Here is a 57,671-nt window from a genome sequence, read left to right as displayed (position 1 = left end):
GACGACCACCCGGGAACGGTGATCTCCCTGGACCGGGACTGGGGCCGCATCGCGGCCTCGGGACCCATCGCGGCGCTGCGCAGCCCCCTCGCCGAGCCCGGCTCGCACGCCGCCGTCGGCGCGGGCGACGCGGCGTCCGGCGCCCAACTGGCCTATGTCCTGTACACCTCGGGCTCCACGGGCCGCCCGAAGGGCGTCGCCGTGGAGCACCGCAGTGCCGCCGCGCTCGTCGCCTGGGCGGTGCGCCGCTTCGCCCCCGAAGAGCTGCGCTACACGCTGTGCTCCACCTCCATCTGCTTCGACCTCTCCGTCTTCGAGCTCTTCGCGCCGCTGAGCTGCGGGGGCACGGTCGTCCTGGCCGAGACCGTCTTCCATCTGCCGCTCGCCGCCGCCGGCCGGCCGGTGACCCTGGTCAACACCGTGCCGAGCCTGCTGCTCGACCTGCTGGCCTCCGAGCCGCTGCCCGCCTCGGTGGTCACGGTCAACCTCGCGGGCGAGGCGCTGCCCGCGCAGCTCGGCGAGCGGCTGTACGAGAGCGGGACGGTGGAGCGCGTCTACAACCTGTACGGGCCGTCCGAGGACACGACGTACTCCACCTGGAGCCTGGTCGGGCGGGGCGGGGCGAAGCCGCTGATCGGCCGGCCCGTCGCCGGAACCGTCGCGTACGTACTGGACGGCGAGGGCGAGCCGGCGCCCGACGGGGAGACCGGCGAGCTGTTCCTGGGCGGGCGGGGGCTGGCGCGCGGCTATCTCGGCAGGCCCGCGCTGACGGCCGAGCGGTTCGTCCCCGACCCGTTCTCCGGCGAGCTGGGGGCGCGGCTGTACCGCACGGGCGATCTCGTACGGCGGCTGCCGGGCGGCGAGCTGGACTTCCTCGGGCGGGCGGACCACCAGGTCAAGGTGCGCGGGCTGCGCATCGAGCCGGGGGAGATCGAGCGGACGCTGCTGGAGTGCCCCGGAGTGCGGCGGGCGGCGGTGACCGCCCAGGGCGCCTCCGCCGACTCCGCGCGGCTGGCCGCCTTCGTGGTCGCCGAGGACCGCATCGATCCGGCCACCCTGCGCCGCCATCTGCGCGAGCGGCTTCCCGCCTACATGGTCCCCGAGACGTTCACTCTGCTGGACTCGCTGCCCCTGACCCCGACCGGAAAAATCGACATGAATGCCCTTCCGGCGCCTCCTGTCTAATCGGCCCGGCGGGCAGAAAGAGGCGAAGCGGCGATCCGCAAGGCCGAAATGAAAACCAACTGCGCTCGCGAACAATGCGGATCGGGTGGCCTGATAGGGCCTCTTTCCGCGCCATCGAAATGCAGGAAATTGGCTGCTACACTCACGGTCGCTATCCTCGGTAAGGCAAGCCTTACCCAGTAAAGGCAACCTTGCGACCGGCTTGTTTCGGGAACGATTTTCAGTGGCAGGCGGGCTGCGAATAGCGAGGTGCCGTGCCATAACAACCGGAGAGGCATTCGTGAGCGCCACGGATACCGCGGAGGGCCGTCAGGCCCGAACCGTTCTCGTCATCACCGTCATTGCGTCGGCGCTACTGGTTATCGATATCACTATCGTTTCCGTGGCGCTGCCGTCCATTCAGGAAGACCTCGGCGGCTCGCTGGCCGCACTGCAGTGGATCATCATCGGCTACACCGTCACCTTCGGCGCCTTCCAGCAGGCGGCCGGATCGCTCTCGGACCGGCTCGGCCGCCGCCTCATGTTCATGAGCGGCATCACCCTCTTCACTGTCTCCTCGCTCGCCTGCGGCATGGCCCAGGGCGCCCTCATGCTGGACGTCTCCCGCTGTGTGCAGGGCGTCGGAGCGGCCCTGATCCTCGCCAACGCGATGCCTCTGATCGCCCAGGTCTACGAGGGCCAGCAGCGGAACATGGCCATCGCCGTCTGGGGCACCACGCTCGGCGCGTGCGGCGCCGTCGCGCCCGTCATCGGCGGTCTGCTGGTCGATCTGACCCAGTGGCGCTATCTGTTCCTGATCAACGTGCCCATCGGCCTGGTCGCGCTGGCGCTGTGCCGCACCCGGCTGCCCGCGGACCCGCCGCGCAGCTCGCTCGCCGGCATCGACTGGACCGGCGCCGCCCTGCTCGTGCTCACGCTCGGACTGGTCAACTTCGCGCTCACCCGCGGCGAGGACCAGGGCTGGGGCAGCGTCGCCACCCTCGCCCAACTCGGTGTGACCGCGGTGTTGTTCGCCGGCTTCCTGATGCTGGAGCGGCGCGTGGCCTCGCCCACGCTCGAGCTGTCGCTGTTCAAGATCCCCACCTTTGTGGCGGCGACCCTGATCGCCTTCTTCTCGCGCTTCGCGACCGTGGGCAGCTCGGTCTACTACATCCTGTACTTCCAGAGCTCCCGCGGCATCAGCCCGCTGGGCACCGGTCTGCTGATGATGGCGATCTTCGCCCCGCAGCTGGGCATGGGACTGGTCGCCGGAAAGCTCCAGGCCAAGTACTCCCCCTCGCACATCATCGCCGCCGGCTTCGGCGTCCTCGCGCTCGGCGGACTCGCCATGGCCTGGTCCTTCGACCCGGACACCGCCGTGTGGGCGGCCGTCCCCGGCCTGCTGCTGTGGGGCGTGGGCGGCGGGCTCGCGGGCAGCCCGTCCATGTCCCTCGCGGTGAACGTGGTGCCCAAGGAGCGGGCGGGCATGGCCTCCGGCGCGGTCAACAGCCTCTTCATGTTCGGCGCGGGCATGGGCGCCGCCGTGTACGGCGTGCTGTTCAAGACCCGTGTCTCCGACGAGGCGGCGGGCGATCTGCGGCTGGTCGACGGCGACCACGACGCGGTCGTCGACGCGGTCGTGCAGGGCGACATCGAGCGGGCCGTCTCGCACGCCCCCGCCGAGGCCGCCGGCCAGGTGCGCGGCACGCTGGAGTCCGCCATAGCCGCGGGCGCGTCCAGCGTCATGCTCTGGGCCGCCGTCATCGCGGTGTTCACTGCGGCGATCTCGCTGAGCCTGGTCCGCAAGAAGGACCTGCTCACCGGCGCGCCGGAGAAGGCGAAGGAGAAAGAGAAGGCGTCGTCCGAGGCGGACGCCGGCGCCGAGGCCGACCCGGCCTGACCACCAGACGGAGGCGGGGCGTCGGCCGGCGCCCCGCCTCTCCCCACCCTCCCCGCACGTCTTTGGAGACCGCTGATGACCTCGTCGGACCGCCTGCGCCTGCTCGTCCTGGGCGGTACCGGCCTCGTCTCCTCAGCCGTGGCCGCGCAGGCCCTGGCCCTCGGCCATGACGTCACCTGCGTGGCCCGGGGCACGGGCGGCTCCCCGCCGCCCGGGGCCCGACTGGTGCGCACGGACCGCAACACCCCTGGCGCCCTGGACGCCTTGCGCGGCGAGCAGTTCGACGCGGTCGTCGAGTGCGCGACCCTCTCGCTGCGCTGGGTCCAGGACGCCCTGCGGTCCGTGCGCGCCGACCACTGGACGTTCGTCTCCTCCGTCAGCGTCTACGCCGACACCTACAGCCCCGGCCAGTGCGCGCGGACCGCCCCGCTGCGGCCCCCGCTGCCGGACCCGGGCATCGGATACGACCCCGCCGTCGACCCCGAGCCCTCCCAGGCGACGTACGGCGGCGTGAAGCTCGCCTGCGAACAGGCGGTCATGGACGCGACCGACGGGCGGGCCTTCGTCGTACGGCCCGGGCTGATCGTCGGCCCCGGGGACGACGTCAGCCCGTTCGGCTACTGGCCGCTGCGCATGGCGCGCGGCGGCGCCGCGGTCGTCCCCGCGGACCTCGCCGCCGACGGATCCCCGGTCCCGGCGCAGGTCGTGGACGTACGCGATCTGGCCCGCTGGATCGTCGACCAGGCCGCCGCGCGCGCCGAAGGGGTCTTCGACGCGGTCGGCCCCGCCGTGCGCCTGGCGGATCTGCTCGGCGAGGTCGCCGACGAGGTCGGCTCGGACACCCTGGAGCTCGTGCCGGTCGCGGAGGAGGAGCTGCTGGCCGCCGGAGTCCAGCCGTGGACCGGGCCCAGATCGCTCGCCCTGTGGCCGCCGCGCGCGCTGCACGGCGCGCTCGCCCGCGACGCGACCTCGTCCTTCGCGGCGGGGCTGCGCACGCGGCCGATCGCACAGACCGCCGCCGCGGTCCTGCGCGACCGGCTGGGACGGGGCGTGGGCGCCCGTCCGGTCGCCGGACTGAACCCGATCGAGGAGGCCGCGCTGCTGAGGCTGCTCGGGCGGTAGGGGTCGCCCGAGGACGCGGGGCGCACGCGTTCAAGAGGCCTGTCTGCAACTGGAGTTGCAGCCGCGGATGCCATCTGTAGGTGGCATACATCCGGCCATCGCCGTTGATAGGTTCTGGCCCGTTCTGCAACCCTCTGCCGCGTTCTGCCTCGTGCTGACCGGAAACGGCTGCGTCCGCCGCCTACGAGGAGAAGCCTTGGCTACGGCACTTCCCCAGTCCTCCACCGCCGGATCCGCCGCACCAGGGGGACCCTCGGCGGGATCGGCCTTGTCGCGGCTTCCCTCGCTGACCGGCCTCCGGTTCTTCGCGGCGTTCGTCGTCTTCGCCTCGCACGCCTACTTCGCCATCTGGTTCGACGGCCGATTCGAGGACAACACCCTCGCCATGCTGGCGCTGACGGCCGCCCGCTCCGGCGTCGGCTTCTTCTTCCTGCTGAGCGGATTCGTCCTCGCCTGGTCCGCGCGGACCGACGACACGGTCGCCGGATTCTGGCGGCGCAGAGCCGCGAAGATCTACCCCACGCACGCGGTCACCTGGTTCGCGGCGATGGTGCTGATCTACTGGACGGGCGGCCAGGTCGCCGCCCGCCAGGCCGTGCCCAATCTGCTGCTGGTGCAGTCCTGGTCGCCGGTCTTCGACGTGTACGACAGCGTCAACGGAGTCTCCTGGTCGCTGTCCTGCGAGGCCTTCTTCTACCTCTGCTTCCCGCTGCTGATCCACTGGATCCGGCGGATACCGGCCCGGCTGCTGTGGCACTGCGCGGCCGGCCTCGCGCTCGCGGTCATCCTGCTGCCGCTGCCGGCCACCGTCGCCCTCTCGGGCGAGCCGAAGTTCGCCACGTTCCCGGTGACACTGCACCAGTACTGGTTCGTGTACGTCTTCCCGGCCTCACGGCTGCTGGAGTTCGTCCTCGGCATGCTGCTGGCCAGGGCGGTGCTGGACGGCCGGCGGGTCGCCGTCCGCTACTGGCACGCGCTGGCGGCGCTCGCCGTCGGATACCCGCTGGCCCTGAACGTGCCGTTCCTCTACGCCATCGCTGCGGTCCTCGTTGTGCCGATGGCGCTGCTCGTCCTCGCGGCCGCGGGCGCCGACCTCCGGGGCGGCCGCTCCCTCCCGCGGCGCCGCGCGATGGTGTGGCTGGGGGAGATCTCCTTCGCGTTCTACATGGTCCATATGCTCGTGCTGCAGTACGGCTACCAGGAGATCGACCCCGACCGCACGGCCTCGACCGGTGTGCGCGTCGCCGCTCTCCTGGGCATGTTCGCCGTCGTGCTGCTCGTCTCGTGGGCCCTGTACGCCCTGGTGGAGCGGCCGATCACGCGCCGCTGGGGCTCGGGGCGGAAGAGCCCCCGTGATCGTGCTCGTGGCCATGGTGGTCGTGTCCGTGACCATGGCCCTGAGCAGCCGGGCGCCCATGGTCGTGACCGTGCGGACGGCCCCGGGCCGGGCCGTTGAGCGAGCGGCCCCGGTGGTAGACCTCGCCGTGCGCCTGCTCGCAGTGCTTCTGCTGGTCCCCCTGGTCGTCCTCCCATGAGCCGACGCCCTTGACATAGCCCGGCGCGTGGTCGACCTGGAGCGTGGCGTGGGTGATCCCGAACTCCTCGCGCAGGAGCGTGTGCACGTCCTCCCGCACCGTGTGGCAGCTGCCGCCGGGCTCGACCAGCACATGGGCGGAGAGGACGACCTCGCCCGAGGTGATCTCCCAGACGTGCAGGTCGTGGACCTCGACCACCGTGTCCCGCTTGGCCATCCGGTCGCCGACGGCGTCCGGGTCCACGCCCTCGGGCGCCGCCTCCAGGAAGATCCGCCCGGACGCCCGGACCAGGGACACGCCGGACCTGACCATCAGGGCGACGACGATCAGCGAGGCGACGGCGTCGGCGCGGACGAACCCGGTGACCAGCACGACGGCGCCGGCCACGGCGGTCGCGATGAAGGCGTACAGATCGGTGATGATGTGCTGGAACGCGCCCTCGACGTTGAGCGAGGAGCGGTTCGCCTTCGACATGCACCAGGCGGCCACGATGTTGACGGCCACTCCGGCCAGCGCCGTGATCAGCACCGGCGCGCCGCCCACCTCGGGCGGCTCTATCAGCCGCTCCACGGCCTCGTAGGCGAGCCAGACGGAGAGCAGCAGCAGGGTCAGGCCGTTGGCCTGGGCGGAGAGGATCTCGGCCCGCTTCAACCCATAGGTGTAGCCGCCGCGCGCCGGGCGGGCCGCCAGCCTCATGGCCACGAGCGCGAGCACGATCGACGCCGCGTCGGAAAGCATATGCGCGGCATCGGAAATCAGGGCGAGGGAATTCACCGCCAGGCCGATGAAGAATTCCACCGCCATATAGGCGGTGATCAGGGCTAACGAGATGGATAACCATCGGCGATCGGCGTCCGCGGACACGGCATGGCTGTGCGAATGCCCATGTCCGTGGCCATGGCCGTGACTGTGGCCATGCTCGCCGCCGTGCCCGCGGTCGTGACCTCGTTTGTTCTCATGGCCGTGATCGTGTGCGGTATCTGGCTGGTTCTTTACGTCGGAGCTGCGGTGTTCAGGACTCATGAGACTCCCCGTTGTCGGGATCCGGCAGGGGGATTGAAGCGCATGCCGATCGAAATATCAAAGGCTGCAATGGAGACGGTTATCGACTCCGCGCTTTCTGATTATGGTTGTCGCCGTCAACGCCAATGCGGCGACCGCTCGGCGGAGGCGCCGGCGGGGTGCATGGGAGGCGGGCGGCCGGGTATCCGCTGGGCGGGTCGGCGAAGGAGCCGACGCGGAACAGCAGCCGCAGCACCGTGAGGAGGCGGTCATGACCAGCGACATGTGGGGCTACCGCGACACGGCGGGATATGTGCCCGGCGCACAGCTCGTCGGCTATGGCGTCGAGGCGTCCGACGGCCCCATAGGCAAGATCGACAAGCACACGGAGGAAGTGGGCCGGTCCTTCGTCGTCGTGGACACGGGCCCATGGATCCTCGGTCGGCGGGTGGTGCTCCCGGCGGGCCTGGTGACCAGCATCGACACACAGGACGAGAAGGTCCGCGTCTCGTGCACGAAGGGCGAGGTCAAGGACTCGCCCGACTTCGAGGGCGGCCAGGACGAGAACGACGTCTCCTTCATCCGGCTGATCGAGCACTACTACGCGAACCGGCGCATGTGACGCCCGGACCCGGCGCGGCCGGGCTCCAGGAGGCGCGTCGCACGCCGCGGAACGCCCTACGGGGCGTGTCGGTGTTGGGCCGAACGGGTGAGGGGCGGGAGGATGGCGCCCATGAGTAGGTACGAGAGGTACGACGTCACCGACGAGCAGTGGGAGGGGCTGGCCCAAGTCGTCCCCCTGCGGGGACGCAACGAATGGCCGTCGCGGGTCGACCACCACACCATCCCGCAGGAGTACGCGGCCGAGCAGCGCCGATTCGTCGTACTGCGCGTGCAGGTCTTCGCCGACGCGCGCGAGGTCGCCGAGTACCTCGTCGCCCAGATCCCGGTGCTGCTCGACCTGACGAGCGCGGACACCGAAGTCGCCAAGCGGATCCTCGACTTCAGCAGCGGAGTCGTCTTCGGCCTCGGCAGCGGTATGCATCGAGTCGACCGCAATGTCTTCCTGCTCGCCCCGGTCGGAACAGAGGTCGAAGGGATCGCCGCCGCGGCCGTCCCTCATTCGTAGGAAGGCCGTCCAGAGGGAACGGTTCGGCTTCGCTCGCGCTGCGTACCGTCCGCCCATGGACGCGAACACGCCGCTCACCAGCGGGAACAGCCCCCGCCCCGTCGTCGTCGAACTACGGCTCTCCGCCTTCAAGTCGCACCGGGGTGCGGCCTTCCCGCTCGGGCCGCTCACCCTCTTCACGGGGGCGAGCGGCAGCGGCAAGTCCAGTGCCCTCCAGGCGTACGAGGCGCTGGCACGGCTGGCCGCCGGAGAGGAGCTGGCCGCGGTCTTCCCGGACCCGGCCGCGTGCGTGCCGGAGCGGGCCGAGGCCGACCGCCAGGGGCGGCGGGGCTTCCGGATCGGCTGCACGGTCGACGGCCCGGCCGGTCCCGTGCGGCTCGATCTGGCCGTGCAGGCCGAGCCGGAACTGCGGGTCGTCGGCGAGCGGTTGACCGCCGGCGGACAGACCCTGCTGACCACCGCGCTGCGCGATCCGAGCCGCTCCTCGGTGCAGGCTGCCTGGCACACCGCCGGCGCCGCGTCCGTCACCCGCGCCCCGCTGCCGGACGACCGGCTCGGCACCGCCCTGCTGCCGCTGCGCGTAGCCGGCAAGACCCAGGGCCAGTTACGGGTCCTGGCCGCCGCCGAGCAGGTGGTGGTGGCGCTGCGGTCCGTCTTCGTCTGCGATCCCCAGCCGCAGCTGATGCGCCGGCCCGTCGACCCGCGGGAGAGCCGGCTGCGGCGCGGCTGCGACAACCTGGCCGCCGTGCTGCACCGGACGCGGCGCCAGTGCGCCCGGCGGCACGCCCGGCTGGCAGCCGCGGCGCGGGCGGGCTGCGCGGGGGAGGTGGCGGACCTCGCCGTCGACGAGCTCGACGACGGCACCGTGCGCGCCCTGCTCGCGCGGGGCGACGCGGGCGCGGCCACCCCTCTGGGGCGGCTCGGAGAGGGCGAGTTGAGGTTTCTGGGCCTCGCGCTGGTGCTGCTCACCGGGCCGGGCGTGCTGGCCGTGGAGCAGGCGGCCGAGGTGCCGTCGGCGCTCCAGTCGCTCACGGTCCTCGCGGACGGCCTCGACCGCTGCCTGGACGCGCGCCAGAGGAGCGAGCTGATCTCGCTGGGCGCGGAGATGTGCGCACGGGGGCACATCAGGCTGGTGGGGGCGGTCGGCGATGCGTCGGCTGCGCGTGGGGCGGCCGGTGTGACGGTGGTAGACCTGGTGCCGTGACAAGAGACGACGGACTGGACGTGGCCGGGCTGCAGCGCAGGCTGGTCGAATTCGCGGCGGCGCGGCAGTGGCAGCCGTACCACACCCCGAAGAACCTGGCGGTGGCCCTCAGCGTGGAGGCGTCCGAACTGGTGGAGATCTTCCAGTGGTTGACGCCGGAGCAGTCGGCCCAGGTCATGGAGGGCGAGGAGGCCGCGCACCGGGTGCGCGACGAGGTCGCGGACGTGCTGGCCTATCTGCTGCAGTTCTGCGAGGTGCTGGGCGTGGACGCGCTGGCGGCGCTCTCCGAGAAGATCGACCGGAATGAGGTCCGCTTCCCCGCGAAGTGATCCTTTCCGAGGGCTCGAACGTGGCTTCCACGAGGGCTTCGTCACTCTATGGAGTCATCAAGTTATCCACAACGGCCTTCCTGTCCACAGATTTCCGAATTCCCCTGGCTTTTCGGCTCAAGGACCTTCACTCTGGGTAATGAACTGAGTGGGCAGAAAGTCGTATGAACGGGGGCGGCATAGATGGATGCGGAGCGACTCATCGGAGCCAGCCGGCACGCCCTGGCGCAGAGCCAGGAAGTGCCGGACATCGTGGCGGAGGCATGGCAGGCCCAGGCCCTCGCCCAGGCGATCGGCGGCAGGCTGGCCGTGTGCGGCCCGCCCGAGCTGAGGGGAGAGGCGCGGGGGCTCAGCGAGATCGGCGGCCGCGGGTGCGGAGTGCTCGACCACCCGATGGTGCGCAGCGGCGCGGTCCGCGCCGGACAGCTGACCGAAGTGATCGACACCCGACGCACGTTGACCGGGCTGAACGCGCTGCTGGGGGACGTGGGCATCGCCCTGGTCGGCGTCGCGTGCGCGACGGACGAGGAGGGGTTGTACTGGCTGTGCATCGAGGCGATAGACGCAGCCGACGAGTCGAGCGACCGGGTGCGGGGCATGCTGCGCCGGCTCACGGTGCGCGACTCGGAGAGACCCTCGGGCGTGGCCCGGGGCAGAGGAGATCCGGTCGAGCCGCTGCAGACGCCCGAGTTATGCGGGGCGTCCGGCTCCGGTGGGGCGCCTGGCGGCGATGCGCCCGACAGACCCGGCTCGTCGGAGGGGCCGCCGGGCGCGGCGGGCGCGTTGGGCGCGCCGGTCCCCGCCGGCCCAGCGGACGCGGTGGACCCACGGGACCCACGGGACCCACGGGGGGCTCGGGACGCACGGGATGCACGGGATGCGGTGGACGCGGTGGACTCGGCGGCGGGTCCATCATGACCTCGCGATCATGTGTCGCTCGATACGCGCCCCTGTGGGACCGCCTCGCCCGAAGTCTGCCGCTCGGCGTCCGTCTTTTTCACCCGACCGTGCCGCGGTGGGCGTGGCGGGGACGGTGGGGTTGACGGCCGTTCGACGGTGCAGGATGGGTGTATGGATCTTCGAATCTTCACCGAGCCCCAGCAAGGGGCGAGCTACTCCACCCTGCTAACTGTTGCCAAGGCCACCGAGGACCTGGGCTTCGACGCCTTCTTCCGCTCTGACCACTACGTCAGCATGGGGTCCGCCGACGGTCTCCCCGGGCCGACCGACGCCTGGATCACCCTGGCCGGGCTCGCCCGCGAGACGAGTCGGATCCGCCTCGGCACGCTGATGACCGCGGGGACCTTCCGGCTGCCGGGCGTGCTCGCCATCCAGGTCGCGCAGGTCGACCAGATGTCGGGCGGCCGGGTCGAGCTGGGCCTGGGCGCCGGCTGGTTCGAGGAGGAGCACAAGGCGTACGGCATCCCCTTCCCCAAGGAGAAGTTCGCACGGCTCGAGGAGCAGCTGGCCATCGTGACCGGGCTGTGGGCCACGGAGATCGGCAAGACGTTCTCCTACGACGGCGCGCACTACCAGCTCGCCGACTCGCCCGCGCTGCCCAAGCCCGCCCAGGAAAAGGTGCCGGTCCTGATCGGCGGCCACGGGGCGACCCGCACCCCCAGGCTCGCCGCGCAGTACGCCGACGAGTTCAACATCCCCTTCGCCTCCGTCGAGGACAGCGAGCGCCAGTTCGGCCGGGTCCGCGCCGCCGCGGAGGCGGCCGGGCGGGGAGCGGACGACCTGGTGTACTCCAACGCCCTGGTCGTCTGCGTGGGCAAGGACGACGCGGAGGTGGCCCGCCGCGCCGCCGCCATCGGACGGGACGTGGACGAGCTGAAGGCGAACGGGCTGGCCGGCTCGCCCGCCGAAGTGGTCGACAAGATCGGTCGGTACGCCGCGATCGGATCGTCCCGGGTCTACCTCCAGCTCCTGGACCTGGGGGACCTGGACCACCTGGAGCTGATCTCCGCGCAGGTCCAGTCCCAGCTCGGCTGATCCGCACCCGGGAGTGATCGAGATGCCCGCCCGTACGCTCGCCTCCGCGCTCGCCGAGGGGCCCGTCGTCCTCGACGGCGGTCTGTCCAACCAGCTGGAGGCGCAGGGCTGCGATCTGTCCGACGCGCTCTGGTCGGCGCGGCTGCTCGCCGACGGGCCGCGGCAGATCGAGGCAGCGCACGCGGCGTATGCGCGGGCGGGCGCGCAGGTGCTCATCACCTCCAGCTATCAGGCCACGTTCGAGGGCTTCGCCCAGCGGGGCGTGGGACGGGAGGAGGCCGCGGAGCTGCTGGCTCGCAGTGTGGCGCTGGCGCGCGCCGCGGGCGCGGGGGCCGGGCGGGAGGTCTGGGTCGCGGCCTCGGTCGGGCCGTACGGCGCGATGCTCGCGGACGGCAGCGAGTACCGCGGCCGGTACGGACTGTCCGTGCGGGAGCTGGAGCGCTTCCACCGGCCGAGGGTGGAGGCTCTGGCCGCCGCCGGAGCGGATGTGCTGGCGCTGGAGACGGTGCCGGACATGGACGAGGCGGAGGCCCTGCTGCGGGTGGTCGAGGGCTGCGGGGTCCCCGTCTGGCTCTCGTACAGCGTCGTGGGCCGGCGGACCCGGGCGGGGCAGGAGCTGGCGCGGGCCTTCGCGCTGGCAGCGGGCCGGGAGGAGGTGATCGCCGTCGGGGTGAACTGCTGCGAGCCGGGCGACGCCGGCCCGGCGGTCGAGCTCGCCGCACAGTCGACGGGCAAGCCGGTCGTCGTCTACCCGAACAGCGGGGAGCGGTGGGACGCGGACGCGCGCGGATGGCGCGGCGCGACGACGTACGACCCGGCCATGGCACGGCAGTGGGCGGCGGCCGGCGCCCGGCTGATCGGCGGCTGCTGCCGGGTCGGGCCGCGTCAGATCTCCCGGCTCAAGGAGTCGCTGGACAGGAGCGCAGAAGACCTTGAAGAGAAGGGAGCAACGAGGGAGCCGGGGACCGGAGCCTGAGGAAAACTGCTGGTCGCAGCGGCAGGAAGACGGTCATACTCGGACACGTGTTCTTGACGATCAGTACGACCGGAGACCTGGAACGTCCTGCCACCGACCTCGGATTCCTGCTGCACAAGCATCCCGACCGGGCGCAGACGTTCTCCACCTCGCACGGCACGGCGCATGTCTTCTACCCGGAGGCGTCCGCCGAGCGCTGCACGGCCGCGCTGCTGCTGGAGGTGGATCCGGTGGCGCTGGTGCGGCGCGGCAAGGGCAAGGGCCGCGGCGGCGCGCCCGACTCGGCGCTCGCCCAGTACGTCAACGACCGACCCTACGCCGCCTCGTCCCTGCTGGCCGTCGCGCTGAGCACGGTGTTCAAGAGCGCCCTTCGGGGCGTGTGCGCCGCGCTGCCCGAGCGGGCCCAGAGCCCGCTGCCGCTGCGCGTCGAGGTGCCCGCGCTGCCCGCGCGCGGCGGGGCCGAGCTGGTCCGCAAGCTGTTCGGGCCGCTGGGCTGGACGTCGGTCGAGGCCGAGCCGGTGGTGCTGGACGAGCGGTTCCCGGAGTGGGGCGACTCGCGCTACGTACAGCTGGTGCTCGAAGGGGAGCTGCGGCTCGCCGACGCGCTGCGGCAGCTGTACGTCCTGCTGCCGGTGCTCGACGACGCCAAGCACTACTGGGTCGCGCCCGACGAGGTGGACAAGCTGCTGCGGGCCGGCGAGGGCTGGCTGGCCGATCACCCCGAGCAGAAGCTGATCACCAGCCGCTATCTGGCGCGCCGCTGGGGGCTGACCCGGCAGGCGATGGAGCGACTGGAGCTGGTGCGGCTCGCCGAGGCCGACGACCTCGAGGTCGAGGACGTCGACAACGCGGTGGACGAGGCGACGGACACGGAAGACAGGCCCGTGCCGCTCGCCGAGCAGCGCAGGGAGGCGATCCTGAACGCCCTGCGGGCCGCCGGGGCGAGCCGGGTGCTCGACCTGGGCTGCGGACAGGGCCAGTTGGTGCAGGCACTGCTCAAGGACGTGCGGTTCACCGAGATCGTGGGCGTCGACGTGTCCGTACGGGCGCTGACCATCGCCGAGCGACGGCTGAAGCTGGACCGGATGGGCGAGCGGCAGGCCGCGCGGGTCAAGCTCACCCAGGGCTCGCTCACCTATACCGACAAGCGGCTCGGCGGCTATGACGCCGCCGTGCTCAGCGAGGTTGTCGAGCACCTCGACCTGCCGAGGCTGCCGGCGCTGGAGTACGCGGTGTTCGGGTCGGCGCGGCCGGGGACCGTGCTGGTGACCACGCCGAACGTCGAGTACAACGTCCGCTGGGAGACGCTGCCCGCCGGGCACGTACGCCATGGCGACCACCGCTTCGAGTGGACGCGCGAGGAGTTCCGCTCCTGGGCCGGCGCGGTCGCGCAGCGGCATGGATACGCGGTGGAGTTCGTGCCCGTCGGACCCGACGACCCCGAGGTGGGGCCGCCCACGCAGATGGCGGTGTTCACCCGGGCCGACGACACCACGGCCGAGAAGACCGAGAAGACCGAGAAGAGCAAGAGGGAGGCGAAGGCCGCATGACCAGTACGACAGACACCGCCGCGCCGGCGAAGCGCACACTGCCGGTCACCGACCTCTCGCTGGTCGTCCTCATCGGGGCCACCGGCTCCGGCAAGTCCACGTTCGCCCGCAAGCACTTCAAGGCCACCGAGGTCGTCTCCTCGGACTTCTGCCGCGGACTGGTCGCCGACGACGAGAACGACCAGAGCGCGAGCGGCGACGCCTTCGACCTGCTCCACTACATCGCCGGCAAGCGGCTCGCCGCCGGACGGCTGACCGTCGTCGACGCCACCAGCGTGCAGCAGGAGAGCCGCCGGCAGCTGGTCCAGCTGGCCCGGCAGCACGACGTGCTGCCGATCGCGATCGTGCTCGACCTGCCGGAGGCGGTGTGCGCCGAACGCAACGCGGGGCGCCCCGACCGTGCCGGCATGCCCCGGCACGTCATCCAGCGCCACCGCCGCGAGCTGCACCGCTCGCTGCGCGGACTGGAGCGCGAGGGCTTCCGCAAGGTGCACATCCTGCGCAGCGTGGAGGAGGTCGAGAGCGCCGAGGTCGTCCTGGAGCACCGGTACAACGACCTTCGCCACCTCACCGGGCCCTTCGACATCATCGGCGACGTCCATGGCTGCAGCTCCGAGCTGGAGACCCTGCTCGGCCGGCTCGGCTATGCGGACGGCGTACACCCCGAGGGACGTACGGCCGTCTTCGTCGGAGACCTCGTCGACCGCGGGCCCGACAGCCCCGGCGTGCTCCGCCGGGTCATGGGCATGGTCGCCGACGGCAACGCCCTGTGCGTCCCCGGCAACCACGAGAACAAGCTGGGCCGCTGGCTCAAGGGCCGCAACGTCCAGCACACGCACGGCCTCGCCGAGACCATCGAGCAGCTGGAGCGCGAGGACGACGGCTTCCGCGAGCAGGTACGGGAGTTCATCGACGGGCTCGTCAGCCACTACGTCCTCGACGAGGGCAGGCTGGTGGTCTGCCACGCGGGCCTGCCCGAGAAGTACCACGGGCGCACCTCGGGCCGGGTGCGCTCGCACGCGCTGTACGGCGACACCACCGGCGAGACCGACGAGTTCGGGCTGCCCGTGCGCTACCCGTGGGCGGAGGACTACCGAGGCCGCGCGGCAGTGGTGTACGGCCACACCCCCGTGCCCGACACCTCGTGGATCAACAACACCATCTGCCTGGACACCGGAGCGGTCTTCGGCGGCAAGATGACCGCGCTGCGCTGGCCGGAGCGCGAGCTGGTCGACGTGCCGGCGGAGAAGGTCTGGTACGAACCGGCCAAGCCGCTCCTCACCGAGGCCCCGGGCGGGCGCGAGGGCCGTCCGCTGGACCTCGCCGACGTGCAGGGCCGACGCGTCGTGGAGACCGGGCACATGGCCCGCATCGGCGTGCGCGAGGAGAACGCGGCCGCCGCGCTCGAGGTCATGAGCCGCTTCGCGGTGGACCCGCGGCTGCTCGCCTATCTGCCGCCCACGATGTCGCCGACCGCGACCTCGGACCGCGAGGGGTTCCTGGAGCACCCGGCCGAGGCCTTCGCCCAGTACAAGGCGGACGGCGTCGAGAAGGTCGTGTGCGAGGAGAAGCACATGGGCTCCCGCGCGGTCGTCCTCGTCTGCCGCGACGCGGCCGCCGCGCGCGAGCGGTTCGGGGTCGAGGGACCGACGGGCGCGCTCTACACCCGCACCGGGCGGCCCTTCTTCGACGACGAGAGCGTCACCGAGGAGATCCTGGGCCGGGTGCGGGCGGCGGCGGGCGAGGCCCGGCTGTGGGACGAGCTCGACACGGACTGGCTGCTGCTGGACGCCGAGCTGATGCCCTGGTCGCTCAAGGCGTCCGGGCTGCTGCGCTCGCAGTACGCCGCGGTCGGCGCGGCCTCCCGCGCCGTGCTCCCCGGAGCCACGGCCGCGCTCGCCTCCGCCGTCGCGCGCGGTGTCGAGGTGGACGGGCTGCTGGCCAAGCAGCGTGAGCGGGCGGCGGACGCCGCCGCGTTCACCGAGGCCTACCGGCAGTACTGCTGGACGACCGAGGGGCTGGAGGGGGTGCGTCTCGCGCCGTTCCAGATCCTCGCCGTGCGGGGCCGCTCGCTGGCGGCCGTCCCGCACGACGAGCAACTGGCGTGGCTGGACCGGCTGGTGGAGAACGACCCCACCTCCATGCTCCAGGTCACCCGGCGGCTCGTCGTCGAGACCGGTGACGAGGCGTCCGTCCAGGCCGGCGTCGACTGGTGGCTGGAGATGACCGGGCGCCGCGGCGAGGGCATGGTCGTCAAACCGCTCCAGGCGCTGGCCCGCGACGGCAAGGGCCGGCTCGTGCAGCCGGGGATCAAGGTCCGCGGACGCGAGTATCTGCGGATCATCTACGGCCCCGAGTACACCCGCCCGGAGAACCTGGAGCGCCTGCGCAACCGGTTCCTCGGCCACAAGCGCTCGCTCGCCCTGCGCGAGTACGCGCTGGGGCTGGAGGCCCTGGACAGGCTGGCCGCGGGCGAGCCGCTGTGGCGGATCCACGAAGCGGTCTTCGCGGTGCTGGCTCTGGAGTCGGAGCCGGTCGACCCCCGGCTCTGAGCCCTGCCGAAAGCTGAAGGGGAGGCGCTGTCAGCGCCTCCCCTTCAGTCTGCGATCACCGGCGACGGCGGCCGATGGACGCGGTGGGCAGGAGGCGTGCGCGCAGTACCGCTACGCGTGGCACATGTTTCATGGCGGCCCGGAAGCTACATATACGCCCAGGGGCCGCTGTGGCAGAAGCTGCTCAGCCTCGCCGGCGCCCGCCCTCCCGAGCTCTCGGACGGCCTGCGAGGCGCGACGGGAGTTCTCTGCGAGAGCACATCCCCGAACAGCACGTCCGGTGACGCAAGCAGCGCGTGGCTCGCCAGGTGAACAGCCGCCCGCGCGGTGAGGATGGGATACATGGGATTCCACGTCGACTCCGAGACCGGGCGGCTGCGCCAGGTCGTCCTGCACCGTCCCGATCTGGAGCTGAAGCGGCTCACGCCGAGCAACAAGGACGCCCTGCTCTTCGACGACGTGCTCTGGGTCCGCCGCGCCCGGCAGGAGCACGACGGGTTCGCCGACGTACTGCGCGACCGGGGTGTGGAGGTGCACCTCTTCGGGGATCTGCTGCGCGAGTCGCTGGAGATCCCCGAGGCCAGAAAGCTCGTACTGGACCGGGTCTTCGCCGAGAAGGAGTACGGGCCGCTCGCCACCGACCACCTCAGAGCGGCGTTCGACGCGCTGCCCACCCCGGATCTGACGGAAGCGCTGGTCGGCGGGATGACGAAGCGGGAGTTCCTCGCCGGTCACACCGAGCCGACGTCCGTCCGCTTCCATGTGATGGACCTGGACGACTTCCTGCTCCAGCCGCTGCCGAACCATCTCTTCACCCGGGACACGTCCGCCTGGATCTACGACGGCGTCTCCATCAACGCGATGCGCTGGCCCGCCCGGCAGCGGGAGACCGTGCACTTCGAGGCGATCTACAAGCACCACCCGGTCTTCACCAGCGCCCGCGCCGGCGCCTTCCACTACTGGTCGGAGGGCCAGGACGACTACCCCTCCACCATCGAGGGCGGCGACGTGCTGGTCATCGGCAACGGCGCGGTGCTGATCGGGATGAGCGAGCGCACCACCCCGCAGGCCGTGGAGATGCTGGCGCGGGGGCTGTTCGCGACCGGCTCGGCCCGTTCGATCGTGGCGCTGGACATGCCCAAGCGCCGGGCCTTCATGCACCTCGACACGGTGATGACGATGGTCGACCGGGACACGTTCACGCAGTACGCGGGGCTGGGCATGCTCCGCTCGTACACCATCGAGCCGGCCGAGGGCTCGCAGGGGCTCAGGGTCTCCGACCATCCGCCCGAGCAGATGCACAGCGCCATCGCGGCGGCGCTGGGGCTCCAGGAGATCCGCGTGCTGACGGCGACCCAGGACGTGCACTCCGCCGAGCGCGAGCAGTGGGACGACGGATGCAATGTGCTCGCCGTCGAGCCCGGGGTCGTCGTGGCGTACGAGCGCAATGTCACCACCAACACCTATCTGCGCAAGCGCGGCATCGAAGTGATCGAGATCCGGGGCAGCGAGCTGGGCCGGGGCAGGGGAGGGCCGCGGTGTATGAGCTGCCCGGTCGAGAGGGACGCCGCGTAGCGAGTGGCGCGGAACTGGGAGAGGGTCGGCGAGAGACCGTCGGCCGGGCAGGCAGGCAGGCCGGGCAGGCAGGCAGGCCGGGCAGGCCAGGTCGCCCTGAATAGCAATGCAGAGCTTCGTATATAGTTCCACGGTCACCGCAGTCGCGATCCAGGAGCAGCCACCATGGCGATACATCTCGAAGGCCGCCACTTCCTCAAGGAGCTGGACTTCACCGCCGAGGAGTTCCGCGGCCTGGTCGATCTCGCCGCCGAGCTCAAGGCGGCCAAGCGGGCCGGCACGGAGGAGCAGCGGCTGCGCGGCAAGAACATCGCCTTGATCTTCGAGAAGGCCTCCACCCGGACGCGCTGCGCCTTCGAGGTCGCGGCGGCGGACCAGGGCGCGTCGACGACGTACATCGACCCGTCCGGCTCGCACATAGGGAGCAAGGAGTCCGCGAAGGACACCGCGCGGGTGCTCGGCCGGATGTTCGACGCCATCGAGTACCGCGGGGACGGACAGGCCGTCGTCGAGGAGCTCGCCGCGTACGCGTCGGTCCCGGTCTACAACGGCCTCACCGACGACTGGCACCCCACCCAGATGCTCGCCGACGTGCTCACCATGACCGAGCACAGCGACAAGCCGCTCGACCGCATCGCCTTCGCCTACCTCGGCGACGCCCGCTTCAACATGGGCAACTCCTACCTCGTCACCGGCGCGCTGCTGGGCATGGACATCCGGATCGTCGCGCCCCAGGCGTACTGGCCGGCCGAGGAGATCGTCGCCCGGGCCCGCGAGGCCGCCGAGGCCAGCGGTGCCCGGATCACCCTCACCGAGGACGTCGCCGAAGGTGTCAAGGGCGCCGACTTCGTCGCCACCGACGTCTGGGTCTCGATGGGCGAGCCCAAGGAGATCTGGGACGAGCGCATCAAGGCGCTGGGCCCGTACGCCGTGACGATGGACGTGCTGCGCGCGACCGGCAACGCGGACGTGAAGTTCATGCACTGCCTCCCCGCCTTCCACGACCTCGGCACCGACGTCGGCCGCGGGATCCACGAGAGCCACGGTCTGAGCGAGCTCGAAGTCACCGACGAGGTCTTCGAGTCGGAGCACTCCGTCGTCTTCGACGAGGCCGAGAACCGGCTGCACACGATCAAGGCCGTCATGGTGGCCACCCTCTCCGGGGGAGCGGCCTGACGGACGGCCTCGGACGGCGGCGTCGGACGGACGGCCCGAAGGCCCACCCGGCCGTCAGGACCATCGGCCCCCAGATCGAATGGCCATGCGCACAATTGGGTGAACATGCAGCTCGGCGGCTAGTATGCCTTCGATTGTGGGGTTCGGGCTCGCGCTCGGACCCCACTTTCTTGTGTACGTACCGCGAAGAGAACGGCCCTCCATGCGCATCAAAAGCCCCGACCGACTGGTCGCCGAATCCGGCGCGGACACCGAGGGGCATGGCCTCCAGCGCACCATGGGGCTCTTCCAGCTCGTGTGCTTCGGCGTCGGAGCGATCGTCGGCACCGGCATCTTCGTCGGCCTCTCCGACAGCGTCGCCGAGGCCGGCCCCGCGGTCGTCGTCTCCTTCATGCTGGCCGCCGTCACCTGCATCCTCACCGCGTTCGCCTTCGCCGAGCTGGGCAGCGCGATACCCGTCTCGGGCAGCTCGTACTCGTTCGCGTACGCCACGCTCGGCGAGCGCGTCGCCTTCCTCGTCGGCTGGTGTCTGCTGCTGGAGTACGGCGTCTCCGCCGCCGCCGTCGCCGTGGGCTGGGGCCAGTACCTCAACGAGCTGCTGAACAGCCTCGTCGGCTGGCAGCTGCCCGCCGCGCTCTCCAACCCGCCCGGCGAGGGCGGCGTCGTCAACCTCCCCGCCGTCGTGGTGATGGTGCTCGCCGCACTGCTCCTGGTCCGCGGCATCCGCGAGAGCGCCCGTGCCACCGCCGTGATGGCCGTGGTGAAGATCGCGATCCTGATCCTGTTCTGCGCGGTCGCCTACACCGCGTACACCTCGGACAACCTCTCGCCGTTCTCGCCGCACCACATGGCGGGCATCACGTCGGGCGCGTCGCTCGCGTTCTTCTCGTACATCGGCTTCGACGCGATCACCACGGCCGGCGAAGAGGTCAAGAACCCGCGGCGCAACATCCCGCTCGCGATCATGATCTGCATCGGCATCGTCACCCTGCTGTACTGCCTGGTCGCGCTCGCCGCCATCGGCGCGATGTCCGCGGACGACGTCGCCGACAAGCCGGCCGCGCTCACGCTGATCGTCAACCAGGTCACCGACTCGACCGTCGGCGGCGGCGTCATCGCGCTCGGCGCGGTCGTCGCCATCGCGTCGGTCGTCCTCGCCGTGATGTACGGCCAGACGCGCATCCTGATGTCGATGTCCCGCGACGGGCTGATCCCCCGGGTCTTCGAGCGGGTCTCCCCGAAGACCTCCACGCCGGTCGCCAACACCTGGATCGTCGCCGCCGTGTTCGCGGTCCCGGCCGCGATCGCCCCGCTCGACGTCGTGATGAACCTGACGACCATCGGCACGCTCGCCGTCATGGCCGTGGTCAACATCGCGGTGATCGGGCTGCGCCGCCGCTACCCCGGGCTGAAGTCGAAGTTCCGGGTGCCGCTGTACCCGGTCAGCCCGGTGCTGGGCGTGGCCTTCTGCCTGTACCTGATCTGGGGCACGGGCTGGACGACCTGGGTGCAGTTCGCGGTGTTCCTGGTGGCGGGAGCCGTGGTGTACGCGGTGTACGGGCGCAGCCGCTCGCGGCTCGCGGCCTCCCCGGCCACTCCCGGCTCCGACGGCGGCTCCGCGGCCGGTCCCGAGGCGGACGGTCCGGGGGGAGACGGTCCCGAGGCGGACGGCCCCGAGGCGGCCGGTCCCGAGGCGGACAGTCCCGAGGCGGACAGTCCCGAGGGGGACTCCGCATCCCCCGAGCTGGTCAGTTCCTCGAAGGGAGCGTGAACCAGACCGCCGTGCCCCCGGCCGTGGTCCGGTGACCGCAGGCCGAGCTCAGCGCCCGGATCAGCAGCAGCCCGCGCCCGTGGTCCCGCCACGGGGCGGGCTCGCCGGCGGGCCCCGGCCGGGACGGCGTTCCGGCCGGGGCCTTCCCGCCGTCGTGGACCTCCACCTGGCAGCCCGTCGGCAGCAGCTCCAGCACCAGCTCGAGGGGGGACGCGCCGGGGCCGTGTGCGACGGCGTCGGTGACGAGCTCGGCCGTCAGCAGCTCGGCCGTGTCCCGGTCCGCCGAGCCCTCCACCTCCGCGAGCGCCGTGCGGACGAGGGCGCGGGCCATGGGCACGGCCGCTGCGGTGCGCGGCAGCGCTATGCGCCAGGAGGCGGGGCCGGGGCTCTCAAGCACGGCGGAGTCCGTTCGGGTGGGGCACGGCGAGTCCCTTCGAGGCGGGCGGGGCGGGCGAGGCGGGCGGGCTGAGCGGACGGGACCGGCGGGGCCGCGGGGCGACCGGCGGCCGGTTCCGTTTTCAACCATACGGAGCACGACGACGTGCACCCTCGTCTCTGCCCTTGAGGGCAGAGACCTGTGTCGCAACTGGTACCCGACCTCCGCCGACCCAGTACACGGCCGCGGAACCCAGGCGCGTATCGCGCACTCGTGACGGAAGTCACGGATGAGTGATAACTTCAGAAGGCAGGCAGCAGCCCCCGCCCGCGCTGAAGGAGGCCACACTCCATGAGCCCCTTTTCCGGCTCCGCGTCGCGCACCGACGACTGGCGCCATCTGCGGCTGAGGATCGACGACCATGTCGCCGTCGTCACCCTCGCCCGCCCCGAGAAGCTCAACGCGCTCACCTTCGGCGCCTACGCCGACCTGCGCGACCTCCTCGCCGAGCTCTCCCGCGAGCGCTCCGTGCGCGCCCTCGTCCTGGCCGGCGAGGGGCGCGGGTTCTGCTCCGGCGGCGACGTCGACGAGATCATCGGCGCGACGCTCTCCATGGACACCGCCGAGCTCCTCGACTTCAACCGGATGACCGGCCAGGTGGTCCGCGCGCTGCGCGAGTGCCCCTTCCCGGTGATCGCGTCCGTGCACGGCGTCGCCGCCGGCGCGGGCGCGGTGCTGGCGCTGGCGGCGGACTTCCGGGTGGCGGATCCGTCGGCCCGGTTCGCGTTCCTGTTCACCAAGGTGGGCCTGTCGGGCGGCGACATGGGCGCGGCCTATCTGCTCCCCAGGGTCGTCGGCCTCGGCCACGCCACCCGGCTGCTGATGCTCGGCGAACCGGTCCGCGCGCCCGAGGCGGAGCGGATCGGCCTGATCAGCGAGCTGACCGAGGAGGGCGAGGCGGACGCCCGCTCGGCCGCCCTGGCCCGCCGCCTCGCGGACGGCCCGGCGCTGGCCCACGCCCAGACGAAGGCGCTGCTCACCGCGGAGCTGGACATGCCGCTCGCGGCCTCGGTCGAGCTGGACGCGGCGACCCAGGCGCTGCTGATGAACGGCGAGGACTACGCCGAGTTCCACGCCGCCTTCACCGAGAAGCGCCAGCCGAAGTGGCGGGGGCGGTAGCCGTGTCCGCGCCCCTGCGCGTCGCGGTCATCGGCGGCGGCCCCGGCGGGCTGTACGCAGCCGCCCTGCTCAAGCGGCTCGACCCGGCCCGCGACATCACGGTCTGGGAGCGCAACGCCCCCGACGACACCTTCGGCTTCGGCGTCGTCCTGTCCGACGAGACCCTCGGCGGGATCGAGCACGCCGACCCCGTCGTCTACCGGGCCCTCCAGGAGGAGTTCGTACGGTGGGACGACATCGACATCGTCCACCGCGGCCGCACCCTCACCTCCGGCGGCCACGGCTTCGCCGCGCTCGGGCGGCGCCGGCTGCTGGAGATCCTGCACGAGCGGTGCGAGTCCCTGGGCGTACGGCTCCGCTTCCGCACCCCCGCCCCGCCCGCCGCCGAGCTCGCCGCCTCGTACGACCTCGTCATCGCCGCGGACGGCGTGCACAGCCTCACCCGCGAGGCGCACGCCGACGTCTTCGCGCCGCACGTCACCGCCCACCGCTGCCGCTACATCTGGCTCGCCGCCGACTTCGCCCTCGACGCCTTCCGCTTCGAGATCGCCGAGACCGAGCACGGCGTGATGCAGCTGCACGGCTACCCCTATGCCCGCCCGTCGTCCGACGGCGCCGGGGCCGGTACCCACGCCGGCGCCTCCACCGTCATCGTCGAGATGCGCGAGGAGGTCTGGCGCGCGGCCGGTCTGGACGCCTGCGACGAGCAGCAGTCCGCCGACCAGTGCGCCAAGATCTTCGCCGACGCCCTCGGCGGCCGCCCCCTGCGCGGCAACAACTCCTCCTGGATCGCCTTCCAGACCGTCGTCAACGAACGCTGGTCCCACGGCCGCATCGTGCTCCTCGGCGACGCCGCCCACACTGCCCACTTCTCCATCGGCTCCGGCACCAAGCTCGCCGTCGAGGACGCCCTCGCGCTCGCCGCCTGCATCGAGGAGCAGCCCGGTCTGGCCGAGGCGCTCGCGGCGTACGAGAGCGAGCGCCGCCCGGTCGTCGCCTCGACGCAGCGCGCGGCGGCGGCGAGCCTGCGCTGGTTCGAGGACATGGCCTCCTATCTCGACCAGCCGGCCCGCCAGTTCGCCTTCAACCTCCTCACCCGCAGCCGCCGCGTCACCCACGACAACCTGCGTCTGCGCGACCGCGCCTTCACCGACTCCGTGGAGCGCGACTTCGGCTGCCCGCCCGGCACGCCGCCGATGTTCACACCGCTGACCCTGCGCGGACTGACCCTGCGCAACCGCGTCGTCGTCTCGGCGATGGACATGTACAGCGCCGCGGACGGACTCCCCGGCGACTTCCACCTCGTCCACCTCGGCGCACGCGCGCTCGGCGGCGCCGGACTCGTGATGACCGAGATGGTCTGCGTGAGCCCCGAAGGGCGGATCACCCCGGGCTGCACCGGCCTCTACACGCCCGAGCAGGCCGCCGCCTGGCGCCGCGTCACCGACTTCGTCCACCATCACTCGCCCGGAGCTGCGATCGGCGTCCAGCTCGGCCACTCCGGCCGCAAGGGCTCCACCAAGCTCATGTGGGAGGGCATCGACGAGCCGCTGGAGCGGGGCAACTGGCCGCTGTCGGCCGCCTCCCCGATTCCGTACCGCGCGGGCGTCAACCAGGTCCCGCACGCGCTCGACCGCGACGGGCTCACCGCCGTGCGCGACCAGTTCGCCGCAGCCGCCAGGCGCGCCGGGCAGAGCGGCTTCGACCTGCTCGAACTCCACTGCGCCCACGGCTATCTGCTCTCCGGGTTCCTCTCTCCCCTCGCCAACCGGCGCACGGACGCCTATGGCGGCACGCTCGACAACCGCCTCCGCTTCCCCCTGGAGGTCTTCGACGCGGTGCGCGAGGCGTGGCCCGACGACCGGCCCACGACCGTCCGCGTCTCCGCGACCGACTGGGTACCCGGCGGCACCACCGCCGAGGACGCTGTGGAGATCGCCCGCGCCTTCGCCGCGCACGGCGTCGACGCGATCGACGTGTCGACCGGCCAGGTCGTCCCCGAGGAGAAGCCGGAGTTCGGCCGCTCCTACCAGACTCCGTACGCCGACCGGATCCGCAACGCCCTGGACATCCCCGTGATCGCGGTCGGCGCGATCTCCTCCTGGGACGACGTCAACTCGATCCTGCTGGCGGGCCGCGCCGACCTCTGCGCGCTGGCCCGGCCGCATCTGTACGACCCGCACTGGACCCTGCACGCGGCGGCGGACCAGGAGTACGCGGGCGAGGCGGCGCGGTGGCCGGACCAGTACCGGGCAGGCAGCCGCAAGCCCCCGACCGGCCGCACGGACGCCCCCAAGCCGAGGCTGACCCTGCCCTGAGGCGGCGGCGCGCGGGACCCCGAGAGGTGTCGGCCCGGTCAGCCGAGGCGGGCGGGCGGCCCGCTCAGGCACTCATGGCACCGGCAGGGGTCGGGATGCGGGCCGCGGTGGGACGTGCGCCGCCCCTCGGCCGCCACCCGTTCGAGGAACTCCGCCCGCTCCTCCGTCTGCTCCCGCGTCAGCGGCGGCCCGAAGCCCGCCGCGTCGTACCGGCGCAGCACCGCGGGCGTGTAGACCAGCGTGGCGCGGAAGGTGTGCAGATGCCGGGCGCTGGTGTCGATGGTGATCCAGTGGCTGTTGTGCCGTCCGTGCCCGACCGTCGTCAGCTGCTCGCTGCCCATGCCCGCATGCGTCGATACGACATACACCTTCGTGCCGCCCCGGTACGCCTTGGTGCCGGGCCGCAGCTCCTGCCCCAGTTCGCCGTACCGCCGCCAGAGCACGACATTGGCCGCGACCAGCCACATCGGTTCAAGCGTCCCCCGATCGCTCATGTCCGCTACGACGCGGGCTCCTGCGCCGACGGTTGCACGAACGCCGCGCCCGCGTCCCGCAGCAGCGCGTGCAGCCGTGCGAAGACCTCCGCCGAGCGTCCGCCGGGCCAGCCCTGCGGCAGCAGCTCGGCCGGCAGCCCGGGATCCGCGTACGGCAGCCGCCGCCAGGAGTCCAGGGCCGGCAGATAGTCCCGGTAGGCGTCCTGCGCGGGAGCGTCCTCGCGCGCCTCCCAGGCCCGCAGCACCGGCTCGTGCAGATCCAGGAACTCCTCGTGCTGCTTGGCGATGGCCCCCAGGTCCCACCAGCGCGCCACCGCCTCCGCCGTCGGCGCGAAGCCCAGGTGCTCGCCGCGGAACAGCTCGACGTACGGATCGAGCTGGAGCCGCTGGAGCGTGTGCCGCGTCTCGTCGTACAGCCGCGCCGGCGCGATCCACACGCCCGGCGCCGCCGACCCGAAGCCCAGCCGGCTCAGGCGCGAGCGGAGCAGATGGCGCTTGTTGCGCTCGGCCTCCGGCACGGAGAAGACGGCGAGCACCCAGCCGTCGGTCAGCAGCGGCGAGGGGCGGGCGTAGATCCGCCGGTCGCCGTCGTCGAGCAGCTGGCGGGCGTCGGCCGACAGGGCGTAGCCGGCCGCGCCGTCCGGGGTGCGCTCGGGGACGAGCAGACCGCGCCGTTTGAGCCGGGAGACGGACGAGCGCACCGACGGGGCGTCGACGCCGAGGACCGCGAGCAGCCGGATGAGCTCGGCCACGGGGACGGAGCCCGGCCGTTCGCGTCCGTACGCGCCGTACAGGGTGACGATCAGGGATCGGGGAGTGTGCTGCTCGGCCACGTGATCACTCTAGAGCCCGCAGACGGAAGCGCTGCAGCTTGCCGGTGGGGGTGCGCGGAAGCGCGTCGAGGAAGACGATCTCGCGCGGGCACTTGTACGGAGTGAGCCGTTGCTTGACGGCCGCCACGAGCGCCGCCGCGGTGTCCTCGCCGGTCGGGACGGCCTCGCGCAGCACCACGTACGCCACCGCTATCTGCCCCCGCACCGGGTCCGGGCGGCCCACCACGGCCGCCTCCGCCACGTCGGGGTGGTGCAGCAGCGCGTCCTCGACCTCGGGTCCGGCGATGTTGTACCCGGCCGAGATGATCATGTCGTCCGCGCGGGCGACATAGCGGAACCAGCCGTCCGCGTCGCGTATGTAGGTGTCGCCGGTGAGGTTCCAGCCGTCGCGCACATACTCACCCTGACGGGGGTCGCCCAGATAGCGGCACCCCACCGGGCCGCGCACGGCCAGCAGCCCCTCCTCGCCGTCCGGCACCGGCGAGCCCGCGGCGTCCACCACGCGCGCGTGCCACCCCGGGACGGGGACTCCGGTGGCCCCGGGACGGATCGACTCGTCCGCCGCCGAGATGAAGATGTGCAGCAGCTCGGTCGCGCCGATGCCGTTGATGATGCGCAGCCCGGTCCGCTCGTGCCAGGACTGCCAGGTGGCGGCGGGCAGGTTCTCGCCGGCCGACACACAGCGCCGCAGCGAGCCGGTGTCGTGCCCGTCGAGCTCGTCGAGCATCAATCGGTAGGCGGTCGGCGCGGTGAACAGCACCGAGACCCGGTGCTCGGCGATGGCGGGCAGCAGCTGCCTGGGTCCCGCCTGCTCCAGCAGGAGGGAGCAGGCCCCGGCCCGCATCGGGAAGATGACCAGACCGCCGAGCCCGAAGGTGAACCCCAGCGGCGGGCTGCCCGCGAACACATCGCCCGGCTCGGGCCGCAGCACATGCGCGGAGAAGGTGTCGGCCACGGCCAGCACGTCCCGGTGGAAGTGCATGCACCCCTTCGGGCGGCCCGTGGTGCCCGAGGTGAAGGCGATCAGGGCCACGTCGTCGGCGGCGGTGGCGACGGTGGCGTACGGCTCCGAGGGCGCGCCGGCCGCCAGGGACAGCAGATCGTCGGGGGAGTCGCCGCCGTACGCCGTGACGCGCAGTCCCGGCGCCTCGGCCTTGACCAGCTCGTCGACCGAGCGGACGTCGCACAGGGCGTGGCTGACGGCGGCGATCTCGCAGACCGCGGTCAGCTCCTTGGCCCGCTGCTGGGCCAGCACGGTGACCGCGACCGCGCCCGCCTTCATCACCGCCAGCCAGCAGGCGGCCAGATAGGGGGTGGTCGGGCCGCGCAGCAGCACGCGGTTGCCGGGGACCACGCCGAGGACGAAGGTGAGGACGTGAGCGATCCGGTCGACCTGGTCGCGCAGCTCTCCGTACGTCCACACCTCCCCGCCGCCGGTGCGGAAGACCGGCCGGTCCGCGCCGAACCGCTCGATGGTGCGGTCCAGCAGCTCGGCCCCGCAGTTGAGGCGCTCCGGATAGCAGAGCTCGGGCAGGTCGAAGACGAGTTCAGGCCACTGCCCGGCGGGCGGCAGATGGTCGCGCGCAAACGTGTCGAGGTGGGCCGAGGGTGACAGCTCCATGGTTCGCCCCCTTGTCGTGGTGGGGTCGCGAAACGAGCGTATCGTTAAGGTGACGACAGTCAACAGTCCGCGATAGATGCGCATGAAGTGGGGGCACGAATGCCCGTATTCTCGCTCGATCCGGTACAGCAGGCCTGGTGCGACGAGCTGCGCACCCTGGCCGCGGAGAAGCTGCGCCCGCTGGCGGAGAAGGGCGAGGCGGGGCGCGTCAACCGCCCGCTGGTCGCCGCCCTCGGCGAGCTGGGACTGCTGCAACGCCTGTTCGGAGCGGGTGCGCTGGAGCTCTGTCTGCTGCGCGAGTCGCTGGCCTACAGCTGCACGGAGGCCGAGACCGCCCTCGCCCTCCAGGGGCTCGGCGCCTATCCGCTGGTCCAGGCGGGCACGGCAGCGCAGCGGGAGCGCTGGCTGCCCGAGGTGATCGCCGGCCGGGCGGTGTCCGCCTTCGCCCTGAGCGAGCCCGGCGCGGGCTCGGACGCGGCGGCGCTCGCGCTGGAGGCCGTGCCCGACGGGGACGGCTGGCGGCTCAGCGGCGAGAAGCGCTGGATCTCCAACGCCCCGGAGGCCGATTTCTACACCGTCTTCGCCCGAACGGGTCATGGCGCGGGCGCACGGGGGATCACCGCGTTCCTGGTGCCCGCCGACCGGGAGGGTTTGACCGGGAGCCCCCTGGAGATGCTCTCGCCGCATCCCATCGGGGCGCTCGCCTTCGCTGGCACGCCCGTGACCAGGGACGACATGCTCGGCGATGAGAACGGAGGCTTCCGGGTCGCGATGAGCACGCTCAACCAGTTCCGCCCGAGCGTCGGCGCGTTCGCGGTCGGGATGGCCCAGGCGGCCCTGGACGCGACTCTGGCCCACACGGCCCGCCGCACGGCCTTCGGCGGACCGCTCAAGGACCTCCAGGCCGTCTCCCACCAGGTCGCCGAGATGGCCGTGCGGACCGAGGCGGCGCGGCTGCTGGTGTACGCGGCGGCGGAGGCGTACGACTCGGGCGCGGCGGACGTGCCCAAGCGGTCCGCCATGGCGAAGCTGCTGGCCACGGAGACCGCGCAGTACGTCGTGGACGCAGCCGTCCAGCTGCACGGCGCCCGCGCCCTGCAGCGGGGCCACCTGCTGGAGCATCTGTACCGCGAGGTGCGGGCGCCGAGGATCTACGAGGGCGCGACGGAGGTACAGCGCACGATCATCGCGAAGGAGCTGTACTCGAAGGAGCGGCACACGAGAGGGCCGTACGAGGAGCGGCAGACGAAGGAGCGCACGTGAACGAGCTGTCGGCGGCGACGGGGGTGGCGGTGGCGACGGTGGTACCCGTGGCGAGCGCGCCGGCCATGGTGACGGTGGCGACGGTGGCACCCGCGCCGGCCACGGTGGCGCCCGCGCTGTCCGTGGCGCGCGCGCCGACCATGGTGCCCGCGGCACCCGCGTTGTCCGCGGCGAGCGCGCCGGCCATGGCGACGGTGGCCACCGCGCCGTCCATGGCGGCCGTGGCGTCCGTGCGGCCTATGGCGCCCGTGGTGCGCACACCACCTATGGCGCCCGCGCCGGCCACGGCGACCGTGGTGTTCGCGCCGACGGTGGCGAGCGCGCCGCCTATGGCGAACGCGCCGGCCACGGCCACTGCGCCGCCTATGGCGAACGCACCGTCCATGGCGCCCATGGTGCCCGCGCCGTCCAGGGCGACCGTGGCGCAGCCGCCCGGGTCGCAGCCGTCCGTCTCGACGCCGTCCGCATCGAAGCCGCACGCGAAGGAGCCGTACGTATGAGCCTGCAACGTCACAACCCGGCCGACCTCTCCCCGCCGGCCGGCTTCTCGCACGCCGTCACGGCCAGCGGCACACGGCTGGTGTTCCTGGCCGGGCAGACCGCGCTCGACACCGACGGCAAGGTGGTCGGCGAGACCCTGCCCGAGCAGTTCGAGAAGGCGCTCTCCAATCTGCTGGCCGCGCTCGCGGCCGCCGACGGCGCCCCGCAGGACCTGGCCCGGGTCACCGTCTACGCCACCGACGTCGCCGACTACCGTGCGCACGCCTCCGCACTGGGCCGCATCTGGCGGCGGTTGGCGGGCCGCGACTACCCCGCGATGGCGGTGATCGGCGTGGTCCGGCTCTGGGACGAGGAGTGCCTCGTCGAGATCGACGGCTTCGCGGTGCTGCCCTGACCTGACGTCAGCCGGTGTCGGAGCGTCTGGAGGGGCTCGATAGCCTGACGATCGCGACCCGGTCCGCTCCGTCGTGACCTGACGGTCAGTGACCTGACGGGTCCGCAGGGGTCTACTCGAGGGGGAGCAAAGATGCCCGAGATCGAACTCACCGCAGGGACCATCGCGTACGAGGACACCGGCGGCCCCGGCCCCGTGGTCGTCCTGCTGCACGGTCTGGTCCACGACGCCACGGTCTGGCGCAAGGTCGTCGCCGACCTCGGCCGCGACCACCGCTGTATCGCGCCGACCCTGCCCTATGGCGCGCACCGCACGCCGATGCGGCAGGACGTGCCGCTCAGCCCCGACTCCGTCGTCGACCTGATCGCGGAGTTCATGGACCGGCTGGATCTGCGGGAGGTCACCCTGGTCGAGAACGACTGCGGCCGGGCCCAGACCGTCGCCGGCCGCCATCCCGAACGCCTCGCCCGGCTGGTGCTCACCTCCTGCGAGGCCTTCGACAACTACCCGCCCGGCGCGCCCGGCAAGATGATCTCCGTCGTCTGCAAGATCCCCGGAGGGGTCGCGCTGATGGCCCGTGTGCTCTCCCTCAAGCCGCTGCGCGGACTGCCGATCGGCCTCGGCGCGCTGACCAAGCGCCGGGTCCCGGACGAGATCGTCGACGGCTGGCTGCTTCCGCTGCGCACCGACAAGGCCGTACGGAACGACTTCCGGCGCTACAACGGCGCCGTACGCAAGAGCGAACTGCTCGAAGCGGTCGACGGAATGCGGAAGTTCGACCGTCCCGCCCTGGTGGTGTGGGCGACGGAGGACCGGATGATGCCGCGCGAGCACGGGCGCAGGCTGGCCGAACTGCTGCCGCAGGGCAGGCTGCTGGAGATCGAGGACAGCTGCACGCTCATCGCGGAGGACCAGCCGGAGCGTCTGGCGCAGGCGCTGCGCGGCTTCATCGCCGAGACCGGCTGAGCGCGTCGACGCCTTACGGGGCCGGGTAGTGCCGGAACTCGCGCGGTACGGGCGGTGATCGGGAACTGGCGCGGTACGGGCGGTGATCGAGGGCGCGGGCGGGCGGCCGGCGGGGGACGGGCCGCCCGCCTCCCCGCGCCCGCCGGTCCGGCCTTGATCGACTGGTGAGCCTCAGAGGCCGGGTCTACGGTCGAATAGTGGACGCCAGCGTCTACTGACCGCCGCCCCCGAGGGCACGATGCGCCATGACGACACCGCCGAGACCGCAGCCGACACCCACCTCGCAGACCGCCGCCTCGAAGAAAGGCGGCGGGCACGGGATCGCTCTCCTCGTCATCGCCTCCTGCCAGCTGATGGTGGTCCTCGACATCACCATCGTGAACATCGCGCTGCCGCACATCCAGACCTCGCTGAACTTCTCCACGACGTCGCTGTCCTGGGTGGTCAGCGCCTACACGCTCACCTTCGGCGGTCTGCTGCTGCTCGGCGGGCGCGCCGGCGACATCCTGGGCCGGCGCAGGGTCTTCATCTTCGGCGTGCTGCTCTTCGTCGTCGCCTCGCTGCTCGGCGGCCTCGCCCAGAACGCGGGCCAACTCCTCGCCGCACGAGCCCTTCAAGGCGCCGGCGGCGCCATCGCCTCGCCGACCTCGCTCGCGCTGATCACCACCACGTTCACCGAAGGCCCGGAACGGAACCGGGCGTTCGGCGTCTTCGCCGCCGTCTCGGCGGGCGGCGGCGCGATCGGGCTGCTGGCGGGCGGACTGCTCGTCGAGTGGCTCGACTGGCGGTGGGTGCTCTTCGTCAACGTGCCGATCGGACTGCTGATCGTCCTCGCCACGCCCCACTACATCAAGGAGTCCGAGCGCCACCCCGGCCACTTCGACGTGGCCGGCGCGCTGACCTCGACCCTCGGCATGGTCTCGCTGGTCTACGGCTTCATCCGGGCCGCGCAGGAAGGCTGGCGGGACCCCCTCACGCTGGCGTCGTTCGGGGCGGCGATCGTGCTGCTCACGACGTTCATCCTGGTCGAGCGCCGCTCGAAGCAGCCGATCACCCCGCTGCATATGTTCGCCGACCGTAACCGTGCGGGCACGTACGGGATCATGCTGAGCCTGGCCGCGGCCATCTTCGGGATGTTCTTCTTCCTCACCCTGTTCGTGCAGAACGTGCTGGACTTCAGCCCGCTCCAAGCCGGCCTCGCCTTCCTGCCGGTGAGCGCGCTCATCGCGGTCGGCGCGGGCCTGGCCTCCCAACTCCTGCCGAAGTACGGCCCGAAGCCGTTCATGGTGACGGGCGCGGTCCTCGCCGCGGTGGGCCTGTCCTGGCTGACCCTGACCGACATCCACTCCACGTATCTGGGCAGCGTCCTGGGGCCGATGCTCGTCTTCAGCCTCGGCATGGGCATGAACTTCGTCGCGCTGACCCTGATGGCGGTCTCGGGCGTGCCCACCCATGAGACGGGCGCGGCGTCCGGCATGCTCAACGCCACCCAGCAGGTGGGCGGGTCGCTCGGCCTGTCCATCCTGGTCACGGTCTTCGGCACGGCCAGCCGCAACGAGGCGGCGGTCCAGATACCGGCCTACCTGTTCCAGGCGACCCCGGCGGAGCGTCTGCGCTTCGAGCGCACCGGAGAACTGCCGCCGCCCTGGAGCGACGCGGTGCTCACCTCCGGCGTGTCGGCCGCCTTCATCGTCGCCGCCATCTTCACGGTGATCGCGGCGGTGATCGCCCTGCTGGCCATCCAGGTCCGCCCCTCGGACATCGAACGACTGAAGGGCGGGATCACGCCCGGCCAGGTCTGATGCGCCCCCACCACCGAGTCGGTGTCCTGACGCTCCTGGAACCCCCGGTTCAGCGGGGACGGCCCGCCGCGCACCGCACACAGGTGCTCGCGGCGGGCCGGACCTCCAGCCGCTCCGCCGGAATCGGCTCGCCGCACTCCTCGCACCGCCCGTAGTCGTCGCGCTCCAGCCGCTCCAGCGCCCGCTCCAGATCGGCCAGATGAACGCGCGCCTGCGCCAGCAGGGAGGCGACATGGGCCCGCTCGAAGGCGGTGCTGGACCCCTCCGGGTCGTGCTCGTCGTCGACCGCCACCAGGGCGTTCGCCTCGACGATCGCGTCGTAGTCCCGGCTCAACGCCTCGATCTGCGCGTTCGTCCCGGCGCGTTCGACCGCCAGCCGCTCGCGCACCAAGGCGCGGTCGACGGGCGGGAACGCGTCATCGCCGGACGGTTCGCTCACCCCTGCGACAACGCCGGGGACCTGGTCCGCATTCCACGCACCGCCGCGACCGGGTCGCTAGGCGCCAGGAGCCCGGTACCGGATCTGCTCGGCGTTGCGCAGGGCCTCGATCGTCTCGTCGACGGTCAGGAGGACGGTCGTCTCGAACGAGCTCAGCGCGCCGCCTCCGCTGATCGCCAGCGCGACCGAGGCCATGGACACGTTGTCCGGGGCCTCCCAGAGGTTGTAGCCGTCGTGCGTGCCGAAGGCGTACCAGAAGCCATGGAGCTTCCCGCCGACGGACTCGATGTACGACTGAGCGGCCTTGGCCCGGTCCTCGGGGCGGCCCATCAGCCTCCCCCAGGTCTCCGGGGTGTAGCTGAACCTCGACAGGTAGAGCGGCATCGTGTCTCCCTTTCGTCCATCGAGGGATGCCCCCGCGGGCCGGGGCAGGCGTCAGAGGCGGTCTGCCTGTCGCCCGAACGGCCGGGGTCGACGCCCGGGAGCCGGGCACGAGCGCGCAAAGCCGTCGACCGCGTCCTTCGCCGAGGCGATGACACGGTCGACGGCCCCCAGACGGCCCAGGCCGGAGAAGGTCTCCCCGGCCTGGAGACGCCTCAGATGTCCCGGAAGATCTCGATCTGCGCGCCCACCGAGTTCAGTCGCTCGGCCAGGTCCTCGTACCCGCGGTTGATCACGTACACGTTGCGCAGCACCGACGTGCCCTCCGCGGCCATCATCGCCAGCAGGACCACCACCGCCGGGCGCAGGGCCGGCGGGCACATCATCTCCGCCGCTCGCCAGCGGGTCGGGCCCTCGACCAGGACGCGGTGGGGGTCCAGCAGTTGGAGGCGGCCGCCCAGGCGGTTGAGGTCGGTGAGGTAGATCGCGCGGTTGTCGTAGACCCAGTCGTGGATCAGCGTCTGGCCCTGCGCCACCGCCGCGATCGCCGCGAAGAACGGGACGTTGTCGATGTTCAGGCCCGGGAAGGGCATCGGGTGGATCTTGTCGATCGGCGCCTCCAGCTTGGAGGGGCGCACCGTCAGGTCCACCAGCCGGGTGCGGCCGTTGTCCGCCGAGTACTCGCTGGAGCGGTCGTGGTCGACGCCCATCTCCTCCAGCACCGCCAGCTCGATCTCCAGGAACTCGATCGGGACGCGGCGGATCGTCAGCTCCGACTCGGTGACCACCGCGGCCGCGAGCAGGCTCATCGCCTCCACCGGGTCCTCGGAGGGGGAGTAGTCGACGTCCACGTCGATCGTCGGCATGCCGTGCACGGTCAGCGTGGTCGTGCCGATGCCCTCGACCTTGACGCCGAGCGCCTCCAGGAAGAAGCACAGGTCCTGGACCATGTAGTTGGACGAGGCGTTGCGGATGACGGTCACGCCGTCGTGGCGGGCCGCGGCCAGGAGCGCGTTCTCGGTCACCGTGTCGCCGCGCTCGGTCAGCACGATCGGGCGGTCCGGCGAGGTCGAACGGTCCACCACCGCGTGGTAGATGCCCTCCGTCGCGGTGATGTCCAGGCCGAACCGGCGCAGCGCGATCATGTGCGGCTCGATCGTGCGCGTGCCGAGGTCGCAGCCGCCGGCGTAGGGCAGCCGGAAGGTGTCCATCCGGTGCAGCAGCGGGCCGAGGAACATGATGATCGACCGGGTCCGCCGCGCGGCCTCCGCGTCCATCGCGTCCATGTCGAGCTGCGCGGGGGGCACGATCTCCAGGTCGACGCCCTCGTTGATCCAGCGGGTGCGCACTCCGATGGAGTTGAGCACCTCGAGCAGCCGGAAGACCTCCTCGATGCGCGCCACCCGACGCAGCACCGTGCGGCCCTTGTTGAGCAGCGAGCCGCACAGCAGCGCCACGCACGCGTTCTTGCTCGTCTTGACGTCGATGGCGCCGGAGAGCCGGCGGCGGCCGACGACGCGCAGATGCATCGGCCCCGCGTAGCCGAGCGAGACGATCTCGCTGTCGAGCGCCTCGCCGATCCGAGCGATCATCTCAAGACTGATGTTCTGGTTTCCGCGTTCGATGCGGTTCACGGCGCTCTGGCTGGTGCCGAGCGCATCGGCTAGCTGCGCCTGTGTCCAGCCACGATGCTGACGGGCGTCACGGATGAGCTTGCCGATGCGTACGAGGTAGTCGTCTGCCATGGCGGCAGGCTATCTCAGATATGAGATCCCCTCGTGCCGGGTGGGCCATCCGGGTGACGGCGGCCGAGTCGTTCGTTCCGCTTACGTGGTCGCTGTGTTGGCGGTCCGGGCCAGACGCGCAGCGCCCGCCAGTGGTATCCGTCCTGCTCGGCTTCCTCGGCCGAGAAGGTGACGGACTGACCCGCCGTCAGCTCACGGAAGCCCCCGGAGTCGGCCTGCGCCATGCTGGACTCGATGCTTGAGAAGTGCGCCCACGCCATCTCGGGCAGAGCGGGGGACGCGAGAACGCCCCACCCCTCCTCGCAGTGCCAGACGTGGACGTGCCCCGTGAAGACGTGGTCCGGTGTGATCTCGGACATGCTCCCCCTGTCGGTGAAGATCACCGTAACAGCGGCATCACGACCGCCCCCGGATGGGGGAGCGCTCGCCGCGCGCGGGCATGTCGAAGCGGCACGCGTGGGCGCGGCGAGGCCATACGCGGGCACGCCGAGGCGTCGCGCGGGCGCAGCGAGGCTGCGCGCCGGCATGCCGCAGTGTCACGTGTGGGCACATCGAGGCGCCGCGCAGGCACGTCGAAGCGGCACGCGGACGCGGCGAGGCTGCGCCCGGGCGCGTCGAAGCGGCGCAGGACACAAGGTCCGGGCATGACCGAGCAGCGGTCATGTACTAGAGTTATCTCGACATCGAGATATCTGCCGAAGGCGTACCGCAGCCGCCATCCGGTAAGGGTGACCTAACTAAGCCTTACCTTAGCGGATCGGCGAGAAGCCGTGGCGGCAGCATTGAGGTAGTACGCGCACATTGAAGAAGGAGACTGTCGTGTCGGCGAACAGCTTCGACGCCCGCGCCACGCTGCGCGTGGGCGACGAGTCGTACGAGATCTTCAAGCTGGACAAGGTCGAGGGCTCCGCTCGCCTCCCTTACAGCCTGAAGGTTCTCCTGGAGAACCTCCTGCGCACCGAGGACGGCGCGAACATCACCGCCGACCACATCCGGGCGCTCGGCGGCTGGGACTCTCAGGCCCAGCCGAGCCAGGAGATCCAGTTCACGCCGGCCCGCGTGATCATGCAGGACTTCACCGGCGTCCCCTGCGTCGTGGACCTCGCCACCATGCGCGAGGCCGTGAAGGAGCTCGGCGGCGACCCGGCGAAGATCAACCCGCTGGCCCCGGCCGAGCTGGTCATCGACCACTCCGTCATCGCCGACAAGTTCGGCACGAAGGACGCCTTCGGCCAGAACGTCGAGCTGGAGTACGGCCGCAACAAGGAGCGCTACCAGTTCCTGCGCTGGGGCCAGACCGCCTTCGACGAGTTCAAGGTCGTCCCGCCCGGCACCGGCATCGTCCACCAGGTGAACATCGAGCACTTGGCCCGCACCGTCATGGTGCGGGGCGGCCAGGCGTACCCCGACACCCTCGTCGGCACCGACTCCCACACCACCATGGTCAACGGCCTCGGTGTGCTCGGCTGGGGCGTCGGCGGCATCGAGGCCGAGGCCGCGATGCTCGGCCAGCCGGTCTCCATGCTCATCCCGCGCGTCGTCGGCTTCAAGTTGACCGGCGAGCTCCCGGCCGGCACCACCGCCACCGACCTCGTCCTCACGATCACCGAGATGCTCCGCAAGCACGGCGTCGTCGGCAAGTTCGTCGAGTTCTACGGCGAGGGCGTGGCGGCCACGAGCCTCGCCAACCGCGCCACCATCGGCAACATGTCGCCGGAGTTCGGCTCCACCGCCGCGATCTTCCCGATCGATGACGAGACCCTGAAGTACCTGCGTCTGACCGGCCGCGACGCCCAGCAGGTCGCGCTCGTCGAGGCGTACGCCAAGGAGCAGGGCCTCTGGCTGGACCCGGCCGCCGAGCCCGACTTCTCCGAGAAGCTGGAGCTCGACCTCTCCACGGTCGTCCCCTCCATCGCCGGCCCGAAGCGCCCGCAGGACCGCATCGTCCTGGCCAACGCCGCGCAGCAGTTCGCGCAGGACGTCCGCAACTACGTCGAGGACGACGACGAGGCGGGCAAGGAGTCCTTCCCGGCCTCCGACGCCCCGGCCGAGCACAACGGCGTCCCGTCCCGCCCGACCCTGGTCACGGCCCCCGACGGCTCGACGTACGAGATCGACCACGGCGCCGTCACCGTCGCCGCGATCACCTCGTGCACCAACACCTCGAACCCGTACGTCATGGTCGCCGCCGCGCTCGTCGCGAAGAAGGCCGTGGAGAAGGGCCTGACCCGCAAGCCGTGGGTCAAGACCACCCTCGCCCCGGGCTCGAAGGTCGTCACCGACTACTTCGACAAGGCGGGCCTGACCCCGTACCTCGACAAGGTCGGCTTCAACCTCGTCGGCTACGGCTGCACCACCTGCATCGGCAACTCCGGCCCGCTGCCGGAGGAGGTCTCCAAGGCCGTCAACGAGCACGACCTGGCCGTGACCTCGGTGCTCTCCGGCAACCGCAACTTCGAGGGCCGGATCAACCCCGACGTCAAGATGAACTACCTGGCCTCCCCGCCGCTGGTCGTCGCGTACGCCATCGCGGGCTCCATGAAGGTGGACATCACCAAGGACGCGCTCGGCGTCGACACCGAGGGCAAGCCGGTCTACCTCGCTGACATCTGGCCCACCGAGGCCGAGGTCAACGACGTCGTGGCCAACGCCATCGGCGAGGACATGTTCAACAAGTCCTACCAGGACGTCTTCGCGGGCGACGCCCAGTGGCAGGCGCTGTCGATCCCGACCGGCAACACCTTCGAGTGGGACGCCGAGTCCACCTACGTCCGCAAGCCCCCGTACTTCGAGGGCATGACGATGGAGACCACCCCGGTCTCCGACATCGTCGGCGCGCGCGTGCTGGCCAAGCTGGGCGACTCGGTCACCACCGACCACATCTCCCCGGCCGGCGCCATCAAGGCCGACACCCCGGCCGGCAAGTACCTCACCGAGCACGGTGTGGAGCGTCGTGACTTCAACTCCTACGGCTCGCGCCGAGGCAACCACGAGGTCATGATCCGCGGCACGTTCGCCAACATCCGCCTGCGCAACCAGATCGCGCCGGGCACCGAGGGCGGCTACACCCGCGACTTCACCCGGTCCGATGAAGGCGCCCCGGTGTCGTTCATCTACGACGCCTCGCGCAACTACATCGAGCAGGGCACCCCGCTCGCGATCCTGGCGGGCAAGGAGTACGGCTCCGGCTCGTCCCGCGACTGGGCCGCCAAGGGCACCGCGCTGCTGGGCGTCAAGGCCGTCATCGCCGAGTCGTACGAGCGCATCCACCGCTCGAACCTCATCGGCATGGGCGTGCTCCCGCTCCAGTTCCCCGAGGGCGCCTCGGCCCAGTCCCTCGGCCTGACCGGCGAGGAGACCTTCTCCTTCACCGGCGTCGAGGAGCTCAACAACGGCACCACGCCGCGCACGGTCAAGGTCTCCACCGACACCGGTGTGGAGTTCGACGCGGTCGTCCGCATCGACACCCCCGGCGAGGCGGACTACTACCGTAACGGCGGCATCATGCAGTACGTGCTGCGGAGCCTGATCCGCAAGTAAGCGCGGCCGCAGACAGAACGAAGGGCCGCCTCCCGATCCCGGGATGCGGCCCTTCGCGCCCTGTGCGGGCTGCCCGCGGGGCGCTGCCCCGGACCCCGCGCCTCAAACGCCGGCGAGGCTGAATTGGGGGCCCGGCCCCGGACCCCGCGCCTCAACCTCCCCCCAGACTTCGTCCGGCGTGCCGGAGCCGGTATGGCGCCCGCCTCCGCAGGAGCTACCGCAGCAGTTCCACCTCCGCCAGCGTCGCCGAGCCGTCGAGCACCAGCCGGTAGTGCGCGTACGCGCCGGGCGCCGACACCGTGAACGCCCGGGTCTGCCGGTCCCATGCGAAGGACTGCCCGGACCGCTTGTCCAGCGTCTTCCACCGTGTGCCGTCGGCGGAGCCCTGGAGCGTCCAGCCCTTCGGCGCCGCGGCCGCCGTGGCCGACGTCAGGGTGTACTGGACCGCCAGCGTCCCCGCCTCGACCGGCAGGCCCACCGACTCGACCTGCGCCGCCGTGCCCGAGGCGTCGTCGAAGAGCGGACCCTCCGCCGTGATCGCGTCACCGCGCGGCGCGGGCGCCTTGTCGTCCTGGGTGATCGAGACCGGCGCCGCCTTGGCGCCCGTGCCCCACGCCGACGGCTTGGCGCCCATCGCGAACTCCAGCGTGCCGCCCCGCGCGATCAGATCGTGCGGCAGCGCGGTGGAGCTCCAGGACTCGCCGTTCACCTTCAGACCCTGGACGTAGACGTTCTTCGCGCTGTTCTTCGGGGCCTTGACCACCAGCGTGCGGCCGTTGTCGAGACGGACGGTCGCCTTGGTGAACAGCGGCGAGCCGATCGCGTACTCGCCGCTGCCCATCACCAGCGGATAGAAGCCGAGCGCGGAGAAGAGGTACCAGGCCGACTGCTCGCCGTTGTCCTCGTCGCCGTGGTAGCCCTGCCCGATCTCGCTGCCGGTGTAGAGCCGCGAGAGCACCTCGCGCACCTTCTCCTGCGTCTTCCAGGGCTGGGACGCGGCGTTGTACATGTACGGGACGTGGTGGGCGACCTGGTTGGAGTGGCCGTACATCCCCATCCGCACATCGCGCGCCTCGGTCATCTCATGGATGACGCTGCCGTACGAGCCGACGAACTCGGGGCTCGCGGTCTCCGGCGTGGAGAAGTACGCGTCGAGCTTCTGGCCGAGCCCCGCCCGCCCGCCGTAGAGGTTGGCCAGGCCGCGGCTGTCCTGGGGCGCGGTGAAGGCATAGCCCCAGCCGTTGGTCTCGGTGTAGTCGTAGCCCCACACCCGCGGGTCGTACTTCCCGCTCTCGACCCGCCAGTCGCCCTTCAGATCGCGGCCCTGGAAGAAGCCGGCCTTCGCGTCGAAGAGCGAGACATAGCCGCGGGCCCGGTTGAGGAAGTACGCGGACTCCTCCTTGTAGCGGGCGTTCTTCGTCTTCTTGTAGAGCGCCTGGCCCATCTTCGCGAGGCCGTAGTCGTTGAGGTACCCCTCCAGCGACCAGGACAGGCCCTCATGGGTCTCGGTGGAGGCGTAGCCGCGGAACGGCGAGGTCTCCATGCCCTTGCGGCCCACCCCCGAGGAGGGCGGCACGACCGTCGCGTTCTTCAGCGCCGCCTCGTACGCCGCCTTCGCGTCGAAGTCCACGCCCTTGACGTACGCGTCGGCGAAGGCCACGTCCGAGCTGGTGCCGGTCATCAGGTCGGCGTAGCCGGGCGAGGACCAGCGCGAGATCCAGCCGCCGTCCTTGTACTGCTGGACGAAGCCGTCCACCAGCTCGCCCGCCTTCTTCGGGGTGAGGAAGGAGTACGCGGGCCAGGTCGTGCGGTAGGTGTCCCAGAAGCCGTTGTTGACGTAGACCTTGCCGTCGACGATCTTCGCGCCGGTGCGGGTCGGCGTGTCCGGACCGGTCATCGGCGAGAACGGGCTCGCGTACTGGTGCTTGGGCCGCGCCTTGGTGCCGGTGTTCTCGAAGCCGGAGTTGGGATACAGGTACAGCCGGTACAGGCTGGAGTAGAGCGTGGTCAGCTGGTCGTGGCTCGCGCCCTCGACCTCCACCCGGCCCAGCAGCGCGTCCCAGGCGTCCTGCGCCCGGTCCCTCACCCGCTCGAAGCGCGTGCCCGCCGGGATCTCGTCGGCCAGGTTCTTCTTCGCCTGGTCCACGCTGATGAGCGAGGTGGCGATGCGCAGGTTGACGGTTCGGTCCGCGCCCGCGTCGAAGCGCAGATGCCCGGCGACGCCCGAGGAGGCGGACGAGGTGACCGGCGCGTCGAAGACGCCGTACACGAACATCCGCGTGGCCCCGGTGGACAGCCCGCTCTTGACGTCCGAGAAGCCGGTGAACGAGCCGGCGCCGGCGTCCAGCGTCAGCCCGCCCTCGCTGGTGACGTTGTCGAAGACGACGCTCGCGTCGTCGCCGGGATAGGTGAACCGCATCATCGCCGCGTGGTCGGTCGGCGTCATCTCGGCCTTGAGGCCGTTCTCGAAGGCGACTCCGTAGTAGTGCGGGCGGGCCGTCTCCTTGTCGTGGCGGAAGGGGAGGGCTCGCCCCGCGCGGGCGGTGTCCGGAGTGCCGGCCGCCGCGGACGGCATCACCTGGAAGGTCTGCCGGTCGCCCATCCACGGGCTGGGCTCATGGCTGGCGCTGAAGGACTGCAGGGTCGGCAGATTGTCCGCGTTGTTGGCGCGCGCGTACTCGTACAGCCAGCTCTTGGACGCAGAGTTGGTCACCGGCGTCCAGAAGTTGAAGCCGTGCGGGACGGCGGTCGCGGGGAAGGTGTTGCCGCGCGAGAAGGAGCCGCTGGAGTTGGTGCCCCGGGTGGTCGACGCGTAGTCCGACAGCCGCTCCAGCCGCTTCTCGGGGGCCTTGGGCGCGAGCGCGAGGTCGTCGATCCAGCCCTGGAACTTCGCCGGGCCCTTGGGGGAGTCGTACGCCACCAGGATCCGGTCGACCGTCTTGCCGGCCGCGACCGCGCCGATCCTGGACGAGACATGGTTCCACTGGTTGACGTACAGCCGCTTGGCCGCGCCCTGCCCCTGCGGCGAGAGCTGTCCGCCGTGGGAGTCCACGGCCCGCAGGTCGCTCAGATAGGTGCCGTCGGTGAAGGCCAGGTCCACGGACACGTTCGTGGCCGGATAGCCGAGGTCCGTCTCCGGCAGCGAGGGGAAGATCCGGTACGACAGCTCGGTGTCGCGGCGGACCGCCGTGTCGACGTCGAAGATCTTGTTGTACGAGTAGGCCCGGCCGTCCGGCTCGTGGGTTCCGGCGTACTTCAGCGCACGCTTTCCGGTGAATCCCGCGTTCGCCTTGGCGGTGGGGGAGCCGCCGGGGCCCCGGTCGACCTGGCTGCGCATGTCGTCGGGCGTGGGCGTGCTGGTGTCTCCGTCGGAGAACTGGACGTCGGCGAGCTGGGTCGCGTCGGAGGCGCCGTTGTTCTTGGCGATCTCCAGCCGGTAGTGCGCGTACGCGGCCGAGGCGCCGGCTATGTCGTACGTCTTGGTCTGGAAGCGCTTGTCGAAGGTCTGGCCCTCGCGGGAGTCCAGGACCTTCCACTCCTTGCCGTCCGTCGAGCCCTTGAGGGTCCAGTCCCTGGGGTCGCGCTCGGCGTGGTCGTTGGCCGAGGTCAGCGCGTAGACGGCGAGCTTGACCGGGGCATCGGTGTCGAACTCGATCCACGAAGTCCGCTCGAATCCCAGCCATTTCGTGCTCGGCTGAAGATCCACCAGATTCTCTTTGGTCTCGCCCGAGCCCGCGTTCTCGTCGCTGGCGCGCAGCTCGGTCACTCTGTCGGTGACATTGCCCGGTATTCCGCTGGAGAAGCCGCCATTGACCCCGGATGACCGCTTCTTTCCGTCGGCTCCGAGATCGACGGTGTTGCGCCAGTCGGGCTGTGGCTCGTCCGCTTCGAAGGATGATCTGAATTCCCGGTCCGCCGGTGAGGGGCGGGCGGCGTCGGGGGTGGAAAGAGCGACGGCGGCCGACGGCGCCGTCAACACAAGAAGTGAAGCGGCCGCCACGAGGGTGACCGCGGGAAATCGTGTCTGGCGGGCTCTTGGTCTGGGCTGCATCCCGGGCCTTTCCTCCACTGGAAGCCGCGTTGGACAACGTTGTCAGGAGCGATGCGCAGGCTCTAGTAGGGAGGTAAGTGCCGTACGGTGTCAAGGGTGTTGAGCGGACCAGGCGGCCGGATTCCGTCGCTCTGCGAAGAATGCTGTGGTCGTATGGCGAGGGGCGAGTCTCAGATATCCCCGAGGTCTCAACTCGGGAAAGACTGCCGCCCAACCTTGCTTTCGATCTTGCTCAGTCACCGGGAAGTGGACTATACCTGTCGGCGTCCGCATAGCTGTTCCACGAGGCAGCGGGCGAGGGGGGACGGGGCGCCGCGGCACGAGTCAGACCATGGCCCGCCGCAGACGGTCCGTTCCCGCTGTCGACCGTGCACGACCCCAGCTTCACTGAGTCTCCCTCCGGGAAGACACAGCAACTGACCGCGGTGGCGGGGCCCTTCGCCTGTGGCGAGATGGACGGGCGACCGGTACACCGCCTGAGTCCTGGAGAAGGCGAGGACTTGAGCATGGGATCCACCTCCGCACGCAACGATGAGGGCCTCGGGCGCCGAGATCTGATCAAGCGTTCCGCTGCACTCGGCCTGATCGCCGTACCGACCATGAGTTTTCTGTCCGCGTGTGCGAGCAGCGGCGGCGGCAAGGACCAGGAGCAGGCCAAGGGCAAGGTGACGAAGGAGAATCCGTTCGGCGTCACCAAGGGCGGCACCCTCGACGTCGTCATCTTCAAGGGCGGCTTCGGCGACCAGTACGCCATCGAGTGGGAGAAGCTCTACCAGACCAAGTGGGGCCCGAAGATCAGCCACCTGGGCACCCAGGAGATCACCGGAAAGCTCCAGCCCCGCTTCAACGCCGGCAACCCCCCGGACGTCATCGACAACTCCGGCGCCCAGCAGATCAAGCTCGACGTCCTGCACAAGAACAACCAGCTCGCGGACCTCACCGAGCTGCTCGAGGCCCCCTCGGTCGACGACCCGGCCAAGAAGGTCAAGGACGTCCTCATCCCGGGCACCGCCGACAAGGGCTTCATCGGCGGAAAGATGCACGCGCTGCAGTACGTGTACACCGTCTGGGGCGTCTGGTACTCCGGCAAGCTCTTCAAGGAGAAGGGCTGGGAGGTGCCGAAGACCTGGGACGCCTTCCTGGGGATCATGCAGGAGGCGAAGGCGGACGGCATCGGCGGGCTCGCCCACCAGGGCAAGCACCCGTACTACATCAACGTCATGATCATGGACCTGATCGCCAAGACCGGCGGTCTGGACGCCATGAAGGCGATCGACAACCTCGACCCCAAGGCGTTCGTCGGCAGCGACGCCGCGAAGCAGTCCATCGAGGCGATCTACGAGATCGTCGAGAAGGGCCTGCTCATGCCGGGCACCAACGCCCTGGACCACATCGAGTCGCAGACCGCCTGGAACAAGGGCAAGGCCGTCTTCATCCCCTCCGGCTCCTGGCTGGAGAACGAGCAGCTCAAGCAGACCCCGGCGGACTTCGACATGAAGTTCCTGCCGATGCCGCTGCTGCCGGACAGCAAGCTGCCCTTCGCGGCGATCCGGGCCGGCGCGGGCGAGCCGTTCATCGTCCCGGCCAAGGCGAAGAACAAGTCGGGCGGCCTGGAGTTCCTGCGTCTGATGTGCTCGAAGGAGTGGTCCACCAAGTTCGCGCAGGAGGCCAACTCGCTGACCATCGTCCAGGACGGCGTGGACAAGAGCGTCACGCTCCGCCCGGGCACCAAGTCGGCCGTCGAGGCCGTCGACGCCTGTCCGGTGGAGCAGAGGTTCGACTACTTCTACACCACCTGGTACAGCGAGATGGACGAGAGCATCCGTACGGCGTCCGCCGAGCTGATGGCCAAGCGCATTCCGCCGAACGAGTGGCTGAAGCGAGCGCAGGCAGCCGTCGACAAGGCCCGCCAGGACCCGGCGAGCAAGAACAACAAGCGTCCGTAAACGGAGTCCGGGAATCAGGGGCAGGGTGCCATGCAACAGGGAAAGAACCGGTTCGTCACCGGATTTCTGATCGTTCCGGTGGTGCTGTACGCGGTCTTCATGATCTGGCCGTATATGCAGACGTTCGGCTACTCCTTCACTGACTGGCAGGGCCAGTCGCAGGAGATGAGTTTCGTCGGACTGGACAACTACACCGCGTTGTTCTCGGACAGCGTCTTCCTGAGCGCACTGTGGAACAACGTCCTGCTCCTGATCTTCCTGCCGATCGCGACCATCCTGCTCGCCCTGTTCTTCGCCTTCATGGTGAACGTGGGCGGGCGGGGCGGATCGGGCGGAATTCGAGGCGTCTGGGGATCAGGCGTCTACAAGATTCTCTTCTTCATCCCGCATGTGCTGTCCATCGCCATCCTCGCCGTGCTCTGGCGCGCGATCTACCGCGGCGACGTCGCCGGCCTGATCAACGGCATCTTCGTCAAGCTGGGCCTGTCCGACCCGGCCCATCCCATCGAATGGCTCAACGAACCCGGTCTCGTGCTGTGGTGCGTGGCGTTCGTCCTGCTCTGGTGGGGCGTCGGCTTCTATCTCGTCCTGTTCTCGGCCGCCATGCAGTCGGTTCCCAAGGAGATCTACGAAGCGGCCCTGCTCGACGGCGCGAGCCGCGTCCAGTCCTTCTTCAAGGTGACGCTGCCGCTGCTGTGGGACACCGTCCAGACGGCCTGGGTGTATCTCGCGATCCTGGCCATGGACTGCTTCGCGCTGATCTCCGTCATGACGCCGGGCAACAGCTTCGGCGGCGGACCCGATCACAACAGCGAGGTCATGGCGACCTATCTGATGCGTAACTTCCTCTCCTTCGGGAAGAGCGGCTACGCGTGCGCGATGGGCGTCGTGATCCTGGTCCTCACGCTGTTCCTGTCCCTCGTCACGCTGCGGGTCAGCCGCCGCGAGCGCATCGAATACTGAGCGGGGAGCACGTCATGTCTCAGACCCGGACCATCTCCGACGTCGCCAAGGACGACGCCCGCCCGGGCGGGCCGGTGACGAAGGACGGGGAGGGCCGCCGCGGCGCGCGCGCAGGCGCCGAGGAGGGCAGGGCCCTCAACGTGTTCTCGCACGGCTTCCTGCTGCTGTGGGCCGTGATGATCGTCCTGCCGCTCGTCTGGCTGCTGCTCGGCTCCTTCAAGACGGACTCCGAGATCGGCGCGAGCGCCTGGTCCTGGCCCTCGAACTGGAACCTCGACGCGTTCAACCGCGCGTGGGAGAAGGGGATCGGCGACTACTTCGTCAACACCTTGATCGTTCTCGCCTTCTCCATCCCGCTGACCATGCTGCTGGGCTCCATGGCGGCCTACGTCCTGGCGCGGTACGACTTCCCGGGCAACCGCTTCTTCTACTACTTCTTCGTCGCGGGCGCGATGTTCCCGGTGTACCTGGGCCTGGTGCCGCTGTACTTCCTGGTCGACATGCTCGGCATGCTCAACACCTACCAGGGCCTGATCCTGGTGTACGTCGCCTACTCGCTGCCGTTCACCGTCTTCTTCATGCACGCGTTCTTCCGGACGCTGCCGACGGCCGTCCACGAGGCCGCGGTGATCGACGGGGCCTCGCACACCCGGATCTTCTTCCAGGTCATGGTCCCCATGGCCAAGCCGGGTCTGCTCAGCGTCGGGATCTTCAACGTGCTGGGGCAGTGGAACCAGTACATCCTGCCCATGACGCTGATGCAGCAGCAGAGCGGCTTCGACAAGGACCGCTCGGTGCTGACCCAGGGCCTGGTGCTGCTGAACCAGCAGCAGGGCTACGAGGGCGACCTGCCGGTGATCTTCGCGGGCATGACGATCGCCATGCTCCCGGTGATCGTCGTCTACCTCTCCTTCCAGCGCCAAGTGCAGTCCGGCCTCACCGCAGGCACTCTGAAGTAGGCAGGCGCCCGGAAACCGAGCGGCTTCGCCGCCGACGCAGACCTCTTGGCACGGCCCCGCCCGACGCTGTCGGGCGGGGCCGTGTCGTCGTTGTGTCCGCTCAAGGTCTTGACGTGATAACCGCCTCCAGTTGAGCTTAGAGTTCACAAGTTGGAGAAACGTCGGGGTGCCATCGTGGCGGTCCCGGCCGGGGGCGGTCGTCGTGCCGCCCACCGGGGGCAGGAGTGGATGAGTCAATGGAGACTCCGGGTTCGCAGACGTCACTGCACCGGGCCAACCTCGAGCGGGTCGTGCGCGCGGTGCGCATGGCCGGCTCGCTCACGCAGGCTGAGATCGCCAGGAGCACCGGCCTCTCGGCGGCCACGGTCTCCAATATCGTTCGTGAGCTGAAGGACGGCGGAACCGTCGAGGTCACGCCCACCTCCGCAGGCGGCCGGCGGGCCCGCAGCGTCTCGCTCAGCGGCGACGCGGGCATCGTCATCGGCGTCGACTTCGGCCACACCCACCTGCGCGTCGCCATCGGGAACCTCGCCCACCAGGTGCTCGCCGAGGAGTCCGAGCCACTCGATGTGGACGCGTCCTCCGCGCAGGGCTTCGGCCGGGCGGAAGCCCTGGTCAACCGGCTGATCGCGGCCACCGGGATCGGCCTCGACAAGGTGATCGGCGTGGGCCTGGGCGTGCCAGGACCCATCGACGTGGAGTCCGGCACGCTGGGCTCCACCGCGATCCTGCCGGGCTGGACCGGGATCAACCCCTCCAAGGAGCTCTCCGGGCGGCTCGGAGTGCCGGTGTACGTGGACAACGACGCCAACCTCGGCGCCCTGGGCGAGCTGGTCTGGGGCAGCGGGCGCGGGGTGAAGGACCTCGCGTACATCAAGGTCGCCAGCGGCGTCGGCGCCGGCCTGGTCATAGACGGTCAGATCTACCGCGGACCGGGCGGCACGGCCGGCGAGATCGGCCATATCACCCTGGACGAGTCGGGCCCGGTCTGCCGCTGCGGAAACCGCGGCTGCCTGGAGACCTTCGCCGCCGCCCGCTATGTGCTGCCGCTGCTCCAGCCGAGCCACGGGGCCGATCTGACCATGGAGCGCGTGGTGCAGCTGGCCCGCGAGGGGGACCCCGGCTGCCGCCGTGTGGTGGGCGACGTGGGCCGTCATATCGGCAGCGGCGTGGCCAACCTCTGCAACCTCCTGAACCCCAGCCGAGTGGTGCTGGGCGGCGATCTGGCGGAAGCTGGAGAGTTGGTACTGGGACCGATTCGCGAGTCTGTCTCCCGGTACGCCATCCCCAGTGCCGCACGGCAGCTCTCGGTGGCGCCGGGAGCGCTGGGCGGACGAGCCGAGGTGCTGGGCGCCCTTGCCCTGGTGCTCAGCGAGATGGGTGATTCATCCCTTCTCGACAGCGCGCTGCCGGTCAGCGCGCCTGTCTTCACTTAGATAACGAATGGCACCGTTGTCATCTCGTTAAGGATTTACTCCTTGACGCTGACTCCGGGGCCGAGTTGACTTCCAGCCACCTCGGCCGCAAGGACGCGGCCTCGTCAGGGAGGTTTCGAAGATGAACACGAGCATGCGTCGTGCCGCCGTAGCCGTAGCAGCCACCACGATGGCTGTCTCCCTCGCCGCCTGTGGCAGCGCCAAGGAGTCCGGCGAAGGCACCAAGGAGTCCGGCGCCGCCAAGGGCGACGCCATCAAGGTCGGTCTGCTCCTTCCCGAGAACCAGACCGCTCGCTACGAGAAGTTCGACCGGCCGCTCATCGAGAAGAAGGTCAGCGAGCTCACCAACGGCAAGGGCAAGGTCGAGTACGCCAACGCCAAGCAGGACGCGACCCTGCAGACGCAGCAGATCGACACCATGATCACCAACAAGGTCGACGTCCTGATCGTGGACGCGGTCGACTCCAAGGCCATCGCCGGCGGTGTGAAGAAGGCCAAGGAGGCCGGCATCCCGGTCGTCGCCTTCGACCGCCTGGCCGAGGGCCCGATCGACGCGTACACCTCCTTCGACAACGAAGAGGTCGGCCACGTCCAGGGCAAGGCGCTCCTCGGCGCCCTCGGGGACAAGGCCAAGGACGGCCAGATCGTGATGATGAACGGCGCGATCACCGACCCGAACGCCGCCCTCTTCAAGAAGGGCGCGCTCGCCGAGCTCAAGGGCAAGGTGAACATCGGCAAGGAGTACGACACCAAGGAGTGGAAGCCGGAGAACGCCAACGCCAACATGGAGGCCGCGATCTCGGCCCTCGGCAAGGACGAGATCATCGGCGTCTACTCCGCGAACGACGGCATGGCGGGCGGCATCATCACCGCCCTGAAGGCCGGCGGCTTCGCCAAGCTCCCCCCGGTCACCGGCCAGGACGCCGAGCTGGCGGGCGTGCAGCGGATCGTCGCGGGCGAGCAGTACATGAGCGTCTACAAGCCGTACGCGCCCGAGGCCGCCGCCGCGGCTGAGATGGCCGTGCTGCTGGCCAAGGGCGAGAAGGTCACCTCCGTCGCCCAGGCGGACGTCGACAGCCCGACCACGAAGAAGATCCCCGCGGTCCTGGTCCCGGTCGTCTCCCTGACCAAGGACAACATCAAGGACACGGTCATCAAGGACGGCGTGTACACCGTCGCCGAGATCTGCACCCCGAAGTACAAGGCCGCCTGCGACGCAATCGGCCTGAAGTAAGCCTCTGCGGGCCCCATGGTCCCGCTGGAGCTTGCTCGCCCGGAAGCCTGTCGGCGTCCCGCCTCCTCATCCAGCCCCCGCAGGCGGGGCGGGGCGCCGTACAGAAACGCTTCTCCCCTCTGTTCGCTTCTGCTCAACCTCCGCGCCTGATCGTTGGGCGCGGCATCCCCGCCGGTCAGGCGGCGAAGGAGATGGTTCACGTGTCCGCTACGCCCGTGCTGGCGTTGCGCGGGGTCTCCAAGCGATTCGGTGCAGTGCAGGCGCTCACCGACGTAGAGCTTGAGGTCCACGGCGGCGAGGTGGTCGCCCTTGTCGGCGACAACGGCGCCGGAAAGTCCACGCTGGTCAAGACGATCGCCGGCGTGCACCCCATCGATGAGGGCGTCATCGAGTGGGAAGGCAGGAAGGTATCGATCAGCAGGCCGCACGACGCCCAGAACCTGGGCATCGCGACCGTCTACCAGGACCTCGCGCTCTGCGACAACATCGACGTGGTCGGCAACCTCTACCTCGGCCGGGAGCTGCGCAGGCGCGGCGTCCTGAACGAGGTCGAGATGGAGCGCCGCGCCCTCGAGCTCCTCAAGACCCTGTCGATCCGGATCCCCAGCGTGCGCATCCCGATCGCCTCGCTGTCCGGCGGCCAGCGCCAGACCGTGGCCATCGCCCGCTCCATGCTCGGCGAGCCCAAGCTGGTCATCCTCGACGAGCCGACCGCCGCCCTCGGCGTAGAGCAGACCGCGCAGGTCCTCGACCTGGTCGAGCGGCTGCGCGAGCGGGGCCACGCGGTCATCCTCATCAGCCACAACATGGCCGATGTGAAGGCCGTCGCGGACAAGGTGGCGGTGCTCCGCCTCGGTCGCAACAACGGCGTCTTCGACGTGAAGTCGACCTCTCAGGAAGAGATCATCTCCGCCATCACCGGCGCCACGGACAACGCCGTGACCCGCCGCGCGGCGCGCACCACGGAGGTTGGCAAGTGAACACGGAAAAGACCTCCGCACCCCACGACGCGCCCGTGGTCAACCCGGAGGCCGCGCACGACGCGCTCACCGCGGTCGACCCCCGGCTGCTGGTGCGCGAGCAGGGCCTGGCCGGGTACGTCTCGGAGTTCAAGCGCAAGATGCACGCCGGCGACCTGGGCTCGATGCCCGTCGTGGTCGGTCTGATCCTCATCTGCGTGATCTTCCAGAGCATGAACTCGCAGTTCCTCTCCGCGCAGAACCTGAGCAACATCGCCGTCACCATGGTCGCCACCGGCATGATGGCCGTCGGCATCATCTTCGTGCTGCTGCTCGGCGAGATCGATCTGTCCGTCGGCTCGGTCAGCGGCGTCTCCGGCGCGATCGTCGCCGTGCTCACCGTCACCCACGGCATGAACGAGTGGCTCGCGGTCCTCGTCGCCATCGTCAGCGGCGCGGCCATCGGCGCGATCCACGGCTTCTTCTTCGCCAGGATCGGCGCGCCCGCGTTCGCGGTCACCCTGGCCGGCCTGCTGTTCTGGCTGGGCTTCATGCTCCAGCTGCTGGGCGACCAGGGCACCATCAACCTGGACAGCGACGGCATCGTCGGCAAGCTGACCACGTACTACTTCTCCGACGTGGCCGCCGCCTACGGTCTGGCCGCGGTCGCGGTGGCCGGGTTCTTCCTCTCGTCCTTCTTCGACAACCGCCGCCGCGCGGCCGCCGGCATCCCGTCGAGGCCGCTCGTGGACATCGTGGTGCGCACGGTCCTGCTGGCCGTCGTCGCCTTCGCCGCGGCGGCCATGTTCAACCAGTACAAGGGTCTGCCCCTCGCGCTGGTGCTGTTCCTGGCAGTGCTGGTGATCACGGACTTCGTGCTCCGCCGCACCACCTACGGCCGCAAGATCTTCGCGCTCGGCGGCAGCGTCGAGGCGTCCCGCCGTGCCGGCATCAACGTCACGGCCGTGCGTGTCTCGGTCTTCGCCATCGCGGGCACCTTCGCCGCCGTCGGCGGTCTGTTCTGGGCGTCCAAGATCGCGGCGGCCAACCAGAGCGCCGGCGCCGGCGACCTGCTGATGAACGTCATCGCCGCGGCCGTCATCGGCGGCACCAGCCTCTTCGGCGGACGCGGCCGGACCTGGAACGCCCTGCTCGGCGTCATGGTCATCGTCTCGATCCAGTACGGCCTGGCGCTGGAGTCCATCGCCACGCCGATCCAGTACATGATCACCGGTGGCGTGCTGCTGGCCACGGTCGTCATCGACTCCGTCACCCGCAAGACCCAGCGGACCGCCGGCCGCGCCTGACCGCGCGGCCGCGGACGGCTCAGTCGAGCCGCGGCAGGAGTGAGCAACAGAGGTGAGGGACCCGGCGTCAGCGGACGCCGGGTCCTTCGCGTTGCCGCGCCCGGGCGGCGGCCTGATCGGCGTTCGACGTCGGTGTTCGAGGTTGGCGTTCGATGTGTTCGACGTGCTCGACGACCGAGGGCGCGCGGCCGCGAGCGTGATCTGAGGCACAGCGGAGCGTCACCGGTGCTCAGCGGTGCGCAAGGGCCCCTCGACGCTTTCCGACGGCTGAACACAAGAGGAACAGGAGCCTCGGCACCCCCGAAGGAGGCGCCTGACAGGTAGCCCAGGCGTCGATCGGTAGAGTCGGAAGACTAGACTCGACAGGCCCAGCGAAGCTCGACCAGCTCAACTGCAAGGAGGCACGGGTGGCGTTGCTGACCCGCATCACGGGACCGCGCGATCTGGATCGGCTCAGCCCGGAGCAGCTGGACCAGCTGGCGGCGGAGATCCGGACCTTCCTGGTGGACGCCGTCTCCAAGACCGGCGGCCACCTCGGTCCCAACCTCGGCGTGGTCGAGCTGACCATCGCCCTGCACCGTGTCTTCGAGTCCCCGAAGGACAAGGTCCTCTGGGACACCGGCCACCAGAGCTATGTGCACAAGCTGCTCACCGGCCGTCAGGACTTCTCGAAGCTCAAGATGAAGGGCGGCCTGTCCGGCTACCCCTCGCAGGCCGAGTCCGAGCACGACGTCATCGAGAACTCGCACGCCTCCACGGTCCTCGGCTGGGCCGACGGCCTCGCCAAGGCGAACGAGGTCCTGAAGAAGGACGACCACGTCGTCGCGGTCATCGGCGACGGCGCGCTGACCGGCGGCATGGCCTGGGAGGCGCTCAACAACATCGCCGCCGCCAAGGACCGCCCGCTCGTGATCGTCGTCAACGACAACGAGCGCTCCTACGCCCCCACCATCGGCGGGCTCGCCAACCACCTCGCCACGCTGCGCACCACCGACGGCTACGAGCGCTTCCTCGCCCGCGGCAAGGACATCCTGGAGCGCACCCCCGTCGTCGGCAAGCCGCTGTACGAGACCCTGCACGGCGCCAAGAAGGGCCTGAAGGACTTCATCGCGCCGCAGGGCATGTTCGAGGACCTGGGCCTGAAGTACGTGGGCCCGATCGACGGCCACGACATCGCGGCCCTGGAGTCCGCCCTCGCGCGCGCCAAGCGCTTCGGCGGCCCGGTGATCGTCCACTGCCTCACCGAGAAGGGCCGGGGCTACCAGCCCGCCCTCCAGGACGAGGCGGACCGCTTCCACGCCGTCGGCAAGATCCACCCCGACACCGGGCTGCCGATCGCCAGCTCCGGCGTCGACTGGACCTCGGTCTTCGGCGAGGAGATGGTCAAGCTCGGCAGGGAGCGCGAGGACGTCGTCGCGATCACCGCCGCGATGCTCCAGCCGGTCGGCCTCGACAAGTTCGCCAAGGCCTTCCCCGACCGCGTCTACGACGTCGGCATCGCCGAGCAGCACGGCGCGGTCTCCGCCGCCGGTCTGGCCACCGGCGGACTCCACCCCGTCTTCGCCGTGTACGCCACCTTCCTCAACCGAGCCTTCGACCAGGTCCTGATGGACGTCGCCCTGCACAACTGCGGAGTGACCTTCGTCCTCGACCGGGCCGGCGTCACCGGCACCGACGGCGCCTCGCACAACGGCATGTGGGACATGTCGATCCTGCAGTGCGTGCCGGGGCTGCGGATCGCCGCCCCGCGCGACGCCGACCAAGTCCGCGCGCAGCTGCGCGAGGCCGTCGCCGTGGACGACGCGCCCACGGTGGTCCGCTTCTCCAAGGGCGCGGTCGGCCCGGCCGTCAAGGCCGTCGGCAAGGTCGGCGGGATGGACGTGCTGCGCACCGCCGGCACGGACCGCCCGGACGTCCTCCTGGTCTCCGTGGGCGCGCTCGCCCCGATGTGCCTGGAGATCGCCGCGCTGCTGGACGCCCAGGGCATCACCGCCACCGTCGTCGACCCGCGCTGGGTCAAGCCGGTCGACGAGGCGCTCGCCCCGCTGGCCGAGCAGCACCGCGTCGTCGTCACCGTCGAGGACAACAGCCGCGCCGGCGGCGTCGGCTCCGCGGTCTCCCAGGCGCTGCGCGACGCGGGCGTCGACATCCCGCTGCGCGACTTCGGCATCCCGCCGCGCTTCCTCGACCACGCCTCCCGCAAGGAGGTCCTGGCGGAGATCGGCCTGACCGCCCCGGACATCGCGCGTCAGGTCACGGGTCTCGTCGCCAAGCTGGACGGGCGCTACGAGAGCGAGGCCGTGGAGCCCGCGCGCGACTGACCGACAGGCAGCCGCATCCTCGACGATGGGCCGGCCGGTCACCCTGTATGGGTGGTCCGACCGGCCCATTCGCGTGAAATCCACCCTTACGGATGTCGTTATGGGCGCTAGTGTCCTAATCATGGCGTTCACGACGAGTGCGTGGAGGTGCGCCGGTGAGTACGCAGCAGGAGCAAGGGCCAGCGGATGACGGACTGTTTCGGACCAAGACGGTCGAGCAGTCCATCCGCGACACCGAAGAGCCGGAGCATGCCCTCAAGAAATCCCTCTCGGCCTGGGATCTGACCGTCTTCGGCGTCGGTGTCATCATCGGCACCGGCATCTTCGTGCTCACCGGAAAGGTGGCCAAGGAGAACGCCGGACCGGCGACCGCGCTGGCCTTCGTGGCCGCCGGCATCGTCTGTGCGCTGGCCGCGCTCTGCTACGCGGAGTTCGCCTCCACCGTCCCGGTGGCCGGATCGGCGTACACGTTCGCGTACGCCTCCATCGGCGAGCTGCCCGCGTGGATCATCGGCTGGGACCTGGTCCTGGAGTTCGCGCTGGGCACGGCCGTGGTCGCGGTCGGCTGGTCCGGCTATGTGCGCTCCTTGATGGACAACGTGGACTGGCATCTGCCGAACACGCTGCAAGGGCCTGACGTGGGCGGGGGCACGTTCGACATCCTGGCCTTCCTGCTGGTGCTGGTGCTGACGGCGATTCTGGTCGTGGGCATGAAGCTCTCCGCCCGGATCACCGCCGTCGTCGTGGCCATCAAGGTCACCGTCGTCATGATCGTGATCATCGCGGGCCTGTTCTTCATCGTCGGCGACAACTACTCGCCGTTCATCCCGCCCGCCGTGACCCCCGAGGGCGGCTCAGGATGGGACGCCCCGCTGGTCCAGCTGATCTTCGGGTACGAGCCGACGAACTTCGGCGTCATGGGCATCTTCACCGCCGCGTCCGTGGTGTTCTTCGCCTTCATCGGCTTCGACGTGGTGGCCACCGCCGCCGAGGAGACCAAGCTCCCGCAGCGCGACATGCCGCGCGGCATCCTGGGCTCGCTGCTGATCTGCACGATCCTCTACGTCGCCGTCGCCATCGTGGTGACCGGCATGCAGCACTACAGCGAGCTGTCCGTCAGCGCCCCGCTCGCGGACGCCTTCAAGTCGGTCGGGCACCCCTTCTACGCCGGTGTGATCAGCTTCGGCGCGGCCGTCGGCCTGACGACCGTCTGCCTCATCCTGCTGCTCGGTCAGACGCGTGTGTTCTTCGCGATGAGCCGCGACGGCCTGCTGCCGCGCTTCTTCTCCGTCACGCACCCGCGCTTCAGGACGCCCTACCGCCCGACCATCCTGCTCGGCGTGGTCATCGCCATCGTCGCGGGCTTCACCAGCATCAACGAGCTCGCGACCCTGGTGAACATCGGAACGCTCTTCGCGTTCGTGGTCGTCGCCATCGGCGTGATGGTCCTGCGCCGCACCCGGCCCGATCTGCACCGCGCCTTCCGCACCCCCTGGGTGCCGTTCCTGCCGATCCTCTCGATCGCCGCGTCGGTGTGGCTGATGCTGAACCTGCCGGGCGAGACGTGGTTCCGTTTCGCCGTGTGGATGCTGATCGGCATCGTCGTGTACTTCCTCTACGGACGGAAGCACAGCCGTCTCGGCCAACTGGGCAAGGACGCCACGTTCTAGGCGTCTGACAGCGGTCTGCCGCACCCGGCCCCGTACGTCCCGCCTCGGCGGGAGGCGCGGGGCCGGGTGCGTCTCGGCGTCTCGGCGTCTCGGCGTCTGGGCGTCTGGGCGTCTCGCTAGGAGCGTCCGTCCGCCTCGCGCACCGAGCGCGGGCCCGTGCACCGCGCGCCCAGCGCCTCCACACGCGCCCGGAGCCCCCGGTCGGCGGTGACCACGACACAGGACCGTCCGGGCGCCTCGGCCACCAGCTCCACGATGCGGTCGTCGCCGCTGCCGGGCGCGGAGACCACCCGCACTCCGGCCACCGACTCCACGCCGCGCGCCGCGCCCTCGACGACCAGCACGATCTCCACCGGCCCCGCATGGCCGGCGATCCCCTCCCCGGCGCGGGCGGCGAGCGAGTCCCGCAGCCGCTCGGCGGCGCCGCGCCGGTCGCGCCACCAGCCGTCGGGCACCGAGCCCACGACATTGGCTCCGTCGACGACCACGAGTACGTCCATGGGCTCAGCGTCGCACGCTCCGGCGGCGGCGGACCGGAGCGTCCCCCGGTCGCGGCCTGCGCCAACCGACCGGTTGCCTGCGTCAACCGCCCTTGACCGGCGACTTCTTGGCCGAGGCTGGGATCAGCTGTCCGATTTTCGACTTGACGGCGTCGGCCGCTACATTCATGGCGTTCACCGTATGGTCACCATCTCATCGCACGTACAGCACGTGTCGTACGACCGCACGACCGCACGACCGCGCATATCGCACAGGAGCAGGAACACTCACGTGACTGAAGCACGTCCTGGAGCTCTCCAGCCCGTCGTCAAGGCCGTCATTCCCGCCGCGGGACTGGGCACCAGGTTTCTGCCCGCGACGAAGGCGACGCCCAAGGAGATGCTCCCCGTCGTCGACAAGCCGGCCATCCAGTACGTCGTCGAGGAGGCGGTGGCCGCCGGACTCGAGGACGTCCTGCTGGTGACCGGCCGCAACAAGCGGGCCCTGGAAGACCACTTCGACCGCAACTACGAGCTCGAGCACGCGCTCAGCCGCAAGGGCGACGACCAACGGCTGTCGATGGTGCGGGAGTCGGCGGACCTCGCCTCCGTGCACTACGTCCGCCAAGGCGACCCGCGGGGCCTGGGGCACGCGGTGCTCTCCGCCGCCGCGCACGTCGGCGACGAGCCCTTCGCCGTGCTCCTCGGGGACGACCTGATAGACCCGCGCGACCCGCTGCTCGCCCGGATGGTCGAGGTCCGCCGGCAGTTGGGCGGCAGCGTCGTGGCCCTGATGGAGGTCGACCCGGCGCAGATCCATCTCTACGGCTGCGCCGCCGTCGAGGCCACGGCGGAGGACGACGTCGTGCGCGTCACCGGCCTGGTGGAGAAGCCGGCGGCGGGGGAGGCGCCCAGCTCGTACGCGGTCATCGGCCGCTATGTCCTCGACCCCGCGGTCTTCGACGTGCTGCGCCGGACGGCCCCCGGCCGCGGCGGCGAGATCCAGCTCACCGACGCGCTCCAGGAGCTGACCGAGGACGGCTCGGCCGGCGGCCCGGTGCACGGTGTCCTCTTCGACGGGCGGCGGTACGACACGGGCGACCGCGCGGACTACCTGCGGGCCATCGTCCGGCTCGCCTGCGAACGCGAGGACCTCGGCCCGGAGTTCAAGGCGTGGCTGCGCGACTGGGTGCGCGAGGAGCTCTGAGCCGTGCGGCTGTCTCCTCACTCGCTGAGAGAAGAAAGCGGAGAGAAGAAAGCGGAGCCGTCCGTACCCGTCGAGTTGCCTGGTCAGCAGGGGGACGTTCGGATGTGTGTACTGTGATGGCTCTGTGAGTTGAGCGACTGAGGAGTAGGTCAGTGGGGCGGGCCTTCACAAAAGAAGAGCGGCATCTCGAGGGGCGCGGGCGGCGCAAGGCCGTGGCCCGCGACACCTCGGCGGGGCCCGGCGCCCGCGGCGGCGCCACCGGCGCCCGGGGCGCGGTCGTGCACCTCGTCGCCCACCCCGCCGACGC

Annotated in this window: 43 protein-coding genes and 2 pseudogenes (1 of these 45 running past the window's edge); 33 read left to right on the top strand and 12 right to left on the bottom strand. The window is 70.6% G+C overall.

Annotated features, from left to right (window positions below; genetic code table 11):
* The 4 genes and pseudogenes from AB0M39_RS09915 to AB0M39_RS09900 form a co-directional block, all read left to right on the top strand.
* On the top strand, window positions 1-1,185 hold the 3' portion of the coding sequence (locus AB0M39_RS09915; RefSeq protein ID WP_365362132.1) for an amino acid adenylation domain-containing protein. Its footprint begins 381 nt before the window's first position; 1,185 of the gene's 1,566 nt are visible here — the last part of the coding sequence; its start codon lies off the left edge, out of view; its stop codon occupies window positions 1,183-1,185.
* 223 nt (window positions 1,186-1,408) lie between these two features.
* On the top strand, window positions 1,409-3,064 hold the full coding sequence (locus AB0M39_RS09910) for an MFS transporter (RefSeq protein WP_365362130.1): 1,656 nt from the start codon (window positions 1,409-1,411) through the stop codon (window positions 3,062-3,064).
* 75 nt (window positions 3,065-3,139) lie between these two features.
* Window positions 3,140-4,186, top strand: a complete 1,047-nt coding sequence (locus AB0M39_RS09905) for an NAD-dependent epimerase/dehydratase family protein (RefSeq protein WP_365362128.1) — start codon at window positions 3,140-3,142, stop codon at window positions 4,184-4,186.
* Window positions 4,187-4,253: 67 nt separating this feature from the next.
* A pseudogene (locus tag AB0M39_RS09900) lies at window positions 4,254-5,471 on the top strand (acyltransferase); the annotation flags it as partial.
* A 31-nt stretch (window positions 5,472-5,502) separates the two neighbouring features.
* On the opposite strand, the gene AB0M39_RS09895 reads toward AB0M39_RS09900, so the two are convergent.
* A complete protein-coding gene (locus tag AB0M39_RS09895) occupies window positions 5,503-6,585 on the bottom strand; it encodes a cation diffusion facilitator family transporter (protein ID WP_365362126.1) in 1,083 nt (360 codons plus the stop codon).
* A 409-nt stretch (window positions 6,586-6,994) separates the two neighbouring features.
* Here AB0M39_RS09895 and AB0M39_RS09890 point away from each other — a divergent pair, with 409 nt between their 5' ends.
* The 12 genes and pseudogenes from AB0M39_RS09890 (at window position 6,995) to AB0M39_RS09835 (ending at window position 20,980) form a co-directional block, all read left to right on the top strand.
* Window positions 6,995-7,345, top strand: coding sequence for a PRC-barrel domain containing protein (locus tag AB0M39_RS09890; RefSeq protein ID WP_365362124.1), 351 nt, complete (start codon window positions 6,995-6,997; stop codon window positions 7,343-7,345).
* A 102-nt stretch (window positions 7,346-7,447) separates the two neighbouring features.
* Complete coding sequence (locus tag AB0M39_RS09885) at window positions 7,448-7,852, top strand: cell division protein SepF (RefSeq protein ID WP_365362122.1); 405 nt, start codon at window positions 7,448-7,450, stop codon at window positions 7,850-7,852.
* A gap of 55 nt (window positions 7,853-7,907) precedes the next feature.
* Entirely contained in the window at window positions 7,908-9,056 is a 1,149-nt protein-coding gene (locus AB0M39_RS09880) for an ATP-binding protein (protein ID WP_365362120.1), read from the top strand.
* Window positions 9,053-9,385 (top strand): nucleotide pyrophosphohydrolase, encoded by a 333-nt coding sequence (locus AB0M39_RS09875; RefSeq protein ID WP_365362118.1) that lies wholly within the window; start codon window positions 9,053-9,055, stop codon window positions 9,383-9,385. Before AB0M39_RS09880 ends, AB0M39_RS09875 begins: the two co-directional genes overlap by 4 nt.
* Window positions 9,386-9,568: 183 nt before the next feature.
* Window positions 9,569-10,009, top strand: a pseudogene (locus AB0M39_RS09870) (DUF6099 family protein); the annotation flags it as partial.
* A 447-nt stretch (window positions 10,010-10,456) separates the two neighbouring features.
* The gene (locus tag AB0M39_RS09865) at window positions 10,457-11,380 is read left to right on the top strand and encodes an LLM class F420-dependent oxidoreductase (protein ID WP_365362116.1); all 924 of its coding nucleotides are present in this window, start codon (window positions 10,457-10,459) and stop codon (window positions 11,378-11,380) included.
* A 22-nt stretch (window positions 11,381-11,402) separates the two neighbouring features.
* Window positions 11,403-12,356: a homocysteine S-methyltransferase gene (mmuM, locus tag AB0M39_RS09860; RefSeq protein ID WP_365362114.1), complete on the top strand. Its 954-nt coding sequence runs from the start codon at window positions 11,403-11,405 to the stop codon at window positions 12,354-12,356.
* Between the two features lie 47 nt (window positions 12,357-12,403).
* Complete coding sequence (locus AB0M39_RS09855; RefSeq protein ID WP_365362112.1) at window positions 12,404-13,906, top strand: 3' terminal RNA ribose 2'-O-methyltransferase Hen1; 1,503 nt, start codon at window positions 12,404-12,406, stop codon at window positions 13,904-13,906.
* Window positions 13,903-16,458 (top strand): polynucleotide kinase-phosphatase, encoded by a 2,556-nt coding sequence (locus AB0M39_RS09850; protein WP_365362110.1) that lies wholly within the window; start codon window positions 13,903-13,905, stop codon window positions 16,456-16,458. The genes AB0M39_RS09855 and AB0M39_RS09850 overlap by 4 nt, the downstream gene beginning before the upstream one ends.
* Before the next feature lie 342 nt (window positions 16,459-16,800).
* Window positions 16,801-18,033 (top strand): arginine deiminase, encoded by a 1,233-nt coding sequence (locus tag AB0M39_RS09845; RefSeq protein ID WP_365362108.1) that lies wholly within the window; start codon window positions 16,801-16,803, stop codon window positions 18,031-18,033.
* 165 nt (window positions 18,034-18,198) lie between these two features.
* On the top strand, window positions 18,199-19,209 hold the full coding sequence (argF, locus tag AB0M39_RS09840; RefSeq protein WP_365362106.1) for an ornithine carbamoyltransferase: 1,011 nt from the start codon (window positions 18,199-18,201) through the stop codon (window positions 19,207-19,209).
* Window positions 19,210-19,411: 202 nt separating this feature from the next.
* Entirely contained in the window at window positions 19,412-20,980 is a 1,569-nt protein-coding gene (locus AB0M39_RS09835; RefSeq protein WP_365362104.1) for an amino acid permease, read from the top strand.
* Here the strand turns inward: AB0M39_RS09835 and AB0M39_RS09830 are convergent.
* On the bottom strand, window positions 20,958-21,377 hold the full coding sequence (locus AB0M39_RS09830) for an ATP-binding protein (protein WP_365362102.1): 420 nt from the start codon (window positions 21,375-21,377) through the stop codon (window positions 20,958-20,960). The two genes, AB0M39_RS09835 and AB0M39_RS09830, sit on opposite strands and share 23 nt — an antisense overlap.
* A 330-nt stretch (window positions 21,378-21,707) precedes the next feature.
* On the opposite strand from AB0M39_RS09830, the gene AB0M39_RS09825 reads away from it, so the two are divergent.
* Window positions 21,708-22,535 (top strand): enoyl-CoA hydratase family protein, encoded by an 828-nt coding sequence (locus AB0M39_RS09825; protein WP_365362100.1) that lies wholly within the window; start codon window positions 21,708-21,710, stop codon window positions 22,533-22,535.
* Entirely contained in the window at window positions 22,520-24,853 is a 2,334-nt protein-coding gene (locus AB0M39_RS09820; RefSeq protein ID WP_365362098.1) for a bifunctional salicylyl-CoA 5-hydroxylase/oxidoreductase, read from the top strand. Before AB0M39_RS09825 ends, AB0M39_RS09820 begins: the two co-directional genes overlap by 16 nt.
* Before the next feature lie 38 nt (window positions 24,854-24,891).
* Here the strand turns inward: AB0M39_RS09820 and AB0M39_RS09815 are convergent, their stop codons facing one another.
* Genes AB0M39_RS09815 through AB0M39_RS09805 form a run of 3 tightly spaced genes read right to left on the bottom strand, consistent with a single transcriptional unit; the run spans window position 24,892 to window position 27,801 of the window.
* Window positions 24,892-25,347, bottom strand: a complete 456-nt coding sequence (locus AB0M39_RS09815; protein ID WP_365362096.1) for a hypothetical protein — start codon at window positions 25,345-25,347, stop codon at window positions 24,892-24,894.
* A gap of 5 nt (window positions 25,348-25,352) precedes the next feature.
* Window positions 25,353-26,180 (bottom strand): PaaX family transcriptional regulator C-terminal domain-containing protein, encoded by an 828-nt coding sequence (locus AB0M39_RS09810; protein WP_365362094.1) that lies wholly within the window; start codon window positions 26,178-26,180, stop codon window positions 25,353-25,355.
* A 4-nt stretch (window positions 26,181-26,184) separates the two neighbouring features.
* A complete protein-coding gene (locus tag AB0M39_RS09805) occupies window positions 26,185-27,801 on the bottom strand; it encodes an AMP-binding protein (RefSeq protein WP_365362092.1) in 1,617 nt (538 codons plus the stop codon).
* Between the two features lie 99 nt (window positions 27,802-27,900).
* Between AB0M39_RS09805 and AB0M39_RS09800 the strand changes: the two genes are divergently transcribed.
* The gene (locus tag AB0M39_RS09800; protein ID WP_365362090.1) at window positions 27,901-29,064 is read left to right on the top strand and encodes an acyl-CoA dehydrogenase family protein; all 1,164 of its coding nucleotides are present in this window, start codon (window positions 27,901-27,903) and stop codon (window positions 29,062-29,064) included.
* Here the strand turns inward: AB0M39_RS09800 and AB0M39_RS09795 are convergent.
* Entirely contained in the window at window positions 28,985-29,578 is a 594-nt protein-coding gene (locus tag AB0M39_RS09795) for a hypothetical protein (protein WP_365362088.1), read from the bottom strand. The genes AB0M39_RS09800 and AB0M39_RS09795 overlap by 80 nt on opposite strands.
* Between AB0M39_RS09795 and AB0M39_RS09790 the strand changes: the two genes are divergently transcribed.
* The 3 genes from AB0M39_RS09790 (at window position 29,561) to AB0M39_RS09780 (ending at window position 32,727) form a co-directional block, all read left to right on the top strand.
* Window positions 29,561-29,959, top strand: a complete 399-nt coding sequence (locus tag AB0M39_RS09790) for a RidA family protein (protein ID WP_365362086.1) — start codon at window positions 29,561-29,563, stop codon at window positions 29,957-29,959. The genes AB0M39_RS09795 and AB0M39_RS09790 overlap by 18 nt on opposite strands.
* Window positions 29,960-30,091: 132 nt before the next feature.
* Complete coding sequence (locus AB0M39_RS09785) at window positions 30,092-30,925, top strand: alpha/beta hydrolase (protein WP_365362085.1); 834 nt, start codon at window positions 30,092-30,094, stop codon at window positions 30,923-30,925.
* Between the two features lie 245 nt (window positions 30,926-31,170).
* Window positions 31,171-32,727, top strand: a complete 1,557-nt coding sequence (locus AB0M39_RS09780; protein ID WP_365362083.1) for an MFS transporter — start codon at window positions 31,171-31,173, stop codon at window positions 32,725-32,727.
* Between the two features lie 49 nt (window positions 32,728-32,776).
* Here AB0M39_RS09780 and AB0M39_RS09775 read toward each other — a convergent pair whose 3' ends face one another.
* From AB0M39_RS09775 to AB0M39_RS09760, 4 genes are all read right to left on the bottom strand, one after another.
* Window positions 32,777-33,166 (bottom strand): TraR/DksA C4-type zinc finger protein, encoded by a 390-nt coding sequence (locus AB0M39_RS09775; RefSeq protein ID WP_365362081.1) that lies wholly within the window; start codon window positions 33,164-33,166, stop codon window positions 32,777-32,779.
* 57 nt (window positions 33,167-33,223) lie between these two features.
* Entirely contained in the window at window positions 33,224-33,550 is a 327-nt protein-coding gene (locus AB0M39_RS09770; RefSeq protein ID WP_365362079.1) for a GYD domain-containing protein, read from the bottom strand.
* 212 nt (window positions 33,551-33,762) lie between these two features.
* On the bottom strand, window positions 33,763-35,292 hold the full coding sequence (locus AB0M39_RS09765) for a UDP-N-acetylglucosamine 1-carboxyvinyltransferase (RefSeq protein ID WP_365362077.1): 1,530 nt from the start codon (window positions 35,290-35,292) through the stop codon (window positions 33,763-33,765).
* Window positions 35,293-35,306: 14 nt separating this feature from the next.
* Complete coding sequence (locus AB0M39_RS09760) at window positions 35,307-35,651, bottom strand: cold shock domain-containing protein (RefSeq protein ID WP_365362075.1); 345 nt, start codon at window positions 35,649-35,651, stop codon at window positions 35,307-35,309.
* Window positions 35,652-36,111: 460 nt separating this feature from the next.
* Here AB0M39_RS09760 and acnA point away from each other — a divergent pair, with 460 nt between their 5' ends.
* Window positions 36,112-38,832, top strand: coding sequence for an aconitate hydratase AcnA (gene acnA / locus AB0M39_RS09755; protein WP_365362073.1), 2,721 nt, complete (start codon window positions 36,112-36,114; stop codon window positions 38,830-38,832).
* 214 nt (window positions 38,833-39,046) lie between these two features.
* Here the strand turns inward: acnA and AB0M39_RS09750 are convergent, their stop codons facing one another.
* Window positions 39,047-42,883 (bottom strand): GH92 family glycosyl hydrolase, encoded by a 3,837-nt coding sequence (locus tag AB0M39_RS09750; protein WP_365362071.1) that lies wholly within the window; start codon window positions 42,881-42,883, stop codon window positions 39,047-39,049.
* 506 nt (window positions 42,884-43,389) lie between these two features.
* Between AB0M39_RS09750 and ngcE the strand changes: the two genes are divergently transcribed.
* From ngcE to AB0M39_RS09705, 9 genes are all read left to right on the top strand, one after another.
* Entirely contained in the window at window positions 43,390-44,829 is a 1,440-nt protein-coding gene (gene ngcE / locus AB0M39_RS09745) for an N-acetylglucosamine/diacetylchitobiose ABC transporter substrate-binding protein (RefSeq protein ID WP_365362069.1), read from the top strand.
* Window positions 44,830-44,859: 30 nt separating this feature from the next.
* Window positions 44,860-45,792 carry a sugar ABC transporter permease gene (locus AB0M39_RS09740; RefSeq protein ID WP_365362067.1) on the top strand — a complete coding sequence of 311 codons (933 nt, stop codon included), beginning with the start codon at window positions 44,860-44,862 and terminating at the stop codon, window positions 45,790-45,792.
* Between the two features lie 14 nt (window positions 45,793-45,806).
* Window positions 45,807-46,751, top strand: a complete 945-nt coding sequence (locus tag AB0M39_RS09735; protein ID WP_365362065.1) for a carbohydrate ABC transporter permease — start codon at window positions 45,807-45,809, stop codon at window positions 46,749-46,751.
* A 236-nt stretch (window positions 46,752-46,987) separates the two neighbouring features.
* Window positions 46,988-48,187 carry an ROK family transcriptional regulator gene (locus tag AB0M39_RS09730; protein WP_365362063.1) on the top strand — a complete coding sequence of 400 codons (1,200 nt, stop codon included), beginning with the start codon at window positions 46,988-46,990 and terminating at the stop codon, window positions 48,185-48,187.
* Window positions 48,188-48,308: 121 nt separating this feature from the next.
* Window positions 48,309-49,421, top strand: coding sequence for a substrate-binding domain-containing protein (locus tag AB0M39_RS09725; RefSeq protein WP_365362061.1), 1,113 nt, complete (start codon window positions 48,309-48,311; stop codon window positions 49,419-49,421).
* Between the two features lie 191 nt (window positions 49,422-49,612).
* Window positions 49,613-50,401, top strand: coding sequence for an ATP-binding cassette domain-containing protein (locus AB0M39_RS09720; protein ID WP_365362059.1), 789 nt, complete (start codon window positions 49,613-49,615; stop codon window positions 50,399-50,401).
* The gene (locus AB0M39_RS09715) at window positions 50,398-51,687 is read left to right on the top strand and encodes a sugar ABC transporter permease (RefSeq protein WP_365362057.1); all 1,290 of its coding nucleotides are present in this window, start codon (window positions 50,398-50,400) and stop codon (window positions 51,685-51,687) included. The genes AB0M39_RS09720 and AB0M39_RS09715 overlap by 4 nt, the downstream gene beginning before the upstream one ends.
* A gap of 407 nt (window positions 51,688-52,094) precedes the next feature.
* Complete coding sequence (dxs, locus tag AB0M39_RS09710) at window positions 52,095-54,008, top strand: 1-deoxy-D-xylulose-5-phosphate synthase (protein ID WP_365362055.1); 1,914 nt, start codon at window positions 52,095-52,097, stop codon at window positions 54,006-54,008.
* Window positions 54,009-54,163: 155 nt separating this feature from the next.
* Window positions 54,164-55,678 carry an amino acid permease gene (locus tag AB0M39_RS09705; RefSeq protein ID WP_365362053.1) on the top strand — a complete coding sequence of 505 codons (1,515 nt, stop codon included), beginning with the start codon at window positions 54,164-54,166 and terminating at the stop codon, window positions 55,676-55,678.
* A 116-nt stretch (window positions 55,679-55,794) separates the two neighbouring features.
* Here AB0M39_RS09705 and AB0M39_RS09700 read toward each other — a convergent pair whose 3' ends face one another.
* On the bottom strand, window positions 55,795-56,178 hold the full coding sequence (locus AB0M39_RS09700; RefSeq protein WP_365362051.1) for an NTP pyrophosphohydrolase: 384 nt from the start codon (window positions 56,176-56,178) through the stop codon (window positions 55,795-55,797).
* Window positions 56,179-56,449: 271 nt separating this feature from the next.
* Here AB0M39_RS09700 and galU point away from each other — a divergent pair, with 271 nt between their 5' ends.
* Window positions 56,450-57,364 carry a UTP--glucose-1-phosphate uridylyltransferase GalU gene (gene galU / locus AB0M39_RS09695; RefSeq protein ID WP_365362049.1) on the top strand — a complete coding sequence of 305 codons (915 nt, stop codon included), beginning with the start codon at window positions 56,450-56,452 and terminating at the stop codon, window positions 57,362-57,364.
* Window positions 57,365-57,671: the final 307 nt, after the last annotated feature.

Source organism: Streptomyces sp. NPDC051907, from assembly GCF_040681075.1.
Classification (GTDB): Bacteria; Actinomycetota; Actinomycetes; order Streptomycetales; family Streptomycetaceae; genus Streptomyces.
This window is presented reverse-complemented; position numbering and strand designations above follow the sequence as displayed.

What these genes read in the sequence shown, in the direction of transcription:
- AB0M39_RS09905 (WP_365362128.1), top strand. Translation starts at nt 3,140, where the DNA reads ATGACCTCGTCGGACCGCCTGCGCCTGCTCGTCCTGGGCGGTACCGGC.
- AB0M39_RS09890 (WP_365362124.1), top strand. Translation starts at nt 6,995, where the DNA reads ATGACCAGCGACATGTGGGGCTACCGCGACACGGCGGGATATGTGCCC.
- AB0M39_RS09885 (WP_365362122.1), top strand. Translation starts at nt 7,448, where the DNA reads ATGGCGCCCATGAGTAGGTACGAGAGGTACGACGTCACCGACGAGCAG.
- AB0M39_RS09880 (WP_365362120.1), top strand. Translation starts at nt 7,908, where the DNA reads ATGGACGCGAACACGCCGCTCACCAGCGGGAACAGCCCCCGCCCCGTC.
- AB0M39_RS09865 (WP_365362116.1), top strand. Translation starts at nt 10,457, where the DNA reads ATGGATCTTCGAATCTTCACCGAGCCCCAGCAAGGGGCGAGCTACTCC.
- mmuM (WP_365362114.1), top strand. Translation starts at nt 11,403, where the DNA reads ATGCCCGCCCGTACGCTCGCCTCCGCGCTCGCCGAGGGGCCCGTCGTC.
- AB0M39_RS09850 (WP_365362110.1), top strand. Translation starts at nt 13,903, where the DNA reads ATGACCAGTACGACAGACACCGCCGCGCCGGCGAAGCGCACACTGCCG.
- AB0M39_RS09845 (WP_365362108.1), top strand. Translation starts at nt 16,801, where the DNA reads ATGGGATTCCACGTCGACTCCGAGACCGGGCGGCTGCGCCAGGTCGTC.
- argF (WP_365362106.1), top strand. Translation starts at nt 18,199, where the DNA reads ATGGCGATACATCTCGAAGGCCGCCACTTCCTCAAGGAGCTGGACTTC.
- AB0M39_RS09835 (WP_365362104.1), top strand. Translation starts at nt 19,412, where the DNA reads ATGCGCATCAAAAGCCCCGACCGACTGGTCGCCGAATCCGGCGCGGAC.
- AB0M39_RS09825 (WP_365362100.1), top strand. Translation starts at nt 21,708, where the DNA reads ATGAGCCCCTTTTCCGGCTCCGCGTCGCGCACCGACGACTGGCGCCAT.
- AB0M39_RS09815 (WP_365362096.1), bottom strand. Translation starts at nt 25,347, where the DNA reads ATGAGCGATCGGGGGACGCTTGAACCGATGTGGCTGGTCGCGGCCAAT.
- AB0M39_RS09805 (WP_365362092.1), bottom strand. Translation starts at nt 27,801, where the DNA reads ATGGAGCTGTCACCCTCGGCCCACCTCGACACGTTTGCGCGCGACCAT.
- AB0M39_RS09800 (WP_365362090.1), top strand. Translation starts at nt 27,901, where the DNA reads ATGCCCGTATTCTCGCTCGATCCGGTACAGCAGGCCTGGTGCGACGAG.
- AB0M39_RS09790 (WP_365362086.1), top strand. Translation starts at nt 29,561, where the DNA reads ATGAGCCTGCAACGTCACAACCCGGCCGACCTCTCCCCGCCGGCCGGC.
- AB0M39_RS09785 (WP_365362085.1), top strand. Translation starts at nt 30,092, where the DNA reads ATGCCCGAGATCGAACTCACCGCAGGGACCATCGCGTACGAGGACACC.
- AB0M39_RS09780 (WP_365362083.1), top strand. Translation starts at nt 31,171, where the DNA reads ATGACGACACCGCCGAGACCGCAGCCGACACCCACCTCGCAGACCGCC.
- AB0M39_RS09770 (WP_365362079.1), bottom strand. Translation starts at nt 33,550, where the DNA reads ATGCCGCTCTACCTGTCGAGGTTCAGCTACACCCCGGAGACCTGGGGG.
- AB0M39_RS09765 (WP_365362077.1), bottom strand. Translation starts at nt 35,292, where the DNA reads ATGGCAGACGACTACCTCGTACGCATCGGCAAGCTCATCCGTGACGCC.
- AB0M39_RS09760 (WP_365362075.1), bottom strand. Translation starts at nt 35,651, where the DNA reads ATGTCCGAGATCACACCGGACCACGTCTTCACGGGGCACGTCCACGTC.
- AB0M39_RS09750 (WP_365362071.1), bottom strand. Translation starts at nt 42,883, where the DNA reads ATGCAGCCCAGACCAAGAGCCCGCCAGACACGATTTCCCGCGGTCACC.
- ngcE (WP_365362069.1), top strand. Translation starts at nt 43,390, where the DNA reads ATGGGATCCACCTCCGCACGCAACGATGAGGGCCTCGGGCGCCGAGAT.
- AB0M39_RS09740 (WP_365362067.1), top strand. Translation starts at nt 44,860, where the DNA reads ATGCAACAGGGAAAGAACCGGTTCGTCACCGGATTTCTGATCGTTCCG.
- AB0M39_RS09735 (WP_365362065.1), top strand. Translation starts at nt 45,807, where the DNA reads ATGTCTCAGACCCGGACCATCTCCGACGTCGCCAAGGACGACGCCCGC.
- AB0M39_RS09730 (WP_365362063.1), top strand. Translation starts at nt 46,988, where the DNA reads ATGGAGACTCCGGGTTCGCAGACGTCACTGCACCGGGCCAACCTCGAG.
- AB0M39_RS09725 (WP_365362061.1), top strand. Translation starts at nt 48,309, where the DNA reads ATGAACACGAGCATGCGTCGTGCCGCCGTAGCCGTAGCAGCCACCACG.
- AB0M39_RS09720 (WP_365362059.1), top strand. Translation starts at nt 49,613, where the DNA reads ATGGTTCACGTGTCCGCTACGCCCGTGCTGGCGTTGCGCGGGGTCTCC.
- AB0M39_RS09700 (WP_365362051.1), bottom strand. Translation starts at nt 56,178, where the DNA reads ATGGACGTACTCGTGGTCGTCGACGGAGCCAATGTCGTGGGCTCGGTG.